General features: G+C 34.4%; 52 protein-coding genes. 24 read left to right on the top strand and 28 right to left on the bottom strand.

All coding sequences use genetic code 11. The annotated features are described in order from the left end of the window. Positions 1 to 21: 21 nt before the first annotated feature. Positions 22 to 1,386 carry a GlmL-related ornithine degradation protein gene (locus AS161_RS04190; protein WP_041257241.1) on the bottom strand — a complete coding sequence of 455 codons (1,365 nt, stop codon included), beginning with the start codon at positions 1,384 to 1,386 and terminating at the stop codon, positions 22 to 24. A gap of 313 nt (positions 1,387 to 1,699) precedes the next feature. On the opposite strand from AS161_RS04190, the gene AS161_RS04185 reads away from it, so the two are divergent. From AS161_RS04185 to AS161_RS04170, 4 genes are all read left to right on the top strand, one after another. Further along, a complete protein-coding gene (locus tag AS161_RS04185) occupies positions 1,700 to 2,779 on the top strand; it encodes a sugar-binding protein (protein WP_164541889.1) in 1,080 nt (359 codons plus the stop codon). A gap of 131 nt (positions 2,780 to 2,910) precedes the next feature. After that, entirely contained in the window at positions 2,911 to 4,434 is a 1,524-nt protein-coding gene (locus AS161_RS04180; RefSeq protein WP_164541888.1) for a sugar ABC transporter ATP-binding protein, read from the top strand. Between the two features lie 35 nt (positions 4,435 to 4,469). After that, the gene (locus AS161_RS04175) at positions 4,470 to 5,642 is read left to right on the top strand and encodes a sugar ABC transporter permease (protein WP_011994794.1); all 1,173 of its coding nucleotides are present in this window, start codon (positions 4,470 to 4,472) and stop codon (positions 5,640 to 5,642) included. 67 nt (positions 5,643 to 5,709) lie between these two features. Then, on the top strand, positions 5,710 to 6,801 hold the full coding sequence (locus AS161_RS04170; protein ID WP_164541887.1) for an ROK family transcriptional regulator: 1,092 nt from the start codon (positions 5,710 to 5,712) through the stop codon (positions 6,799 to 6,801). 87 nt (positions 6,802 to 6,888) lie between these two features. On the opposite strand, the gene AS161_RS04165 is transcribed toward AS161_RS04170, so the two are convergent. The 12 genes from AS161_RS04165 to AS161_RS04110 all read right to left on the bottom strand — a co-directional run bounded on the left by AS161_RS04165 (position 6,889) and on the right by AS161_RS04110 (position 18,077). Beyond that, complete coding sequence (locus tag AS161_RS04165) at positions 6,889 to 7,449, bottom strand: LemA family protein (RefSeq protein WP_011994796.1); 561 nt, start codon at positions 7,447 to 7,449, stop codon at positions 6,889 to 6,891. Between the two features lie 67 nt (positions 7,450 to 7,516). After that, positions 7,517 to 8,443 (bottom strand): phosphoribosylformylglycinamidine cyclo-ligase, encoded by a 927-nt coding sequence (locus AS161_RS04160; RefSeq protein ID WP_011994797.1) that lies wholly within the window; start codon positions 8,441 to 8,443, stop codon positions 7,517 to 7,519. Between the two features lie 5 nt (positions 8,444 to 8,448). Beyond that, positions 8,449 to 9,681 carry a phosphoribosylamine--glycine ligase gene (gene purD, locus AS161_RS04155; RefSeq protein WP_164541886.1) on the bottom strand — a complete coding sequence of 411 codons (1,233 nt, stop codon included), beginning with the start codon at positions 9,679 to 9,681 and terminating at the stop codon, positions 8,449 to 8,451. Positions 9,682 to 9,714: 33 nt separating this feature from the next. Further along, the gene (locus AS161_RS04150) at positions 9,715 to 10,671 is read right to left on the bottom strand and encodes a phosphoribosylaminoimidazolecarboxamide formyltransferase (RefSeq protein ID WP_241241330.1); all 957 of its coding nucleotides are present in this window, start codon (positions 10,669 to 10,671) and stop codon (positions 9,715 to 9,717) included. A gap of 28 nt (positions 10,672 to 10,699) precedes the next feature. Beyond that, positions 10,700 to 11,311 carry a phosphoribosylglycinamide formyltransferase gene (gene purN / locus AS161_RS04145; protein ID WP_011994800.1) on the bottom strand — a complete coding sequence of 204 codons (612 nt, stop codon included), beginning with the start codon at positions 11,309 to 11,311 and terminating at the stop codon, positions 10,700 to 10,702. After that, positions 11,275 to 12,582 (bottom strand): amidophosphoribosyltransferase, encoded by a 1,308-nt coding sequence (gene purF / locus AS161_RS04140; protein WP_011994801.1) that lies wholly within the window; start codon positions 12,580 to 12,582, stop codon positions 11,275 to 11,277. The genes purN and purF overlap by 37 nt, the downstream gene beginning before the upstream one ends. A gap of 109 nt (positions 12,583 to 12,691) precedes the next feature. Then, entirely contained in the window at positions 12,692 to 12,922 is a 231-nt protein-coding gene (locus tag AS161_RS04135) for a DNA-directed RNA polymerase subunit omega (protein WP_011994802.1), read from the bottom strand. A 75-nt stretch (positions 12,923 to 12,997) separates the two neighbouring features. Next, complete coding sequence (gene gmk, locus AS161_RS04130) at positions 12,998 to 13,651, bottom strand: guanylate kinase (protein WP_011994803.1); 654 nt, start codon at positions 13,649 to 13,651, stop codon at positions 12,998 to 13,000. 3 nt (positions 13,652 to 13,654) lie between these two features. After that, positions 13,655 to 13,936 (bottom strand): DUF370 domain-containing protein, encoded by a 282-nt coding sequence (locus AS161_RS04125; RefSeq protein WP_011994804.1) that lies wholly within the window; start codon positions 13,934 to 13,936, stop codon positions 13,655 to 13,657. Between the two features lie 58 nt (positions 13,937 to 13,994). Beyond that, the gene (locus AS161_RS04120; RefSeq protein WP_011994805.1) at positions 13,995 to 14,870 is read right to left on the bottom strand and encodes a YicC/YloC family endoribonuclease; all 876 of its coding nucleotides are present in this window, start codon (positions 14,868 to 14,870) and stop codon (positions 13,995 to 13,997) included. Positions 14,871 to 15,009: 139 nt separating this feature from the next. Beyond that, positions 15,010 to 16,881, bottom strand: coding sequence for a transketolase (locus AS161_RS04115; protein WP_164541885.1), 1,872 nt, complete (start codon positions 16,879 to 16,881; stop codon positions 15,010 to 15,012). Between the two features lie 38 nt (positions 16,882 to 16,919). After that, positions 16,920 to 18,077, bottom strand: coding sequence for an iron-containing alcohol dehydrogenase (locus tag AS161_RS04110; protein ID WP_011994807.1), 1,158 nt, complete (start codon positions 18,075 to 18,077; stop codon positions 16,920 to 16,922). 81 nt (positions 18,078 to 18,158) lie between these two features. On the opposite strand from AS161_RS04110, the gene AS161_RS04105 reads away from it, so the two are divergent. Further along, complete coding sequence (locus AS161_RS04105) at positions 18,159 to 19,436, top strand: PhoPQ-activated pathogenicity-related family protein (protein ID WP_011994808.1); 1,278 nt, start codon at positions 18,159 to 18,161, stop codon at positions 19,434 to 19,436. Between the two features lie 49 nt (positions 19,437 to 19,485). On the opposite strand, the gene AS161_RS04100 is transcribed toward AS161_RS04105, so the two are convergent. Next, entirely contained in the window at positions 19,486 to 21,996 is a 2,511-nt protein-coding gene (locus tag AS161_RS04100) for an alpha-amylase family glycosyl hydrolase (RefSeq protein ID WP_011994809.1), read from the bottom strand. 108 nt (positions 21,997 to 22,104) lie between these two features. Here AS161_RS04100 and AS161_RS04095 point away from each other — a divergent pair, with 108 nt between their 5' ends. The 13 genes from AS161_RS04095 (at position 22,105) to AS161_RS04035 (ending at position 35,000) form a co-directional block, all read left to right on the top strand. Continuing rightward, positions 22,105 to 22,737 carry a response regulator gene (locus AS161_RS04095; RefSeq protein ID WP_164541884.1) on the top strand — a complete coding sequence of 211 codons (633 nt, stop codon included), beginning with the start codon at positions 22,105 to 22,107 and terminating at the stop codon, positions 22,735 to 22,737. Then, complete coding sequence (locus tag AS161_RS04090) at positions 22,724 to 23,185, top strand: TrkA family potassium uptake protein (protein WP_011994811.1); 462 nt, start codon at positions 22,724 to 22,726, stop codon at positions 23,183 to 23,185. The genes AS161_RS04095 and AS161_RS04090 overlap by 14 nt, the downstream gene beginning before the upstream one ends. Then, entirely contained in the window at positions 23,182 to 23,841 is a 660-nt protein-coding gene (locus tag AS161_RS04085; RefSeq protein ID WP_011994812.1) for a TrkA family potassium uptake protein, read from the top strand. The genes AS161_RS04090 and AS161_RS04085 overlap by 4 nt, the downstream gene beginning before the upstream one ends. Before the next feature lie 29 nt (positions 23,842 to 23,870). Next, positions 23,871 to 25,367: a TrkH family potassium uptake protein gene (locus tag AS161_RS04080; RefSeq protein WP_206518763.1), complete on the top strand. Its 1,497-nt coding sequence runs from the start codon at positions 23,871 to 23,873 to the stop codon at positions 25,365 to 25,367. Further along, positions 25,354 to 25,947: a DUF4897 domain-containing protein gene (locus tag AS161_RS04075; protein WP_241241329.1), complete on the top strand. Its 594-nt coding sequence runs from the start codon at positions 25,354 to 25,356 to the stop codon at positions 25,945 to 25,947. The genes AS161_RS04080 and AS161_RS04075 overlap by 14 nt, the downstream gene beginning before the upstream one ends. A gap of 2 nt (positions 25,948 to 25,949) precedes the next feature. After that, the gene (locus AS161_RS04070) at positions 25,950 to 26,528 is read left to right on the top strand and encodes a hypothetical protein (protein WP_164541883.1); all 579 of its coding nucleotides are present in this window, start codon (positions 25,950 to 25,952) and stop codon (positions 26,526 to 26,528) included. A 5-nt stretch (positions 26,529 to 26,533) separates the two neighbouring features. Beyond that, entirely contained in the window at positions 26,534 to 27,052 is a 519-nt protein-coding gene (gene amrA / locus AS161_RS04065; protein WP_164541882.1) for an AmmeMemoRadiSam system protein A, read from the top strand. Positions 27,053 to 27,090: 38 nt separating this feature from the next. After that, entirely contained in the window at positions 27,091 to 28,320 is a 1,230-nt protein-coding gene (locus AS161_RS04060) for an SLC45 family MFS transporter (RefSeq protein WP_164541881.1), read from the top strand. Positions 28,321 to 28,344: 24 nt separating this feature from the next. After that, the gene (locus AS161_RS04055) at positions 28,345 to 29,196 is read left to right on the top strand and encodes a tRNA (adenine-N1)-methyltransferase (RefSeq protein WP_164541880.1); all 852 of its coding nucleotides are present in this window, start codon (positions 28,345 to 28,347) and stop codon (positions 29,194 to 29,196) included. 36 nt (positions 29,197 to 29,232) lie between these two features. Further along, a complete protein-coding gene (locus AS161_RS04050; protein ID WP_164541879.1) occupies positions 29,233 to 30,450 on the top strand; it encodes a S41 family peptidase in 1,218 nt (405 codons plus the stop codon). A gap of 192 nt (positions 30,451 to 30,642) precedes the next feature. Continuing rightward, positions 30,643 to 30,987: a hypothetical protein gene (locus AS161_RS04045; RefSeq protein WP_164541878.1), complete on the top strand. Its 345-nt coding sequence runs from the start codon at positions 30,643 to 30,645 to the stop codon at positions 30,985 to 30,987. A gap of 447 nt (positions 30,988 to 31,434) precedes the next feature. Next, on the top strand, positions 31,435 to 33,783 hold the full coding sequence (locus AS161_RS04040) for an MMPL family transporter (protein ID WP_164541877.1): 2,349 nt from the start codon (positions 31,435 to 31,437) through the stop codon (positions 33,781 to 33,783). Then, positions 33,780 to 35,000, top strand: coding sequence for a glycosyltransferase family 4 protein (locus tag AS161_RS04035; protein ID WP_164541876.1), 1,221 nt, complete (start codon positions 33,780 to 33,782; stop codon positions 34,998 to 35,000). Before AS161_RS04040 ends, AS161_RS04035 begins: the two co-directional genes overlap by 4 nt. Positions 35,001 to 35,019: 19 nt before the next feature. On the opposite strand, the gene rsgA is transcribed toward AS161_RS04035, so the two are convergent. The 5 genes from rsgA to AS161_RS04010 are packed head-to-tail and all read right to left on the bottom strand — an operon-like array spanning position 35,020 to position 39,547. Then, positions 35,020 to 35,928, bottom strand: a complete 909-nt coding sequence (gene rsgA / locus AS161_RS04030) for a ribosome small subunit-dependent GTPase A (RefSeq protein ID WP_241241328.1) — start codon at positions 35,926 to 35,928, stop codon at positions 35,020 to 35,022. After that, positions 35,928 to 36,773 carry a PASTA domain-containing protein gene (locus AS161_RS04025; RefSeq protein WP_164541875.1) on the bottom strand — a complete coding sequence of 282 codons (846 nt, stop codon included), beginning with the start codon at positions 36,771 to 36,773 and terminating at the stop codon, positions 35,928 to 35,930. Before AS161_RS04025 ends, rsgA begins: the two co-directional genes overlap by 1 nt. A gap of 27 nt (positions 36,774 to 36,800) precedes the next feature. Then, complete coding sequence (gene rlmN, locus AS161_RS04020; protein WP_164541874.1) at positions 36,801 to 37,847, bottom strand: 23S rRNA (adenine(2503)-C(2))-methyltransferase RlmN; 1,047 nt, start codon at positions 37,845 to 37,847, stop codon at positions 36,801 to 36,803. Between the two features lie 54 nt (positions 37,848 to 37,901). Then, positions 37,902 to 38,660, bottom strand: coding sequence for a radical SAM protein (locus tag AS161_RS04015; protein WP_011994826.1), 759 nt, complete (start codon positions 38,658 to 38,660; stop codon positions 37,902 to 37,904). Then, positions 38,660 to 39,547, bottom strand: a complete 888-nt coding sequence (locus AS161_RS04010; protein WP_164541873.1) for a radical SAM protein — start codon at positions 39,545 to 39,547, stop codon at positions 38,660 to 38,662. The genes AS161_RS04015 and AS161_RS04010 overlap by 1 nt, the downstream gene beginning before the upstream one ends. Before the next feature lie 290 nt (positions 39,548 to 39,837). On the opposite strand from AS161_RS04010, the gene AS161_RS04005 reads away from it, so the two are divergent. Genes AS161_RS04005 through AS161_RS03995 form a run of 3 tightly spaced genes read left to right on the top strand, consistent with a single transcriptional unit; the run spans position 39,838 to position 42,562 of the window. Further along, positions 39,838 to 40,863: a M42 family metallopeptidase gene (locus AS161_RS04005; RefSeq protein ID WP_206518762.1), complete on the top strand. Its 1,026-nt coding sequence runs from the start codon at positions 39,838 to 39,840 to the stop codon at positions 40,861 to 40,863. A gap of 2 nt (positions 40,864 to 40,865) precedes the next feature. Next, positions 40,866 to 41,846 (top strand): hypothetical protein, encoded by a 981-nt coding sequence (locus AS161_RS04000; protein ID WP_164541872.1) that lies wholly within the window; start codon positions 40,866 to 40,868, stop codon positions 41,844 to 41,846. A 32-nt stretch (positions 41,847 to 41,878) separates the two neighbouring features. Next, a complete protein-coding gene (locus AS161_RS03995) occupies positions 41,879 to 42,562 on the top strand; it encodes a ComEA family DNA-binding protein (RefSeq protein ID WP_164541871.1) in 684 nt (227 codons plus the stop codon). On the opposite strand, the gene AS161_RS03990 is transcribed toward AS161_RS03995, so the two are convergent. The 9 genes from AS161_RS03990 to AS161_RS03950 form a co-directional block, all read right to left on the bottom strand. Beyond that, positions 42,556 to 43,965, bottom strand: a complete 1,410-nt coding sequence (locus AS161_RS03990; protein ID WP_241241327.1) for an HD domain-containing phosphohydrolase — start codon at positions 43,963 to 43,965, stop codon at positions 42,556 to 42,558. The genes AS161_RS03995 and AS161_RS03990 overlap by 7 nt on opposite strands. A gap of 39 nt (positions 43,966 to 44,004) precedes the next feature. Continuing rightward, entirely contained in the window at positions 44,005 to 45,339 is a 1,335-nt protein-coding gene (locus AS161_RS03985; protein WP_164541870.1) for a HAMP domain-containing sensor histidine kinase, read from the bottom strand. A 32-nt stretch (positions 45,340 to 45,371) separates the two neighbouring features. Next, complete coding sequence (locus AS161_RS03980; RefSeq protein ID WP_164541869.1) at positions 45,372 to 46,823, bottom strand: transporter substrate-binding domain-containing protein; 1,452 nt, start codon at positions 46,821 to 46,823, stop codon at positions 45,372 to 45,374. Positions 46,824 to 46,852: 29 nt separating this feature from the next. Then, a complete protein-coding gene (locus AS161_RS03975) occupies positions 46,853 to 47,422 on the bottom strand; it encodes a VanZ family protein (RefSeq protein WP_164541868.1) in 570 nt (189 codons plus the stop codon). A 188-nt stretch (positions 47,423 to 47,610) separates the two neighbouring features. Further along, a complete protein-coding gene (locus tag AS161_RS03970; protein ID WP_164541913.1) occupies positions 47,611 to 48,927 on the bottom strand; it encodes a TldD/PmbA family protein in 1,317 nt (438 codons plus the stop codon). A 5-nt stretch (positions 48,928 to 48,932) separates the two neighbouring features. Beyond that, positions 48,933 to 50,330 (bottom strand): TldD/PmbA family protein, encoded by a 1,398-nt coding sequence (locus AS161_RS03965; protein ID WP_164541867.1) that lies wholly within the window; start codon positions 50,328 to 50,330, stop codon positions 48,933 to 48,935. Between the two features lie 118 nt (positions 50,331 to 50,448). Further along, a complete protein-coding gene (gene mutL / locus AS161_RS03960; RefSeq protein ID WP_164541866.1) occupies positions 50,449 to 52,215 on the bottom strand; it encodes a DNA mismatch repair endonuclease MutL in 1,767 nt (588 codons plus the stop codon). Between the two features lie 106 nt (positions 52,216 to 52,321). Beyond that, on the bottom strand, positions 52,322 to 53,521 hold the full coding sequence (locus tag AS161_RS03955; RefSeq protein ID WP_164541865.1) for a hypothetical protein: 1,200 nt from the start codon (positions 53,519 to 53,521) through the stop codon (positions 52,322 to 52,324). 15 nt (positions 53,522 to 53,536) lie between these two features. Further along, entirely contained in the window at positions 53,537 to 56,092 is a 2,556-nt protein-coding gene (locus tag AS161_RS03950; RefSeq protein ID WP_164541864.1) for a hypothetical protein, read from the bottom strand. Between the two features lie 213 nt (positions 56,093 to 56,305). Here AS161_RS03950 and flgB point away from each other — a divergent pair, with 213 nt between their 5' ends. The 3 genes from flgB to fliE all read left to right on the top strand — a co-directional run bounded on the left by flgB (position 56,306) and on the right by fliE (position 57,480). Continuing rightward, on the top strand, positions 56,306 to 56,701 hold the full coding sequence (flgB, locus tag AS161_RS03945; protein ID WP_241241326.1) for a flagellar basal body rod protein FlgB: 396 nt from the start codon (positions 56,306 to 56,308) through the stop codon (positions 56,699 to 56,701). A gap of 65 nt (positions 56,702 to 56,766) precedes the next feature. Beyond that, positions 56,767 to 57,183: a flagellar basal body rod protein FlgC gene (gene flgC / locus AS161_RS03940; protein WP_164541863.1), complete on the top strand. Its 417-nt coding sequence runs from the start codon at positions 56,767 to 56,769 to the stop codon at positions 57,181 to 57,183. Positions 57,184 to 57,189: 6 nt separating this feature from the next. Further along, positions 57,190 to 57,480 (top strand): flagellar hook-basal body complex protein FliE, encoded by a 291-nt coding sequence (gene fliE / locus AS161_RS03935; protein WP_011994842.1) that lies wholly within the window; start codon positions 57,190 to 57,192, stop codon positions 57,478 to 57,480. The last annotated feature ends 191 nt before the right edge of the window (positions 57,481 to 57,671 follow it).

The raw sequence follows: 57,671 nt of genomic DNA, 5'->3' as shown, positions 1-57,671 counted from the left end.
TCCATGAGATTAGTATTCTTTTTAGTATTCTTTTACATCGTTTATCAACAATTCTTTAGCGATATCTTTGTCTATTTTGCTTGCTATTAAACCAATTGCGGCAAATATATACCTTTCATCCCTAAATAATTTAATATTTTCTGACGGAAGTAGCTCCATTGGATGCAACCTAGAAAGATGTCTGATACTTTCAAGGGCTTCTTTTGCATATTTTGACCTTGAAAGAAATCCACCAGTACCAAAGACATATTTAACTGCCGTTAAATCTTTTCCTTCTGCTATTGTTTTTCTTCCTGTTGGTGTGTAAAGATGTTTTTTACTTCCCGCGTGTCTTCTTATACCTTGTTGCACGCAGAATGTTGCAAGTTTACTTATAAAATATTCATCCCTGTCACCTTGTGGATATGGACTAATTCTACTTAATAGTTCATCATAATCTTCAAATTGCTTTCTCAAATTTTCTTCTCCCATCATTTCTATGACGTTATGTGCGTTTACATACAAGCCCAAATCACCTTCAACAGTTCTTTTTGCAAACGGTTCAGGTGAAATCATCATCTCCTGAATTTCTGGAGAACCTTCTGTGACTGAATCGACATCTGTTGTGGCCCCACCGATATCTATTGTTAAACAATCACCGAAATGTTCGTATGCAAGTTCTGTTGTTTTCATAACAGCTGCAGGGGTTGGGATAATTTCGTAATTGACCATATCTTTTATTTTTTCCATTCCCGGTGCTTTGATTATATGCTCTGCGAAGACCTCTTTTATAACGTTCCTAGTTGGTTCAACGTTTAAGTAATCTATCCTTGGGTAAACATTCTCTGTGATGTAAACTTTCTTACCGGCGCTTGATAATATATACTCTACATGCTCAGCTGCTGCAACATTACCTGCGTAAATTATCGGAACATCTAAATCAAGTTTTGCAAGCATTTTTGCGTTATGAACCACAGTCTCGCTTTCACCATAATCTACGCCACCGGCTAATAAGATGAGCTTTGGTTGGATAGATAGAATTTTCTTCAAATGAAAATCGTCCATCTTTCCGGCAGTAACGTACTTTATTACCGCACCAGCACCAAGCGCAGCTTCACGTGCAGCCCGAACAGTCATATCGTACACAAGACCGTGAACGGTCATCTTTAACCCACCAGCTGCACTACTTGTTGCAGCAAATTTTTCCCACGAAATTTTACTACCTATTTTCTCTTCCATCTTCTTCAACGCAGTTTCTATACCTATTGTTACATCGCCTTCGTTCACAGTTGTCCAATGTTCGGCTTGTGCAATTACTTTAGGTTTAATTCCAAAATGGAAAGCTGTTAAAACAGTTGTTGTTGAACCTATTTCGGCAAATAGCAAATCAACTTTCTCAGTTTTCATACCTATCTCCCTTTCTTTAACGATTTTAAATAATTTATCCAATACAATTATACACCTTATAAACAAATTTTTCGAATGAAATTTTACGTAAAGTAAATCATCGTAGTTGTTTTAAATACCATGAATATATTGAATACTATGAAAAATCATGAAAAAAATAGAGATTTGAAGATTTATTTAATTTTGGATAATTTATTTCTTTCTGAAAGAAATATTTTCAGGTATGCTGTATTTTGTTTCACAGATTTTATATGGTATATTTTTGACAACGAAATTGTGATATACCCACACTAAAAACAGGGAGGTAGAAGTTATGAAAAAGTTTTGGCTATTAGGTATTCTTTCAGTATTGTTACTTTCTGCGGTTTTAAACTTTGCAGTTGATGTTGGTATAGTTCTTCCAACTAACGTCGAACCAAGATGGATTCAAGACGAAACAAGGTTTAGAGAACTTTTGAAAAACACGAAGTACTCTGTTGAAATTTTATTCAGCCAAGGTTCACCGGCTAAGGAAAGAGAAAACGTTGAAGCATTACTTTCAAAAGGTGCGAAAGTTATAATTATTTGTCCACACGACGCGGTTGCGGCAGCAGCATCGGCAGAACTTGCAAAGAAATCAGGAGCCTACGTTATTTCTTATGACAGACTTATCATGAACACATCAGCAGTCGATTACTATGTAACATTTGATAGTGTTGAAGTTGGTAGAGCAATGGGTAGATTCCTTGTTCAAAATGTAAAATCAGGGACAAAGAATAATCCATTGTATCTCTACGCAGGGGCACTTTCGGATAACAACTCATTCTTATTCTTCCAAGGTGCTTGGGAAATTCTCCAACCAGAAATTGCAAAGGGTACTTTTAGAATTATAAACTCCAGTGAAGCAGAAAAGGTTAAAAATAAGAAAGATTTAACGAGAGATGAAATGGCAAGAATTATAGGTCAAGTAACAACAAACTGGGACTTTAACGTTGCGAAGAAGAAAGCTGAGGATGACCTTACAAGAGCAAAAGCAACGGATAAAGGAACAGTCTACATTCTTGCACCAAATGATGGTACAGCAAGGGCTATAGCCGATGCCTTCAGAACAGATAAAGATGTTAAGGCATATTACATCACGGGTCAAGACGCAGAAAAAGCATCAGTACAATACATAATCGATGGAAAACAATCGATGACAGTATTCAAAGATACAAGAGTACTTGCTGGCGACGCAATAAAAGTTGCTCAACTTCTCTTAGAAGGTAAGAAACCAACAACAACAGCAACATATGACAACGGAAAAATTAAAGTACCAGCAATCCAATCAGAAATTCAAGTTGTTACAAAGGACAACGTTAAGAAAATACTTATCGATTCAGGGTACTACAAATCTTCAGATTTCAAATGGTAATAAAAATTTGCTATAATTCATAATTTGAGCAAGGTGGCGTGAAACACCGCCACCTTGTTCTCAGAAATTTAATAAGAAACTTTTTATATCGAAGATATTGAAAAATTTGACATGTGAGGTGAAGTTAGGGGATGAGTGAGTACATACTTGAAATGAAAAAGATAACAAAAACTTTTCCGGGTGTGAAAGCCCTTGATAATGTTGATTTCAAAGTGAAACGTGGAGAGATTCATTGCCTTGTTGGTGAAAATGGTTCGGGAAAATCAACACTTATGAAAATTCTTAGTGGTTTCTATCCTTATGGTGAATACGATGGTGAAATAATCTTTGATGGTAAAGTCCAAAAATTCAAGCATATCCATGATAGCGAAAAAGTCGGTATTGTAACTATTTATCAAGAGCTTGCGTTGATTCCAGAACTTACTGTATATGAGAATATCTTCCTTGGTCATGAGATAAAAGATAAACTCTTTATAGATTGGAACAAAACAATCAAATCAGCAATTGATGTGCTCCAGAAAATAAAGCCAGATTTAGATACTTCAAGAAAAGTTAAAGACCTTGGAGTTGGCCACCAGCAGATAGTGGAAATAGCTAAGGCGCTTACTAAAAATGTTAAATTACTGATTTTAGATGAACCTACTTCTTCGCTTAATGAAGACGACAGCGAAAATCTTTTAAAAATAATAAAAGATCTGAAAAACCATGGGGTAACATCTATATTAATATCCCATAAGCTTAAAGAGGTTATAGAAGTTGCCGACAGTATAACTGTACTCAGAGATGGAAAAATGGTTGCATACCTTGATAAAAAAGAAGAATTTACAGAAGCAAATATAATTAAATACATGGTTGGTAGAGAAATTGAAGATATTTATCCGAAGAGAAAGAAAAGAGAATTTGGTGAGAAAATTTTTGAGATAAAGAATTGGAAGGCTTTTGATCCAAAGCTTGATAGATATGTTGTTAAAGATGCTAACATGTACGTTAGAAAAGGTGAAATTGTCGGTATTGCAGGTCTTATGGGAGCAGGACGTACAGAGCTTGCTTTAAGTTTATTTGGAAATGCAAAAGATTACAAAGTTGAGGGTGAGATGTACTTTGATGGTCAGTGGAGAAGATTCAAATCACCGAGCGAAGCTATAAAATCAGGTTTTACATACCTTTCAGAAGATAGAAAAGTACTTGGGTTGATTCTAGATTTCGATGTTAAGACAAATACTACACTTGCAGGGTTAAATAAGTTAAAGAAAGGCTTATTTATAGACGAAAACGAAGAAATAATCATTGCTGAAAAATATAAGGAATCACTAAGGATTAAAACGCCGACAGTTGAACAAAAGGTTATGAATTTGAGCGGTGGAAATCAACAGAAAGTCGCAATTTCAAAATGGCTGTTTGTTAAGCCAAAATTACTTATCCTTGATGAACCAACAAGGGGTATAGATGTTGGTGCCAAATATGAAATATACGCACTGATGAATAAATTAGTTGAGGAAGAAGGAATGAGTATCGTAATGATTTCATCTGAATTACCAGAAGTTCTCGGTATGAGTGATAGGATATACGTTATGTCTGGAGGAAAAATAGTTGGTGAACTTGACAGAACGGAGGCAACTCAGGAGAAGATAATGGCAATGGCTGTTGAATATTAATTTTATTGATTAAAAATAAAAAAGGAGGATGCAGTATGGGATTTTTTGGTGAACTAAAAGTGCTTTTGAAAAAGAATATACGTGAGTACGGGATGTACATTGCACTTGGTTTTATAATGGCAATATTTACTATTCTTACAAATGGTTTGTTCTTTTCTTCAAGAAATATAAGTAACCTTTTCAATCAAATGGGGTATATAGCTGTTCTTGCTGTAGGTATGACACTTGTTATAGTTATACGCCATATCGATTTATCAGTTGGATTTATGGCAGGTTTTTTAGGTGCAATAGCTGCAAGGTTGCTTAGAGATGGTTTGCCTGTTATACCCACAATTCTTATTGTAATTGGACTTGGAACTATCTTTGGGCTTATGAATGGATTTTTAGTTGCAAATGTAGGATTGCCTGCATTTGTTGCTACTCTTGCAGGTATGATGATTTTCAGAGGTGCTCTCTTGTTATTTACGCAAAGTACAGGTACAATTATTGTAATGAACGATAATTTTAACCAAATAGGTAATGGATACATACCGGAATTGTTTAAAATTGGTGAATTGCATGGTTTAACGATAGTTGTGGGTTTGGCTATAGTTACTTTGTACATTTTGAATGAAATAAAAGTTAGAAATAACAAGTTAAAATATAACTTTGAAGTACTTTCGATGAGAATGTTTATTTTGAAAATACTTTTTGTTAGCGCAATAATATTTTATGTATTTTGGGTATTGGCAAATTATAATGGTCTTTCTTGGACATTTGTTATAACACTCCTAATAACTTTTGTGTACCATATTATGACGACTAAGACTGTACTTGGTAGGCACATATACGCAGTTGGTGGAAATCCAGAAGCGGCAAAACTTAGTGGCATAGATGTTAAAAAAATCACACTTTTTGTGTTCGGTTCAATGGGATTTTTGACTGCAATATCTGGGATTTTGTACACGTCAAGATTGCAATCAGCAACCCCAGACGCTGGTACTTTGTTTGAACTTGATGCAATTGCTGCTGCTTATGTTGGTGGTGTTTCTGCTGCTGGTGGAGTTGGTAAAGTAGCGAACTCACTTATCGGTGCATTAGTTATGGCTTCACTTATCAACGGTATGAATTTGTTAGGTGTTGGTATATCTTTACAATACATAATTAGAGGACTTGTATTGGTATTTGCTGTTGTCTTTGATATCAAGACAAGAAGCAAAGTTAGCTAAAATTAGCTGAAAGATAAATATATTTCTTTGGGAGGAATTATTTCTGAAAAAAATACTACACTCAACAATGAAAGAAAACAATTACTTTCTTATATTAAGAACGATATTTCACAACAAAACGATAGATCGTGTTAGTCTTACGAAAATAACAGGGCTATCTCCGAGTACTGTTACAAGGTGCGTTACTCAACTTCTCGAAAGAGGCGTGATAACTGAAACAAGTCGTTTAGAAGAAAAAACTGGTGTTGGAAGGAAATCAATAGGATTAGCAATAAATCCAGATGCACTAAAAGTTTTATTAGTTGATATTGGCGCTCAAAATACAAATTATGCTCTTGGAATGGCGAATGGAGAATTTGTAAAACTTGAATCGGGGAAGACACCAAATAGTTTTGATGAGATAATTGATAACGTTAATTCATTAACAAAAAGTTATAACGATGTTGAGGTAGTTGCGTTTTCCATACCCGGTATGGTTGATACAGATAACGATACTATTCTATTTGTACCAAGCAAAGGGTGGAAAAACATAAAAATAGAGATTCCAGAAAAGGTAATTTACGCAGATAACGAAGCAAATCTTGCGATGATAGCGGAAGCGTTTCAAAGAGAAGAAGTGAGAAAATCAAAAAGTTCTGTCTTTGTAACAATTAGAGAGGGACTTGGTACAGGTTTGTGGATAAATGGAAATATATTCCGTGGTCCGTCTTTTACAGCTGGTGAATTTGGTCACACGATATTTGATTTAAGTAGTAATATCAAGTGCCGTTGTGGGAACAACGGTTGCATGGAAGGTTACGTTTCTATCACCTCATACTTTGGTAAGTTGCAAAAAGATTGGGGAAAATACCTGAGCGATTTGTACTTAAGAAAGGATAAAAGAATGCAAGAATACATCGAACTATTAGCTAAAGCACTTATGAATATAGTGAATTCTATAAATCCAGAGTACCTTATAGTTGGTGGTGAATTGTCGGGACTGCCTTTGGATTTTTACAAAGATTTGGAATACAAATTGAAATCGAAAGTGCTTGAACATTCAGCAAGTATATTAAAAGTTCTGCCAGCAACCTTTACACATGATACTTACTTATATGGTGCGCTTTATGCAGTTATTGAAGAATATTTCATACCAAATGTTATAACACTTATAAGTTAAACTTGTATAGCTAAAAACAAGCTAAAAACATAAAGCCCAGGTTAACCCTGGGCTTTGATTTTATAATTTGGTAATTTTCGCTATCTATTAGAATTTTACTTCTGGTGCGTTTTCTGCACCTGGTTTTGCTTCAAAGTACTGTTTTTCTGTAAATCTACTACCGGCAATTAAGAAATATGGGAATTTTTTGATCAATGTGTTGTATTCTTTAACCGCTTCGTTGTAATCTTTTCTTGCAACTGCTATTCTATTCTCTGTCCCAGCAAGTTCGTCCATGAGCTGTCTGAAATTTGCATCTGATTTTAACGTTGGATAATTTTCAACGATAACAAGTAATCTCGATAGCACATTCGAAAGTTCGGCATCTGCTGTTGCTTGTTCTTGAGGTGTTTGCGCACCGGCAAGTTTTGCTCTTGCGTTTGCTATGGCTTCAAAGATTTCTCTTTCCTGAGCTGCGTAACCTTTGACCGTTTCGACAAGGTTTGGAATCAAGTCAAGCCGACGTTGGAGTTGATTTTGAATTTGACTGTACTTTTCATTAACATTTTGTTCCAAAGCGACCATTTTGTTATACGCACCGATTATCCAAAACACTATAATTAAGATAACAACAACAATACCTAAAATTACCAAAACACCTTTTTTCAAAAAATCGCCCCCTAAGTGCAGTATAGTTATGTACACTAAAGATTATACCACAACTTATGTTTTTTTACTAAAATAATGTTATTTCCCTTTTTTCATCAACTCTTCCTATTATATCTCCAAAGCACTCGCTAGCAACTTCTTCTGCATTTTTTTCATCTGTAACTAATATCATTCCATAGCCCATGTTGAATGTTTTTAACGCTTCTTCAGTTTCTACGTATTTTAATATCCATTTTATGTATTCTGGTAATTTAATTGAAATACTCCAGCCTTTATCTTTGATTATTCTTCTAAGCGCTCTTAGTATTCCTCCTCCGGTTACGTGCGCTATAGCTTTAACTTTGTCGAATACTTTTGGTACTTCTTTGTATATTTTTGTTCCAGCTAATAAATCAAATGGTAAATTGCTTATATCTATATTTTCATCTGACAGTATCTTTCTTATCAAAGACCACCCATTTGAATGAAATCCACTTGCTTTGAGGCCTATTATGACATCACCGAATTCTACGCTTTCTACAGGAATTCTTCTTTGAAGTACACCAACGCAGAAACCTGCGACATCCCAATCTTTTTCGGTATAAATTGAAGGTATTTCTGCAGTCTCTCCCGCAACTAAAGCCATATCTAGTCTTTCGAGTTCTTCTTTGAGGGACTTTATGAACTCATAGTGAGGTTTGTCTATGTGGTGTACACCTAAGTAATCTACAAAAGCCTTAGGAATAGCACCTGTGCAAATTATATCGTTGTAATTCATTCCAATCAAATCTTTTGCTGCATCGTTCCATCTTTGATGTTCTATATGGAGCAGGAGTTTTGAACCAACTCCATCAGCTGTTAAAACGACTGGTGGATTTGTAAAATTAAGTATCGTTGCGTAACCGGTTGGTTCTTTCATAACCCAGTCTGGAAAGTTAATAATCGATTTTATGTAATCTGTAAACTCGTCGTTTCTTGTAACGTCTACACCTGAAGATGAATAAGTGTATTTCATTGTACTCACTCTCCTTGATAAAGCGCTATATCGTTTCTGTAAAACATTCCTTCGAATTTCACTTTTTCTATATTTCTATATGCTTTCTCACGTGCCTGGGAAAGTGTTTTTCCAATGCCAATTGAATGCAAGACTCTTCCACCATTAACGAGTAATTTTCCATCTTTTTCAGTAACTCCTGCGTAAAATATCATCCAGTCTTCGCATTCATCGTTTTCTATATAGATTTCCTGACCTTTCATAGGATTTTCAGGATATCCTTGCGATGCCAAAACAACATCTACAGAATAATTATTTGGTGTGTATTCTTCGAATCTTTCATTATTAAATGCTTTTAATATATTTTCAACAAATTTTCCTGGATCCATTGCGACAATTACTTCAGTTTCCGGATCGCCTAATCTAACATTGTATTCTAAGACATAAGGTTCATCATTTACAATCATCAAGCCTATGTAGAGAAAACCACGGTAATATATGCCATCTTCTTTTAAACCGTTAAGGGTTTTTGAAAATAGATTTTTGATTTTCTCTTTCAACTTGCTATCAATTTCAACAGGACCAAATGCCCCCATACCACCTGTATTGGGCCCTTCGTTGTTTGTAAACGCGCGTTTATAATCTCTTGTAAATGGTAGCAAAGCAAAATCTGTACCATTTACAATTGCTATTGCCGAAAGTTCCCAACCTTTTAAAAATTCATCCACAACTACTGGACCTTTTACATTCGGTATCAGTTGCCCTTTGATTAGTTTTTGCCCAATATCCATAGCTTCATCGAAAGTGTCGCAGATTACGACACCTTTACCTTGTGCAAGGCCATCGGCTTTTATCACGTAAGGCGGTTTGAATGCTTTTAGAGCGTCATATAGAGATATTTCGTCAGTTGCTATTTGAAAATTTGCGGTTAGAATGCCGTGTTTTTTCATAAACGTCTTTGCAAAGCACTTTGAACCTTCTAATCGCGCACCTTTTGAATCAGGTCCAAAAACATTTGCTTTTCCATCCGCTATGCCTTTAACTAAGAACTCTTCAGAGCCAGGAATGACCATATCAAAATTGCTCAATTCGTCAAAGTTATTTATTTGAATATTTTTTCCTATATTTTTTGTTCCAGCATTACCGGGATAAAAATACACATCAAATCCAAATTTTTTAAATGCCCATCCTATTGCGTATTCCCTACCACCGCTTCCAAGTATGCAAATCCTCTTTACTTTCTCCTTTAAATTCTCCATTGTTATTACCCCTCTTCGATTTTTCATTTAGTTTCAATGCCTAAAAACTCTGATAGGTGATTTATAATACGTTATCCCTTTACTTTTTGCAAATTCCAATACTTCTTCATCACGTATAGAGCCAAGCGGAGCAACAACACATTTAACTCCTGCGTTTATAAGTATCTCAAGCCCGTCTGTAAACGGAAAGAACGCATCAGAAGCCGCTATTGAACCATATGCTTTTTCACCTGCTAAAGTGGTTGCTATCCGGCAAGATCTTTTTCTCGATGGTTGCCCACCGCCTATGCCTACTGTAACACCATCTTTAACAAGGACTATTGCGTTTGATTTAACTGCTTCGGCAACAATGAGAGTGAATTTTACTTCGTTTAAATTGAATGGTTCACCAAATAACAATTCAGGTTCGCCTTCAAACTTTCTTTCAGAAACGACAAGCCCACCAAATGCCACTTTGCCAGCGTAGGGTGTATACTCTTTTGGTTTTATAAGTCGTACCTTTTTATTGCTGAGATATTCAATTGCATCAGTTGTGAAATCAGGTGCAACGATAACTTCAAGGTATGTTTTAATAGATTTTGCCATCTCCAATGTGAATTCAAAACTTGTTGCTAATATCCCACCATAAGCTGATTCGCTATCAGCTTCTATAGCTTTTTTAATGCATTCTATCTTATCTGCTTCATCAAAGCTCTTTAAATACGCGGTACCACACGGTGTTTGGTGTTTGATAACACAAGCACCACCACCCACAAGTTTTAAGTTCTTTGCGAGTACCCAAGCAGCTTCCGCATCCAATATGTTGTTGTAGGATAGCTGTTTACCTTCGTGTAAAACTTCAAATGATAACTCTCCGTAAACGTATGCTCTTTCGTGTGAGTTTTCTCCGTAGCGTAACTCAACACTATTTTTGTGAAGTTCAATCTTATCTTTTCCTAATTCTACATTTCCAAGATTTACCAATGTTTTTTGTTCTCTTAATTCATCCATCTTTACTTCCCCCCACGTTTTAATGTTTTTAATAGTTTTTATTAAAAAGAACCTTCCTATTTTCTATTCTGTAATCCGAGTAAAGTAGTTTTTCAATAACTTGCCAATAATATTCATGTTCAAGCTTATGGATTTCTTCTTCAAATTGCTCAAAGGACCATTCATCTTTAACTTCTATAGCTTTTTGGAAAATTATTGGACCTGTATCAACACCACTATCGACAAAATGAATTGTTATGCCAGTAACCTTAACTCCGTACTCATACGCTTGTTTGATACCTTCTTTACCGGGAAAAGATGGAAGTAACGATGGGTGTATGTTAACAATTTTAGGAAAGTATTTTTTTACTATATCTTCCGGTATTATTCTCATAAAACCTGAAAGAACAATCAAATCCGGTTTAACGTTATCCAACACTTCTTCGAAATGAACATACCAAGGTTTATTTAGCTTTACAAATGGTATATCAAGTCGTTTTGCCCGCTCTATTGCGTAGCATTCTTTATCGGCAATTAATAATTCTATTTTTGCTTTAAGTTTGTTTTCTAGGCTTGCTTTTACTAACGCTTCAAAGTTACTTCCACTTCCAGAAGCACATACAACTATGCGGGGTAGTTCAGATCGAAACAGCCCATGCATATCCCTTTCACCCCGCTTTCTTCAAATACTTTTTTGTAATTCTCAACAGAAAGGTAGAATAATTTATCAGCTCCAACATACGCTTTAAGATTTTCTATATCTCTTTGGGAAGCTATTAGCTCACTTCGTCTTGACGTGTCGATTCCGTAATTACATGGTCCAACAACAGCTGGCGAATGGATGCCGACGTAAACTTTCTTTGCTCCGGCTTCTCTTACCATTTCTACGATTACTTTCATAGTGGTACCTCTTACAATGGAATCGTCTATTAGTATAACTTCTTTGTCTTGAACAACCGATGAAAGCGGAGAAAGTTTTCTTCTAACGATATCTTGTCTGTTTTTTGGCATAATGAAACTTCTACCGATGTAATGATTCCTGATAAGTCCATAATCTATCGGAATTTTTGAAGCCGTGCTGTATCCAAGTGCTCCTGAAAATCCGCTATCCAAAACAGGCACGATAACATCACCAATCACTTTATGTTCTTCAAAAAGTTTCATTCCAAGCTTTTTTCTAATCTCATGTACATTTACACCGTAAAAATTACTATCTGGACGTGCGAAATAAACAAATTCAAAAGAGCAAAATCTATCGTTTCTTTGACCAAAATAAATTATTTCCGGAGAATTTCCATCTGTGAAGAAAACTATACTCCCCGGCTCTATTTCTATGATGTCTGTGCATCCTATTGAACTTAACGCAGAATCTTCCGAGGCAACAACGTAACCGTTGTTGAATTTACCATAGAAGAGAGGTCTTATACCAAATGTATCCCTTGCTGCGGCAAGAAAAGTATCGTGGAGCATTACAATAGAGTATGCAGCTTTGATTCTGGATAGGGTCCATTGGAGAGAATCTTTTGGACTACGGTATGGGGCTATTGAAAAGTAATGGATAAATATTTCCGAATCTAATGTAGTAGAGAATATACCGCCATTTTCCATTACAAATTTCCGTCTTTCGTCAGCATCGACGATATTTCCGTTGTGTGCTAAGGCAACTCTTCCTTTGAAGGTATGAGCGATAAGTGGTTGGATTTCGTCTATAGAACCGTATGTAGAATATCTGACATGACCTATAGCGCAACTTCCAGGGATAAATTTTTCATCTGTTATTACATTTTCGACAAGTCCTTCGCCTTTGATGCTTTTGAATCCATTCACTACTATACCAGCCGATTGCTGGCCTCTGTGCTGTAATGCTAATAATAAATCATGAACAACGTTGTAAGAATCTTCAACGTTCCATGTCCCTGCTATACCACACATAATTTTTACCCCCACGGAATTTTTGATTTTTATTCTTTATTTGTAATTTTTTATTGTTTTAGGTTTTTTTAAAACTGCAGAGGGACCCCATTGGTCCCTCTGCTAAATTTCATTTCACATTTGGTATGAGTATTTTTAGTATATCTTCATTTTTAATCCTTAAATACCCTTCTTGAAGCTCTTTAAAGGCTATGCTTACAGAGTATCCATCCGGAGTTTCAACAAAAGGCTTAGCGAAGTCATTTATTGCCTCGGCTCTCTTAGCAACAACGATAGGAATTGCGTATTTATATGGAATTTTCTCAAGTAATTTATCGTATTGTATAACGAGTTTACTCAAGTTTACTCACCTCCGCAGGTCCATATTAACATATTTCATAAACGATTATATTATATTAAACGATGTTTATCAATACTAATCAATGCTAATTAATTTTTTTACTTTTGTTAAGTTTTTTTGTCGTTCATACCTTAACCTTTCAGCATATATTATCGAAGAGAGATTATGTATGGATTCTTCAAGATCTTCGTTTACAATGAGGTATTCAAATTCTGGTATGAATTTTAATTCATTCTTTGCCGTTTCCAATCTTCTTTTTATTTTGTCTTCCGTTTCTGTACCTCTTTTTTTAAGTCTTTCACTTAGTATCCCATAACTTGGAGGAGCGATAAATATAAATTTTGCACCTTGCCAATTTTTTTTAACTGTTAATGCACCTTGAACATCTATATCAAGTATAACATCAAAGCCTTTCTTTATATTCTCGGTAACAAATTGAGCGGGGGTTCCATAATAATTATCATGTACTCTTGCCCATTCAATGAATTTGTTCTCCTCGATCATTTTCTGAAACTCTTCATGTGATACAAAGAAATAATCAACACCATGGACCTCTCCAGGACGTTGCTTCCGTGTTGTACAAGATATAGAAAAAACAACACGGTCAACTCTTTCCAAAACTGACCTTATGATACTCGTTTTTCCAACGCCACTAGGTCCGCTTATCACAAATAATATGCCTTCTGAAATTTCAGCTTGTTCAATTTGTTCAATCGAACTGCTGAACATACTTTAGCCCTTTCTTATTTTTTCGAGCTGTTTTTCAATTTCAACCATTGATTCAATGAATCTTTGTGCAATTGTTTCTGGTTGAATTGCGCTTAGGATTATATGGTTCGAGTCTGTTATGAGTATTGACCTTGTCTTTCTACCATATGTTGCATCTATAAGTTTACCTTCTTCTTTTGCATCTTCCTTTAATCTCTTTAATGGAGCGCTTTCTGGATTAACGATTGCGATGACCCTGTCACCTGCAATTACGTTACCAAAACCGATGTTGATTAAACCAAACATAGGTAACACCTCCTAAGTATTGTGGGTTTTTACTATTTCTAAAGTTTATTAGAAGAAATTATTCTATATTCATTATTTGTTCTTTGAATTGAGATATTACATATTTGCCTTGGAGCGCGAAATTACTTATTTCTAATGACCTGCTTTTTGAAAGGATAGTATTAAACTCCCTTTGTATCTCTTGAGATAAAAAGTTAAGCATATCTCCAACTGGCTCATCTTTTTTCAGAAGTTCTCCGACACGTTGCAGGTGACTTTTTAGTCTTGTCAGTTCCTCACGAATATCAGCCCTATCTGCTATTATTGCTACAGCGTTCTCGAATAATTCTCTGTTTATTTCAACATCATCCGGAAGTATTTCTTTCATGTTGTTGCGAATTTTTTCGGCAACGTATTTTGGTACATCATCTGCTTTTTCAGAGATTTTTTCAACCAGTTCTTCCATCTCTTTGACCATTTTAACCAAGTCGGCTGTAATTTTTTGCCCTTCTATTTTCCGTTCTTCTATGAGTTTAATCAACGCATCGTCAAGTACTTTAATGACAGCATTCCATGCAGATTCAATTTCCTCGTTTGAAAGCTCAAATTGAAAAATATCTCTAAAGCTTAATAAATGACTCAATTCAACTGGAACGGGTATACTAAGGTTTTCCCTAATTTCAGATAATAAGTCATAGTAAGTTCTGACTAATGTATGGTCAACTGAGATTTGAATAGGTTTAATGAACCTTAACCATATTCGAACGGAAACTTTACCCCTATTTATGTACTCTTTGACCTTTGAGAAAATGTCAAGTTCTTTGGAATTTAAAAAATACGGCAACGAGACGTCTATATTTAGTCCCTTAGAATTGAGAGACTTAATTTCACACGTAATCTTATAATCATCAACAATTGTTTGGATTTTTGAATATCCAGTCATACTTTTAGGCATGTATTTTCCTCCAAAATTCGTAAATTCCAGAGATTTAATCTTTGTATTTAATATTATACACGATAATTCCAAAAAATCCAAGTATTTCACAAAAAATTAAAAATATGTGCAGAAGTTACCCTTCTGCACATTTATTCTATTATTTACAACTTAGTTTGTCGAGAATTGTTTCAGCAATTTTTTCTCCACTCAAACCATAAATTTCAAATAACAATTTAGAGTCGCCTGAAACAGGGAATTCCGAAAGTCCAAGTTTTATGAATTTACCTGGCAGTATACCAAGCTCAAAATATTTTTGAGCAATTAAACTGCCCAATCCATTGAGTACGTTATGGTCTTCGACAGTAACTACGAAATTTGAATATTTTTTCAAAATATTTTCGTCTAAATCATATGGGCAACTAACATTTATTACTGCAAAATTTATGCCTTTTGATTTAAGAATATCATGAGCTTTTAGCACGTTTGGGACGACGGACCCAAGACAGTAAATTACTCCATCATTGCCTTCACGTAAAACGTCCATCTTACCGTACTCAAATTTATAATTTTCATCGAAGAAAATTTTACCGTCTTCTTTTCTAATCGGTTCAAGTTTACTTCTTCCCATCGCTATTACATAATTGCCGTATTGACTTGCGACATATCTAACAGCTCTATCTGTTTGGTTTGGATCTGCTGGAACGATGACTTTAAAGCCATACCATGCCAATGGGGCACCTATATAATTAAGTGCGTGGTGTGTTTTTCCATCTTCTCCGACATCTATTCCACAGTGTGTTACAACAACCTTTAAGTTTGTATTGTTAATTGCATTTAATCTGTGTTGATTGAATGTTTCATCTACGCCAAATACGCCAAAATCTGCAAAGAAAGTAACTATGCCATCAGCTGATAAGGCTCCCGCAAGTGCTGCTGCGTTATGCTCTTGAACGCCAAGTTCAACGATTCTATCTGGTCTTTCCTTATCAAGAAAATCTAATTTTACAGAACCTTTGAGGTCGCAATCGACTGCAACAACGTTATCGTTTATCGTTGCAAGGTCAGCGATAGCCCTTCCAAGTGCACTCCTATTATCTGTTGATTTGTCATATATCCTTGGAACTCCGTTATTTATATTTATCTCATAAGAAAGTTTAACTTTTTCATGAGCTTTAACAGGCAATTTCTTTCTCAATTCTATATATTTTTCTACGTCGTTTTCTATACCTAATTGTTGTAATGCTTTCTCAAGTTCATCTTTACTTAATGGTTTTCCATGGTAGTCAGGTTTGTCTTCCATAAAATCAACGCCTTTTCCGATGGTTGTATGAGCAATTATAGCAGTTGGTTGTCCATCGTTTTTCGCTATTTTAAGAGCGGAAAGAATTTGTTCGTGGTCGTGCCCATCTATTTCTATTACTCTCCATCCAGCTGCTTCAAATTCCGACTTTATATCAACGTACATTACTTCATGAGCATGGCCACTAATTTGGATATCGTTGTAATCTACCATGACTGTTAGATTGTCAAGATTGTACTTTCTTGCTGTTCTTCTTGCCTCTTGCACTTGTCCCTTTGCACTTTCACCATCACTCATGACCACAAAGACGTGATAGTCTTTATTTTTGTATTTTGCAGCTAACGCAAACCCTACACCGGCGCTAAGCCCTTGTCCTAAATTTCCAGTTGTCCACTCGACACCTGGTATACCACGCGTTATGTGTCCTTCAAATATTGAGGCTGGATGTCTGAAACCTGCGATTACTTCTTCCCTGTTTACAAAACCATACGCTGCGAGTGTCGAATAAACACCTGGTGAGATATGGCCATGGCTAATGACTATTCGGTCTCTATTCTCATTCCAAGGATCTTTTGGAAAGACATTTGCAAAAGAATAGAGCGTTACTAAAATATCGATGGAAGACATCGAACCTCCGGGATGACCGGAATTCGCAACGTAAGTCATCTTGAGTATGTCGCCACGACACTGTTTTGATATCTCCTTGAGTTTTTCTAAATGGTCTGTCACTATAATCCCTCCATGTCTTAAATATTTCAGTTTAATTTTTATTCAAGCGCTATTTCGTAAATCTTTCTAATATCTTCTTTATTTAACGAAATAACAGTACCAAATGGCGCATGTTTAGTAGCGTGTTCAACAAGAAAATCGATATCATCTTTTTTTATACCAACTTCTTTTAAACTTATAGGAGCACCAATTGAAGAGTACCAATTTTTCAATTCTTTGATGGTTCTTTCCGGTGTAATTTCATCTTTAAGATTTAATATGTGTTTTCCAAATGATATAAGTTTGTCAGAAATTTTATCTTTAACATAAGTTAACCATGCGGGGAATATAATTGCGAGTCCGGCACCGTGCGCAACTTCTGGCTTCAATGCGCTGATAGAATGCTCGAGTTCGTGAGATGACCAATCTCCACCGTTTGTTCCCATGCCTGTTAAACCATTCAACGCAAGTGTTGTTGCCAAACAATAATTCGTCCTTGCTTCATAATTTTCTGGTTCTTTCAATATGATTTCTGTAGTTTCAATGAGCGTTTTTATTATTCCCTCGTCAATTCTATCGATTAAAGAGCTGCCAACAGTATCGAAATAGTATTCCATTACGTGGCTTATCGCATCAATAGCACCATAAACAACTTGCTCTTTTGGAAGGGAAAATTGAGTCGTTGGGTCGACTATCGAAAGTACAGGGTATGTGTACTTTGAACCAAAGTAAAATTTTTCACCTGTTTTTTCATTTGTAACAACCGCATTTCCGTTCATTTCTGTACCTGTTGCTGACATTGTTAATATAGCATACAAAGGAAGAGCCTTTTTGATGTTATATTTACCGATAAAAGCGTCCCATATATCGCCTTCATAATAAAAACCTGCTGCAACTGCTTTTGCACTGTCAACTACACTCCCGCCACCCACAGCTAAAATAGCCTGTACCTGTTCTTTTCGTGCCACTTCAATTGCCTCGTGTACCTTTGATAAAACCGGATTTGGTCTTACACCAGAAACTTCTACTTTTTCAATGCCATGTTCTGTGAGAGATCTAACAACTTTTTCGTATACACCATTTTTCTTTATTGAGCCACCACCGTACAGCAAAAGTACTTTCTTTATACCATCTTTTTTTAAATACTCGCCTATTTTCTCGACCGTACCTTTTCCAAAAACAAGCTTTGTCGGGTTATGAAACACGAAATTGTTCATCTTAGGCACCTCCTCTAATGTGATTCTTTATCACAATTATACCATAATTTAGTGATATAATTTTTGCGGAGGTGATAATACATGAGAAAATTGATAGTTATTTTGATAAGTGCCTCGGTTTTTTCGGTAATATTTGGAATAACTCTCTCTGAATATATACTAAGTTCAGGGCAGCCATCTTATGAGTTAACCACCTCTACCAATAGTATTGTGGGTGGTAAATTATTTATTTTGGATATGAAAAGCCAGATTTGGCGAGGTATCGAATGGAATCACAAAGTAGTTATATATGTACCAAAAAAACTTTTGTATAAATCTGAAGCGATACTTTTTGTTTCCGGGTCTGCGCCAAAAAATATAATTGGTGAAGCTAACAAATACTTAGGTATAGCAGAATTGGTTGGTGCGCCGTTGATAATTTTATTTGATATACCCAATCAACCACTCTTCGGTTTGCGTGAAGACGCTCTTATTGCGTACACTTTTGCGAAATACTTTGAAACTCAAGAAGAGGACTGGCCATTACTTTTACCAATGGTCAAAAGTGTGATATCCACTATGGATTGTACACAAGATTTTTTGAAATCTCAAGGGATTAAAATAGAAAAATTTCTTGTAACTGGTGCTTCTAAGAGAGGGTGGACAACATATTTAACTGGTGCAGTTGACAACAGAGTTTTGGGAATAGTTCCTATAGTGTATGATAATTTAAACATGAGGGAGCAAATGAAAAAACAACTTGAATACTATGGAACTTTTAGTGAACAGATAAGGGATTATACAAAATATGGATTTACCGAAATGGTTGCAAAATCTGAAGAAGTTCCTGAATTGGTGAAATTGGTTGACCCATATTACTATGAAATAAATGTTCCGAAATTAATAATCGCTGGTACAAACGATCCGTACTGGGTTATAGATTCTTCTGAGTTATACTTTTACGATTTGTCTGAGCCTAAATATGTCAGATTCATACCAAACGATGTTCATAACTTAAAGAATACTATGGAAGTTTTTAGCGCGATAAGAACATTCTTTATACTTTGCGTTGAAAGAAAATTACCAGATTTCAGTTGGGAGATGCTCGATGATGGTGTAAAGATAGTTACACACGATGAAGTTGAGTACGTTAAAGGTTGGTATGCTACTTCAGAAAGTTTGGATTTTAGAAAATCTAAATGGGAAAGTGTTGATTTAGAATTCCATAATCAAGATGGTATAATAACTTCATTCTTTTCAAAATCTTTTATAAATTCAATAAATACGAATATAGCGATGCTTGTGGAAGTTGGAATTGTTAAAGGAGATTATGTTCTTACTTTAACGACAATTCCAAAAGTTTACAAGAAGGCGAAATAAAAACAAAGGCTGCTTTTAAGCAGCCTTTGCTTTTGTTTTGATTATTTTATTATTTAATTTCTAACCAGCAATCGTCCATAATCAGTGGATCGTTTGGATTTCCACCACCCATAATGTACGCCTTTGGTTCTTGTTGTAATGGTCTGAATTTACTTTCAATTCCATCGTAGTCCCAACTTGTTATGTATATTGTCCAATTGGTGAAATCAGATGGATTACCGATCCAATCGCCTTTTACAATTATCTTTACCCAGCCATCTTCAACGAACACTTCTGGTGAACCGATTTGTGTTCCAAATTTATCTTTCGAAGAGCCTTTTGCAGTATAAATGGCACTAAGCCAACCTGTTGCGAAGATTTCGTAATCCCAATCCCAATCAGAAAATTCGTAATTCTGCAACGGGAGATAACTTACGCCTTTCTTATTTGGGTCGTCTATGAATATCTGATAAGTTACATGGTCAAAACCGTAAGGAGGTCCCCAGCTCTTTGTGAGATCTCTTGGTTTTATTGAGATAACCAAAGTACTGCCTATACTCTCAGCTTTTGTCTCAAGTATGTCCATTTGCCTTTTAAATGTTGCATCTGTTGGGTAAACGTAAGAATAATTTAGACCTGAATCATCGTCCATAGGGTCTTTTACTTCCGCAAGGACTTTCTTTTCTAAGGTTATATTTATTTTTATTTCTTCCGTGTACACAGTATCTTTTAATGTTTTTCCAACCGCTCTGACAAGTAATATGTGCTCGCCAGGGTCGAATTTCATAGGGTCAATTGTGAATGAGAACTTTCCGTCTTTTGGCTCAATTTTCTGCTCGCTCTCAACTTTTCTATCAATGTATAAGTAGACAGTTCTTGCGTTTGTTTCACCTTTTATTTCTCTAAGTTGCGAGATTGATTCGCCAGATTTCATTTCAAGTTCGACTTTAACGTTAGGTGTGTACACATCGCTTTTTTCAGGTGATATTGAGAATAAAGTCAAACTTCTTCCGGGTATTCTTAGAGTTATGTATCCACCTTCTTTAACAACTATAGGAGTGCTTGTTCCACCCACTATGTTGTAAATTGGTTCAAGTGTGGTGCCTGATTCATATGGTGATTTAAAATTAGTTATCCTTGGCTCGTTAGATGTGTTAAGTACAACGAATAATTCTTCTTCAGAACATTTTAATGTGTAAACTAACAATCCAGATGAGCGTTTTTCAGATAGAAGAACCTTTACCTCGCCATAACGTGTTGCCGGATGATTTTTTCTGAATTTGATTGCTTCTTGTATAAATTTATACATATCGCTATTTTGATTGAAATGATCTTCTCCGAAAGAACCCCAGCCATTTTTGAACATCGACGCGCGTGTTTCCTCAAAGTACTGTTCTGTTCCGTAATATATCACGGGTAATCCTGGTAATGTTAATATTAACCCCAAAGCTTGTTGAGTGATATTCGGGGTAACACCCTTTCCAAACCTTTCCATATCATGGTTATCTATAAATGTAACAAGCAATCCTTTTTTCAATATCTCGTTTCTTAGTTCGAGTCTGTATGCAAGGAAATCCGTGGGTTGTCCTCCTTTTATAACCCTTCTTAATTCTTCCATAAGTGTAAAATCAAGCATAGAGTTAAATCCGTGGTCAAAGAATGAAGCGATTTCTTTATCAGATTCCGACTCATATGGTTTAGAAGAGAGCCAGGTTTCCCCAAAAGCTATAAAATTCTTTTTTAAGCTGAATATTCCATCTGGAGCGTTGAAAAATTCGTCAAAGAAGGATTTTGGTACGTACATGGCTGTATCAACTCTGAATCCATCGACACCAACTTCTTGAACCCAGTATTTGTAAGAATCTTTAAGAGCTTGTATAACTTCCGGATTTTCCGTATTTAAGTCATCAAGGCCACTCATTTGATAGTTCAATTTTTGAACAGGGTCACTGTAGTTATTTATATCAGGTGTCCAATGATAAATTGCACGTTTCTGTTGTTCTGGGTCGTTGTAATTGTTTAGATTAAAAGGATATTGTGTTGGAGCTGAAGTTGGTATACTCCCAGTATTTAATTCGAAATTTCCGTTTTTAAATCTAAAATAATTTCCGACGTGATTTACTACGATATCTTGAATGAGGTACATATTGCTCTTATGGAGTACTTCAGCTAGTTTTTTATAATCATCTAGTGTGCCAAAGTGTTCATCAACTTTCTTAAAGTCCCTTGCCCAGTAACCATGGTAACCACCGTAATTTACCCATGGATCCCACCATTGGTTAGCGATAGGAGGTGTAATCCAAATACCATCGACACCTAAACCTTTAATGTAATCGATTTTATCGATTATACCTTTCAAATCACCACCACTGTACTTTGCGCCATCTTTTGGGTTATATTCAACGTTTGCTTGGTTATTGTTCGATGGGTCACCGTCGTTAAATCGGTCTATCATAATCATATAGAGAACCTTGTCTGCCCACCCACCTTTCATGTATGTTGCTACATCCGCAAATGAAAGAATTACTAAAGTTAAAAGAATAATCACTAAAAATCGCAAATGTGAACTTTTAAGCCGCATAAATCTTTCTCCTCCTTTTCACAGATAGGTTAGCTTTTCAATTATACAATGAATCTGAACAAGAAAATTAAAATTGTGGTATAATTTCCAAAGGGAGGCGATAAAAAAATGATAGAAGTATTGGTAGTTGATGATGAAAAGCATGTTAGAAATTTAATTTCTAAAATGATTTCAATATCTTTCGAATGTACTCCTGATGAAGCCGAAAATGTGGAAGAGGCTCTCCAAGTGTGTGAGAAAAAGAAGTTCGATTTGATTACAACTGACATAAAATTTGGGGATAATGAGGAATTGGACGGTATAGAGTTCATTAAAAGACTTAGACTTCGTGGAATTTTTACCCCCGTTCTTATCGTTTCAGCTTACGTTACTGCTGAAAAGATAGTAGAAGTTTGCAGATATTTCCCTATAGATTATCTTTCCAAGCCTTTTACACAGGATGAACTAAAGAAAAAAATAAGAGGTTTGTTGGAAGTAAGAAAGGATAGTTTCGAAAGATATTTGAGAGAAGCGGAAGGGTTTATCCATTCTAATTTCCCTGGAGATTTAGAAAAAGCTGAGCAGATTGTGAGACATATGTTTTCTATAATGCCATCTTCACCTATGCCACACTATCTTATGGCTGAAATCTTGGAAAAGAGAGGAAATACCGAACTTGCTCAAAGGCACAGAGAAGCAGGACTAGCTCTTGACGTTAATAAAAAAGGTTACAGAAGAGGTGAAAACGTTGAGAACGATTAATTATAAATTCTACGTGATAGTTGTTGGTTGTGGTCGAGTTGGTCTGGAAGTTGCTTATAGATTATCCAATATAGGATTTAATGTGACTATTGTAGACAAGAACCCTGAAATGACGGAAAATCTACCCGAAGATTATGGTGGGTTTGTAATTGTTGGTGATGCTACAGAACGTGAAACAATGGAACGAGCTAAAGCTGATAAGGCTGATATATTGATAGCAACTACTGACGATGACACAACGAATTATTTTGTTTGCCTTGTCGGAGCAAAAATATTTGGCATACCAAACGTTCTTTCACTTGTCAATAACAGGGAAAATGTTAATCTTTTTGAAAAAAGTGGGATAAATGTTATCTCACCAGTTAGCCTTGCAATTGAAAGCTTTGAAAGGAGTATCCTTGAAGGTATTGAGCACCTTTCAGATTTTATGGTAGGTGAAAAAAGGTGAAAGTTATAATTATAGGTGGCGAACGAGTTCCTTATTTTCTCGCAAAAAAACTAATAGCTCAAGGATATGATGTATTTTTCGTAAACAAAAACATCGAACTTTGTAAAGAATATTCAAGAACGTTGAATGCGGAAATCATAAATGGTGATGGAACAAGCAAAGCGGTCCTTGACCAGCTACAAATTGAGGAAGATGACATAGTAGTACTTTTAATGGAAAGAGATAGAAAGAATTTCTTTATAGCAAGAATGGTTCAAGAGTATTATGGTGTGAAAAATGTTGTCACGTTGTTGAATAACACCGAGAACGAAGATTTATTCGAGAAATATGGTATAAGAATATTAAAAGTAACAGATTTAATAATGAGCAATATCGAACCTCTGCTTTTTGAAAACGAAGTTGTGGAATCTTTGGAAAGCGAGGTTTCTTCAAAAGGAGCAATAGTTTTAAAAATTGATATAGATTGGGAAGCCAAAATATTGAGGAAAAACATCCGTGACATAAATGTACCAGAAGGTATAATCGTTGTTGGAATTGTTAGAGGTAGTGAATTTATTATCCCACGTGGCGAAACTACAATTGAACCTGGGGATAAACTAATAATTGTTTGCAACAAAGAAAAAAAAGAACAAGCTTTGGAATTGTTCAGTTTTTGATTTTTCTTTAATTAACGGAGGGAATAAAATTGCTAAAAAGATACACAAAAATTTATAAAGTTTTTTCTATAATTATGATACAATACGCATTTATGGCTTTAGTACCACTTATCTTTTGTTTTTTCTATCCGGAGGAATTGAATCATATTAACGGCTTTATTGTTACTGCAATTACAGCTCTTTGTTTATATTTGTCTGGCTACTTAATCAAAGGAGAAGATATTGGCAGTATAAATTATAAAGAGGGCGCCGTATTAACTATTTTTACTTGGATTATGGTTGCATTACTCTCTGCTATTCCCCATATGTTGGAGGGGCATTTGAATTTTTCTCAAGCGGTATTTGAATCCGTAAGTGGTTTAACAACAACGGGGCTAACTATGTATACTGATGTTACAAAAATCTCAAAACTAATTCTATTTTGGCGTTCTTTCACGCAGTATGTTGGTGGTGCAGGTTTTGCTCTTTTGATGCTTTCGATGGTTATAGGTCCTAAAGGAGTTGGCTTTTACAAAGCTGAAGGTAGGGCGGATAATCTTGTGCCGAACATAAGACGCTCAACACAGATAATTTTACAGATTTATGTGGCTTATACAATCGCTGGTACAATTGCATTGAAATTAGCGGGATTAAACTGGTTTGAAGCTTTGAACCATACTATGACAGCCCTTGCGACAGGTGGATTTTCCACGAGAAATGGTAGCATTGGAGAGTTTAACAACCTTGCTGCTGAAATAATAATCATTGTACTTATGTTCCTTGGTGCAACAGGCTTTGCTATACACTACGCGTTTTGGAAAAGGAATTGGAAAGCTGTTGTAAAAAACGGCGAACCGTGGTTGATGATAATTTCGATAACTGTGTTTAGTATAATTACAGCTGTGAATGGTATTGGAAAATACTTTAAAGATTTTCTTCAAGCAATTAGGTATACGACATTCCAAATAACGTCTGCCATCACTGGTACCGGTTTTGGAACATTACCACTCAACGAGGAGAAGTGGCTTTCATTTTCACCTTTGATATTGTCACTTATAGTTTTAATGATAGCTGGTGGCGATATGGATTCTACATCAGGTGGTGTTAAACAATTCCGTGTATGGGTTATCCTAAACACAATTTTGGAGTCTATAAAAGGCTTTTTGTTACCTAAAAATAGGGTTAAAACACGTATAATTTACAAAGGAGAGCAGCAGATCGTTTTGTCTAATGAAAATGTTAGGGAAGCACTTATTATATTATTTTTGTACATTATAGCTTTTATAATAGGCTCTTTTGCATTAACATTACATGGCTATGACTTGGAACTTTCTTTATTTGAATTTGCTTCCGCAATGGATGGTGTTGGATTATCTGTTGGGATAACATCGCCAAATATGCCTTTAACGGCAATGTGGACGCTTACAATTGGTATGTTTACTGGAAGATTTGAGTTTTTAATTATTATATACGCTATATCTAAGTTGGCTAGTGATTTTAGGATGACATTCAAAAAACCAAAAAAAAGGAGAGATGTTGTTGCCTAATCGTACAGTTTTATACGTATTGATTTTTGTAGTTTTATTTTTCTTGACTGTTGATATTATCACTTTATTAATGAGAGGACCTAATTTTGACGTAGTTTACTATGATTCCGACATTTTCTCGGATTATTCAAAAATTGCGACGATAACTACGGTCAGTGGACTTAAGTTCAAATCTGAGAAAAAAGAAAGTGAATATATAAATACTTATAAAGAAACATCTAAGGAAACTTTCGAAAAGTATTTTTCTCAAGTTTCCAAAGAGATAGGTAAAGATATTAAGGTCTTAGATGTAGATTTTTCTTGGAGAAAAAGGGAAGGAATACTTGAAATCACAGAAAAAGTTACATTATCTGGTTTGGTTCAAAATGAAATAATAGGTGGTAAAGAAATATATATCCTTGATATGGGAAAGGTAAAGATGAATGCGATTGGCAATGCAAATTTAAAAGTTCATTTACCTGATGATGCGGTTCTAATTACTGTAGAACCAACTCCAACGACGCAAAGTATGAATTTTGTTGTATGGTCTGGAAATGATATATTATATTTCCCTGAGATAAAATATAAAAGGGGCGAATAAAGATGGGGATACTAAATTGGCTTGTTGTTTTTTCTGCTATTGGTTCATTGTTGCTTTTGTGGTCATTATTTATAGTTCAAACGTATAATAAAAAACATGAAAAATCAGCCATCGACGAGGAAGAAGAGAGACTTATAGAACTTATGGGTAGAGTTAGGGTTTTTGTTGATTCCAAAATTGAGCAGCTTGATAGAAAAATGGACGAAGTAAGAGAGCTTATAAAAGCTTTGAATGACCAATATATAACTTTTTCTGCGATGTCCTTAGAGAAAATTGATAAGACTGAAGGACGAAAAATAGAATTTGAAGATAATTCGGTAACTTTCAACAATGAGAAAACAAGGAGTTCTGTGGACTCTAAAAAGAATATCGAAATTTTAGAAAATCTTTATGAAAATGTTTCTGAGGAAAAATACACATCGAATAACTCAGAAAATAATGATGAAAATAACGTTGAAAAGAGAATATATGAAATGTACCTTAATGGCATGGAGCCTATTGAGATTGCGAAAAATTTGAAAATGGGAGTTGGTGAGGTCCAGTTAATAATTGACCTCATGAGTAGACAGCAACGGGGGTGAATTTTATGATAGGTGAACACCCTTATGTAAAATGGGCTATCGAAGTTATAGAAAATTACATTAAACACAGCAAAGTAATCGAACCACACGAAAGTTTACCAAAAGAACTCTTTGAAAGACGTGCAGGAGCGTTTGTTACGCTCCACAAGCTTGATGGTTCTCTGAGGGGATGCATTGGTACGATTATGCCTGTAAGGGAAAATTTGGCACTTGAAATTCGTGATAACGCGATTGCAGCCGCTACAAGAGACCCAAGATTTGAACCAGTTAGTCCTGAAGAATTAAATAATATTGTTGTCAACGTTGATATTTTAAGCCCGTTTGAGCCAGTTAATAGTATTACTGAACTTGATCCGAAAAAATATGGAGTAATTGTACAGAAAGGCTGGAAGCGAGGACTTCTTCTTCCTGATATTGAAGGAGTTGATACAGTAGAAGAGCAAATAAGAATTGCAAAGATTAAAGCGGGAATATTTGATGATAATTTTGAAATATTTAAATTCACCGTCGAAAGATACCGATGAGTTAAGTAAAGTTAATAATAAAAAGTTGGGTGAGCGGTGTGAGAGTTAATGGGAAAGAAAATAACAAGAATTTTTTTGAAAATGTTAAGAATATTGTTATTCTTTCTTTTGGGTCATTTGGCCTAAATTTCATGCTTTTAGTTTACATATTAACAACTTCAAGATTGCTTATCGAAAGGTCTGCCTCTGTAACGCTTTCTTCTGTGTTTTTGTTTTCTGAACTCATAATTTTTGCTTTTACTTATCCGTTTTTTACTTATCTTTACGATATAACCAGGAGCGCAATAGGAAGACGCACACCGTATCTTATAATCTTTGGTATTTTGTCATCTTTTAACCTCACGCTTATACAAAAGTTGTCTTATATTTCTCTTTTTCCATTACTAATGGTCATTGCACTTTTCAACTTTTGGCTTTTCTTGTACACATTAGCTTTTTTCGGAATGGTAAAGGATAAAATTGTATATCACTTTAGAAACATAATGATTTTACATATAAAATTATGGGGAATTGTAGGAAGTATAACCGCTTATTTATATATGCTTAACTCTGATAAAGTTCAGTTAGGAATTGAAACTCCGGTTGGAGGTTTTCTTTTTCTTATCTCGGCTTTAACAGTAGCTTTCTTTATTGTCGAAGACAAAAAATACAAAGTACCATTATCAAGATCGGAAAAACCTTCTTATAATTACAATATTAGTGATACTTTTAGATTTTATAATTTGGAAGTAAAAGATATAAAGAAAGCGATAATAATGTCTCTTATATATATTTATGAATTTTTCATCCTAAATTTCTTGAAAGATTTTTCCTTCAGGGTTAGTTCAATTAATCTTTTAGTGTTTTTCTTAGGAGTTATATTTGCTTACTTTATTTCTTTGTTTTCCGATAATTTCAGGAAAATTGTAGGAGAGAAAAAAGTTCAAAATTTAGCGATTATAATTCTCTCTATAGCTTATTTGGTTTTCAATTATGCTAATATAAAAATAATTTTGGGATTACAGTTTTTCGTTGGCTTTCTTTGGGGAGTAATTCTATTAAGTCAATTAGGATATATTGTTCCTGGGAAGTCAGAAAGATTTATAATTTACTCAGTGGTTATTGAAGACGATTCTTTAAAGCCAGATACAAAAAAATTGAAATTTTTCTTTCTTTCGTTTATACTTATTATTGTTCTTAGCTTTATATTAGACATTGTAGGTGTTCAAAATGCAAGTTTGGTTTATTCTATTATTCTATTTTCAACTCTTATTCTTGAGAAGCGATAAATTGATACTTGTGAGGTGAACGTTTTGGTAAAATCAGGTGATAGAGTAGTACTTTACGGCGAAGACGGCAAAAAATTTATAGTAAAGGTTGAAAGCGGTGGGAAAAAGGGTACACATTTAGGTGTAATAGAATTTGATGAGATAATTGGTAAGGAGTTTGGTGACATAGTAACGATTGGTAAAACGCAAAAGTCTTATTACATACTTCCGCCAACTTATATAGACGATGTTTTTTCGATGAAGAGAAAAACACAAATTATTTATCCAAAAGACTCAAGCTATATTTTGATGAAATTGGATATTAAACCCGGAGTACGTGTTATAGAAACTGGTGTTGGAAGTGGTGCGATGTGCGCTGCTATGGCAAGGCTCATCGGTGAAAATGGGAGAATATACGCTTACGAAAGACGTGAAGAATTCTATAATTTGGCATTAACCAATTTAACTGAATGGGGTTTAGCTGACAGAGTGGAGCTTAGATTAAAGGATATATCTATGGGATTTGACCATTCCAATGTTGATGCTTTACTACTTGATGTTCCTGATCCGGAAAATTATATCCATTTGTGTTGGGAAGCTCTCGGTGGTGGTGGAAGATTGGGAGTGATATGTCCGACAGTTAATCAAGTGTCCGCTGTACTTGAGAGGCTTTACGAATATCCTTTCATAGATGTTGAGGTGTGGGAATCATTGATGAGACAATACAAACCTTATCCAAATAGATTGAGACCTGTAGATAGGATGGTAGCACATACAACATTTATGATTTTCGCTAGAAAAGTCAACAAATTTATTCCAAGTCACATCTTGGTTCAACAAGATGAATCACAAACTGGCGAGCAGAGTGAACCAAATGAAGATCTAAAGAGTGAGTGATGTAAATAAATATTTTTGTAGCGAGAGGTGAGAAGTATGAAAAATTTTTGGAAAGGATTATTATCGTACTTGTTTGTAGCTTTGGTCGTAGTAGCTTCTAGCGTGATACTTTCTGGAGCAACAGATACAAAGTTGCTTAATTACATATCTCCGCTTTATGAAACACTTTACAGGATAAATGAAAACTATTACGAGATAAACAAGGTTAATTTTGATGACCTTATTGATTCAGCTATCGATGGCATGGTAAAAGGTCTTGGAGATGATTTCAGTTATTATTACCCAGCCAAACAAATGGCTGAGCAGCAGATTGAAATGGAAGGTCAATATGGTGGTCTTGGCATAGAGGTTACGTATGATAGCGAAAACCGTGCTGTAAAAATAATAAGCCCAATGTATGGGACACCTGCATGGAGAGTAGGTTTACAGGCTGGAGATTTAATAATAGGTATCGATGATCAGCCTGTTAGCGAAATGGAATATATGGAAGCTATAAACAAGATGAGAGGAAAACCCGGTACAGAAGTTAAACTAACAATAAAAAGAGACAAAGAAATATTTGAAGTAAAGGTAGTTAGAGAGATTATACAAATAATTCCAGTAAAATCTGGAACAACTATGTACAATGGAAAGAAAATTGGTTACATATTATTAACAAAATTCAATGAACCTGTTCCGGCAGAACTTCAAAAGGCACTAAGAAAGTTGTACGATCAAAAAATAGATGCTTTGCTTCTCGACCTAAGAAACAATCCTGGCGGTTTGCTTGATGTTGCAATACAAGTTTCTAATTACTTTTTAGACGCTGGAAAGATAATAGTGTCGGTAAAAGATAGGAATGGAAAAATTACAGATAGGTACATTAGTCAAGGCAACAACTATCCAAAAGTTCCAATGGCGGTACTTGTAAACAATGGTTCGGCATCTGCATCAGAAATTGTTGCCGCAGCTTTGAAAGAAAATGGAAGAGCTATACTTGTTGGCCAGAAAACATTTGGTAAGGGTTCTGTACAAAGGGGCTTTCCACTTAGCAATGGTGGAACTGTGTTTCTTACTATTGCTCATTATCTTACACCTGCTGGTAAAGATATACACAAAGTTGGAATTCAACCTAATATAACAGTAGAAGAAGCCACGTCTACATCAAGGAAAGTTGATGCAAAGGTTTACACGCTCACTGAAATAGAAGTTGATGTAAATGATCCGGTTATAAAGACCGCTATTGAGAGCATCTTTAAAAATACCGGAAAATAGTTATAATTCAAAATGAAGCTCGAGCTTTTTGCGTTAGTTTTGTTTCTAGTTTCCGTTGTATTAGTTTTTTTCCATGCTATAGAAAAAAAAACATCGATAGAGGAGGAGGTTTTTCCTTCTCCCTATCTTTTTCAGAAAAATCCTTATGCTAATGTTATTAAAGACCGCATTAATGAAATCAATAGGCAACTCTTGTTTTTAGAATATGATGTAAGAATACCTCAAAAAAATTTGAATTCAAAAGAACTTGAGAATATAATTTTTAGCATAAATGATCCGAGAGCGAAAAAAATTGCAGTCAAGCGCATTTGGAAGTATTGGTGGGGGTATGGTGTAGAAGAAATCACCTTTAAAATAAAACACATAGAGATAAGGTGGTATCCAAAAATTCATTTCTCCAAAGCAGCTCAAATAACTTTTGGGGAAGCACTTTATAAAGCACTTAATGGTGAAGAGTCTTATTTTTATCCAGGTAAAGCCGATAAAGATATAATTAAAAATATTTCAGAAAAATACAAAGTGCTAATTTATTATTAAAAGCTACTTAGATAATACATTAGATGATTGCGAGGTGTATTGAACCTGAAAAGTAAATCATTTGTAGAAATGTTGAAATCTATAACTTCGATATTATTTTTGATTTTTCTTTATTCATGGTCTGCAAAAAAACTTCATCTTGAGATATTTTTGCTCGACAATTATGTTTTCAACTTTTTTTTGTTGTATATTCCTTCTCTTGTATTTTTTTCGAGCATGTTTCTCAATCTTGAGGATGTTTTTAAAGAAGTCCAGAGAACGATATTGTATTCTCTTGTGCCGATTATAGCGTTTTTGGTAGGGTGGTATGGTCGCTCATTTTATTCCTCGTTTGTTATATGCTATGCAATTTCTAATCTTATACTTCCAAATTTCAAAAAAAGATACCCTGTAATAATATTTAATGGATCAGCTATAATACTATTTTTAATATGGAGGGTATGAAAATTGGAAAAGTTCTCAAAAAAATACGTGGAATTTATATTAAAAAATTCTAATAGAGTTTTATTAATATTGGTTATACTATCCATTTTATTAGGACTTTACTCTCTTTTTGGGTTAAAAATTAATGCTGATATAACAGGACTGGCTCCAAAAGATGATCCGAGATTTAAAGATCTTGTGAAGTACACCAATGAAAAAGTGACTTCCAATACTCTGCTTGTTGCAATTTTAAATGTTGAAAATAAAAATTTTGATGCTATAGCTTCAGATTTAAAAAGATTATTTGAAAGCACACCCTATATACATCAAGCTGAAGCTTTCGATAATCCAGAAACGTTAGTTAAATACGGTATGCTATCGATAAGTGAAGGTTCTATCTCAGAGAGTTTGAATTATTACCAAAGTTTAGCAAAAGTTGAACCACGCACACTAGTTGATTTTAGGTTTTGGAGGAACGTCGGTAATGCACTTTACGATTTGAACAATTATCTTGAAGAACTTGTGAGAAAAAGTGGTATCAAAAAGTATTATTTGAGATCGCCCAACAACGATCTTTTAGTTATGAATTTTTCTATTTCAAAGCCAATGTCCGATGTAAAGTTCGTTACTGAATGTGTGGAAAATTTAAAGAATGAAGTTAAAAAAATAGAGAAAAAATACGGTGTAGAGATAAAATTTTCTGGTGGAGTAATGGGGACGTATGAGGCGAATAAACAAGCATCCAAAGACTTTACTATCACAAGTATTATTTCAATCATTGGAATTGTAATTGTGCTTATTTTAGGTTTTGGAAATCTTTTGGAATTGATCTTGCTTTTCGTCGGTCTTCTGATGTCCATGGCTATAAGTTTAGGTGTGATAGCACTGCTCTTGCGGGAATTAAATATAGTAACTACCTTTGTTAACGCTATGTTGCTTGGATTAGGAATTGACTATGCAATGTACATAGTTACAAGAATTCAGGAGAGATTTAGTGTAGAGGGAGTTAGTGAGAAAAGCATAGTAGATGCGTTTATAGAGAATTTTAGACCATCATTCATTTCCATGTTAACAACTGCAATAGCTTTTGCTATTATGGTTTTAAGCCCTTCAAATGCTATAAAACAAATGGGTATATCAGTATCTGTAGGTATAGCTATATATTTCTTTACTTTCAATACATTTGTTCCTATAGCTCATTACAAGCTTTTAAACAAATTCAAAAGAAGAGAACGAGAAACTTATATACGCGTTGTTGATTTTATAAGAAGAAGCAGAATAATATACATTTTTACAATCTTTGCTACTATTTTGTTTGCTTTGGTTGGTATATATTCAGTAATGAATTTCTCATATACTGCTTCGAGTTTAATTTCTAAAAATTCAGAATCTCAAATAACTTCCGAATTAATATCTGAGAAATTCGGAGCGGTTGGTGCAAGTGACGTTGTTATAGCTGAACCAGATGTTCAAAAATTAACCATGACTCTTTCTAAATTGAAAGAAAAAAATATTATTAATGCAGATTTTTCTATTCTTTCATTCATACAAAATCCAGAGAAAATAGCTGAGGAAAAATCGAATATTTATGTCCAAGTTCTTCAATTGACCAATATACCTATTCTTGAGATAATTTTCAAAAAATATGGTCTTTATGAGAGTTTTGTATCAACAGTCGATGTTATAAAAAATATTTCCACCACTCAGGATTTATTTAATCTAATGGAGAAAGACATTCCTAGTTTATTCTATAAGGATATAAACGGTAATAGATACCTGCTTGCCTATGTAACCCCATCAATTAATATTTGGGAAGGAAATAATATTAAGAAATTCTTTAATTCTGTCGGAAATTACAAAGTTTACGGCTACACAGCGCTTTTTTACAACATAATTGAAGAATTAATTAATTCCACAATTTGGGTTTTTGTTCTAGTGTTTATTGTAGAACTTATAATTTTGTACATAGATTTTAAAAATTTCAAAAGGTCAATTGCTATTATTGTTTTAACAGTCTTAAATACTCTTTCTGCTTTTGGAATTTCATACCTTGTTGGAATAAAAACAACGTTTATTACTTTCATCGTCTTGCCAATCTTTCTTGGGATAGGTGTTGATAGCCTTGTGGAGATCGATCACAGCATTAAATTTGGTCGAGAAAGTATTATAAAAACTGAGAAGGCAATTATAATGTCTATACTCACGACGGTAGTATCTTTCGCAAGTTTTTTAATTGCTGGTGGACAGTTGCTAAGAGAATTTGGTTTTGTAACATCGGCAGGTTTGCTTGGAGCACTGTTTATTTCAATCTTTTGGTATTTGAATATTGTTGATCCACATTTTGGATTTAAGAGAAAGGTTGATAAAAAATGAATATACTGATGGTGTCAGATACGTATTTACCACAGATAAACGGTGTTGCGACATCGATATATTTGTCTAAAAAATACCTTGAAATGAAAGGGCACGAGGTTTTTGTTGTTGCCCCAGTTTCACCAGATAACGATAAAAAAGTATTAGTTATTCCTGGGGTACCTTTTCTTTTGGAAAAGCAACATAGGATAGTTTTTGCAAATCATTTGAAAATATTGGAATTTGCTAAGAATAATAATATTGAAATTATTCATAGTCATGATCCGTTCGCTTTAGGGATGAGAGCTTTGAAGGTCCAAAAAGATTTAAAAATTCCACACATCCATACATACCATACTTTACTAACCGAATATCGTCATTATGTTCCACCCCCTTTTACACCTGATCGAAAGACTGTTGAAGAATTTTCACGATGGTTCTGCAATAAAGTTAATTTTGTTATTGCACCAACGAAAGAAATAAAAGAAGAATTATTGAAGTACAAAGTTGAAAGGCCTATAGAAGTTATACCAACAGGTATAGATACTATCGAGTTTTCTAAACCTGCTGAAGAGGATGTAAGAAAATTATTTAACATTCCAAAAGATGCTATTTTATTAATGTACGCAGGAAGGCTTGCGAAGGAAAAGAATTTAGAGTTCCTATTTAAAGTCGTTGGGAAATATATGAATAACCATCAAGACGTATGGTTTATGGTTGTAGGTGATGGCCCTGAGAGAAAAGAATTGGAACAATACTCTGAAGATATAGGAATCAAAAACAGGGTTGTTTTTACAGGCTACGTGCCACATCAAAAGATAAAAGATTATTATAAAGCTTCTGATTTGTTTGTCTTTGCTTCTTTAACAGAGACGCAAGGCTTAGTTGTACTTGAGTCTCTTGCAAGTGGAACACCTGTTGTTGCAATTGCTTATAAAGGTGTTGCAAATGTGCTTGTAAACGGTGAAGGTGCTATCACAACAGGCGTTAGCGAGGACGAATTTTACGAGGCTATAGAAAAAGCATTATCGATGAAAGAAATGCTAAAACACAAAGGGATAGAATACGTTGAAAAGTATTGGTCGATGAACACGATGGTTGAAAAATTAGAGAAAATATATGAAAATGCCTTAAAAGAAGGATACATTGATTTTAATATGCCATCTATAATTAACACATCCTTACAATTAAAGATAAATGCTTTATTCAAAAAACTTACCGAAAGGTTTAGTGATTAATTTTCGATTTTAATGAAAACTACTCCAAAGCTTCTTTTCTGAGCTCTTGAAGTTCTTCTAGCATCCTTTGATAGCTTTCGTATCGTGAATATGGAATTTTTCCTTTTTTGACCATTTCTTTTACGTGGCATCCCGGTTCATCTATATGATAGCAATCTGGGAAATAGCATTTATCATTTTCAAATTCTATAAAAAGTTCTCTTAAAATATTTTCAGAAATATGGTCTATATCTAAGCTTGCGAAACCAGGTGTATCTACAACCCAACCACCAAATGATAACCTTAGTAACTCTGCGGCGGTGGTTGTATGCTTTCCTCTGCCAAGCTTTTCGGAAATCTCACCAGTTCTTAATTTCAAATTATTTTCAATCGAATTGAGCAAACTACTTTTTCCAACACCAGACATACCGGCAAAAACAGATATTTTTCCCGAAAGTTGCTGTTTTAATTCTTCTATACCATAACCTGTCATCGCACTTGTCTTTACTACTGGGTAAAGTTTTTTGTAAATACTCTCGAATTCTTTTATTTGTTCTTCTTTTAGCAAATCTACCTTGTTCAACACTATAACAATTGGAAGCTCCTCGTATTCCACTAAAACGATGAATCTATCCAATATATCAAGTGGGACTGCAGGCTTATCTATAGTCGTTACTATAATTACCTGATCAATATTAGCTACGCTTGGTTTTTTTAGCTCAGATTTCCTATTTAATATATTCTCAACAACGCCTTCATTTCCGACAATTTTTGTGTATTCCACTATATCGCCTGTTATTGGTCTTATCCCCTGCTTTTTAAATTTCCCACGTAATTTGCATAGAAATTGTTCTCCTGTTTCAATGTCCTCGACCACTAAAAGATTTGAATAAAACTTAACGACTATCCCTCTCCTTCTCAAAGCTTTATTAATAACTGTATCGCTCACTAAAATTGCCCTCCTTCTGTTCCAATTCCATTTTCTGTACTTTCTGTTGAAGATTGGTTATTTTGATCAGGTTGTATTTGTATTGGTTGAGAAGTATTACCTGAATTTGGTTCAGTTGATTGCTGGACCTCTTCATAATTTTTTACATCAACGCTTGGAGGAATAATTTCTATAGGAGTACTTGAGGTACTACTCTCTTCTTGATTAATACCTTCTTGATTAATACCTTCTTGATTAATACCTTCTTGATTAATACCTTCGTTTTGGTTTGATTGATTGGAAATGGAAGAACTTCCGGAACTTACAAATAAAGTTATACTATCCCAACTCTTAACTTGACTTTTCGGAGTTGGAGACGTAGAGATTACCGTTCCATAAAACTCTGATGCTGGTACATATCTAACAGATGGTATTATGTTCACTTCTCTCAATATAGTTTGTACAGTTTTATACCAAGCGTATTTAAAGTCAGGTAATTCCATCGTAACTGTCTTAACACTTTCCGTGAAGAGTTTAACTTCACTTCTAATCTTAACTCTTGTATTTGGTGGTGGATCCATTTTAATCACTTTTCCTTCTCCACCAATAACTATTACCTTAAAGCCCTTATTTTTCAATATCTCGCTAACTACTCTGGAATCTTGATTGATATAGTTTTCTAAAATGACAGTTCCACGCCTTGCTTTTATGTACATATTAAAGTAAAACAGTAATGAGCCAAAGATTATACCGATTATTAAACCGATTATGATTAATGAAAAAGTTGTTGTAAATTGTACGAAAAATCCACCTTTTTTTCCAAATTTTCTATTAAATGAATCTTTTCTAACTCTTTTATCTATCAAATTTTATTCCTCCTTTTCGCTTTTTGGTTATTTTTTATTAGTTATATATCTTCTTCTAAGTTGACCACATGCAGCGTCTATATCTGTCCCTTTTTCTCTCCTAATCTCATTTTCTATATTGTGTTTATCTAAAACTTCCTTGAATCTCTCTATTGCCCAATGGTGTGGTCTTTCAAATTTCAGTTCACCTGAAGATGGGACCGGATTTACCGGAATTAAATTCACATAGGCCCCCATTCCTTTGAGTAACTCAGCGAGTTTTTCAGCATCGTCGACGAAATCGTTAAATTCTCTTATAAGTATGTACTCAAACGTGACTCTATTCTTTGTTATCTTCTGATATTCTTTCGCTGATTGTATTATCTCTTCAACTGAGTATTTTTTGTTCATAGGCACAATAATATCTCTTTTATAATTATTTGGTGCATGTAAAGAAATTGCGAGTTTTACTTCTGGTAAATCTTGTGCGAGTTCAACAATTTTTTCGGGAATCCCAACTGTTGATATGGAAATCCTCCTCATGCTTATATTCTTACCTTTTTTATGATTCAACATTTTCACGCTTTTTACAACTTCTTTGTAGTTAAGTAATGGTTCACCCATTCCCATGTAAACGATATTCCCTATATTCACTTTTCTGTGTTTCTCCATAGCTATAATTTGTGATACTATTTCTCCTGCGGATAAGTTCCTAACAAATCCACTTTGCCCGGTTGCGCAAAACGCACATTTAGCTGGGCATCCGACTTGTGTTGATATACACGCTGTAATCCTATCTGGGTGGAAAAGTAAGACGGATTCTATCGTGTTATCATCTTCAAGTTTCCATAAGAATTTTGTTGTTTTATCTATTTGGGAAATCTGTATATCTAAAAGTTCAGGGACGTAAATATAAAACCTTTCAGAAAGAGTGTTTCTATGTTCTTTTGAAAGATTTGTCATTTTATCAAAATCGAATTCATGCTTTTTGTAAATCCAGTCCCAAACTTGGTCAACCCTAAATTTCTCCAACCCAATTTTTGAAAATTCGTCAACTAACTCTTCGTAACTAAAATCAAGAATATTCTTGCGCATAAACGCACCTCCAAGCTTATCTTTATCTATTCGATATTTTCAAATTACTAATTTTTATTGATAAAACGCACAACAACCGTCAAAAGCATAATTCTTATCAAAAGGTTTTACTATAAAATTTGCGTAATTTGACACAATTTCTTGTAATTTTTTTCTATAATCTCCTTTTGGTTGCATACAACCTAATGTTATTTTCTCAAACTTTTTTGAAGCCAAATCAAAAATTTTCTCCACCTCTTCAAGTAATGGTGGTTGGCAGTCACTGTATTTCGTACCGGTAGTTGGTATGAAAATGTTAAGAACAATTGAATTGAAATATTCAGAGAGAATATCTATAGCCTTTGGTTCATGTGTAATTTTACCACATATTACACCTATTGTTACATGCGGTACTTTTTTCACATTCAAAGGCAATATAGAATCCAATATTTCTTCAGGTGTTCTATCTATGCCGTAAAGTTCTTTAAGTACATCTTTATCGCCAAAGAAATCAAAACTAATAACATCGGCGATTCCCTCAAGTTCATATGGTGGATTTTTTGGAAATCCTATGTGAAAATTATATTTTAAATCATGAGTTTCTTTCAACTGGCGAAGTTTTTCAAGATAAGGCTTGAAAGGTATCTCACCACTTGGGAACATACCACCGCTTACAAGAAAAGAATTGTACCTGTCTAAATACTTTTCAATATCATCTATATGCACCATATGTTTTATATAATGCCCACCACAATGTCCACAATTCATAGGGCATGATTTTGTAACAGATATTGGAAGTGTGCTTGATGGGTCTATACCAATTGCTGATTTCATCACTTTTCACATCTCCAATCTATTGGAAAGGTTGTGACTCTTTCTTTTTCATCAAGTTGCATCCAACCATCCAGATCGAGTTCAATAAGTTTGTCAAGGGCATCTTCATACTCTTTTTTTGTTATTTTCCTTCCTATCAACGTATCATTCTTTGCCCCGAAATGTGGTATGTACTGAGACATCAAAGCTACTGGGATTCTCTTATCCAGATTCGCTATGAATTCTAAGGCTTTTTCGTGTCCACTTACTTTGTTTGGCGTAACAAGAATTCTTATTATGAGTCCTTTCATCTTTTCTTCATCAAATGGGCCGACTTGATTGTACATCTCTTCAATTGCTTTTTGAGCTATATCCCAATAATTTTCAACTTTTGAATATCTTAAACCATATGCGTTATCTGTGTAACGTATGTCAGCTAAATAGATATCTACATAACCAGATAGTTCTTTTAAAATTTCAACTCTTTCATAGCTTGACGTATTGTATACAACAGGGAGATTAAATCCGTTTTCTTTAGCTATGTCAAGAGCCATTAAAATCCAAGGGATATGAGGTGTTGGTGTAACTAAGTCGAGAGTTTTCGCTCCAGCCTGTTGAACTTTAAGAAAAGCATTCGCGAGTTCTTCTAAAGTTATCTCAAATCCTACACCTTTTTGAGAAAATCCCATATTTTGGCAGTAAATACATTTCATAGGACAACCAGAAAAGAAAACAGCACCTGCACCATTTTCGCCAGATAAAGGCGGTTCCTCGCCCTTATGTAAAACTATATTTGAAACTTTAGGTAGATAACCTACCGTACAAACACCTATTTTTTCTCTTCTATCTACTTTACACATCCTTGGGCACAATGTGCATTCATTTAATATATCAAGGGAGATACCCACTGTATTTTTTCCTCCTTTTTCAATTCTAAGAGTTTTCCAAATTATAATTATATCATTTGATAAACGAAAATAAATGTACTCTATGTATACATTGTTTTACATTCAATTACCTGTGAAGATAAAAGATAAAGTTGATATGTCTGAAACAAATTAAAAAATAGAAGAAATACCAAAGACTTTAACACTTAATGAATATTGAAGATTATAAAAAAAGTGTGGTATAATTTTAAAGTAAGTGTCTTCATCAAATTAGTAAAATAATGATGCAAAAATTTGGGGGTGTTTGGAAAATGGCAAAATCTATGAATCTAGCAGATTTGGTAAAAAGATTAACGATGGCGAAAAGTCCAAGTGGACGAGAGTCGGAAATTACGAACATTATTCTTGAAGAGCTTGAGGGGTACATCGATGGTTACAAAATAGACAAACTTGGAAACCTCATAGTATGGAAAAACGGAAAGAGCGATAAGAAAATATTACTCGATGCGCATATGGATGAAATAGGAGTTGTTGTGACAAACATTGACGACAGAGGCTTTTTAAAAATAGACAGGGTGGGTGGAGTTTCGCCTTATACAATTTACCAATCGAGATTAAGATTTGGAGATATTATAGGCATCGTAGGTGTTGAAGGCGAAACATCTGAAGAATTGCAATCTAATATTCAAAAGTTATCGTTTGAAAAGTTATTTGTTGACATAGGTGCAAAATCGAAAGAAGAAGCGGAAAAGATATGTCCAATAGGAACGTTTGGAACATTTGACAGCTATTTCTACAAGCAAGGCGAATACATGGTTAGTAAATCCATGGACGATAGGATAGGTTGCGCTGTTTTAATAGAGACATTTAGAAGGTTAAGCTCGCCGAAGAATACCATATATGGTGTATTCGCGGTACAAGAGGAAGTAGGGCTTATAGGTGCTTACGTTGCCGGTTACGATATAAATCCAGACGTAGCGATAGCTCTTGACGTTACCGCTGTTGGAGACACTCCAAAAGGTATGAAGAGAATACCAATGGAATTGGGTAAAGGCGCATGTATAAAGGTGAAAGACATGGCTTCTATAAGTAACAGACATATCGTTAACAAGCTCAAAGAAATTGCTGAAAAGTATAACATACCGCATCAAATGGAAGTACTGATATTTGGTGGAACTGACGCTGCTGGTTATCAAGCAACAAAAGCTGGTATTCCAAGCGCTACAATATCAATCCCAACAAGGTATATACATACACCAAGCGAAATGGTGTTTGAACCAGATGTGGAAGCCTCTATACAATTGACTATGAAATATTGTGAAGAGGGGCTTGAATAAAGGTGAAAAAGAATATTCCAGTTGGTCCAAAATTTAGCTCAAAAATCGGCTCGAGAAGATGGCGCGAAGTCACAGATTTTGACTTGAAAATTCTTTCTTGGATAATAATATTCTTCAGTTTGGCGACTATAACGTTAGCTTTGTACGCATTTTATCTTAAAATCCAAAAATCACAGGTGGAAGTTGTTGTTAAAGAGATAACACCAGAAAACAGACCACCTGTAGAAAAGGTAATTAACACTGCAACGGAAACAACCATAATACTTGAAAGTGCTTCAGATGTTACTAATAAATTTACAAATAGCGAAGCAACTATCACAGTATTTGAATCACCAACTGAGTCACCTGAGGAACCAAAAGAAAACCAACAAACATCAGAAATTAAAATACTGGTGACAAAGCCCAACAATGAAATTAGTGAAAATTCGAAATCAACAACATCAACAACGCCTGCAACAGAAGTATCGATGCAGACGGATAATCAGCAAAATCAAATTGCCCAGCCGGAAGAGAATAAGTATCTAAAAGATTTAACAAAATTTGACTATAATTTATTAGTTTCAAGGATGGCGGAGAATCTTCCTTCAACTGCGATGAGCAATGTGTATGTCTACAGTGTAGATGGAGAAAATGCTCTAAAAATAGCTAAATCAACTCAGAATTACGTTATAGATCAAGATAACAAATCATACGTTGTGTTGACATTGTCGAATGTTATGCCAGAGGTAAAACCTATGCAGAGTGCTTACACGGTAATAACTGAACCTATCAAAGATTCGAAGGAAGCGTTCAAATCTGTTGTTAATTTTAGAGCCCTTGGTATAAGCTCGTTTAGTATAAGTACAGCTAATGGATATGTTATTTGTTTAGGTGTTTTTACACGTGAAGACAAGGCGAAAAGCTTTTATTATTCTCAAGATTGGGTTGAACTTTCAAAATACGGATACGTAAAAGGTGCAAAAGTAACGAAAATAGGTAAATGATAAATCACAGAATCTATGGGGAGGATTTTTTAGTGGACTTTCTCAGGGGGATTTGGGAGAAAGTAAGAAGTATAAAAGATGAAAAAAGTTTCTTTATTTTGTTTGCATTGTTGATAGTTATCTTGAGTATATTTTATAGACCTTTTTATTATTCCAAAGTTTTGGCTCAGAAAGAACAACAAGTCAACACTTCTGTTAAAGAAGCGAATTTTCAAAAAAGAGAATACGCTTCACCAATTATTGATTTGAACACAGCCAGTGTTGAACAATTGCAGACACTTCCTGGAATAGGTCCTTCTAAAGCAAGAGCTATAGTTGAATATAGGGAAAAGCAACCGTTTTCTAAGCCAGAAGATATAATGAACGTATCAGGAATTGGTCCGAAGACATTCGAAAAAATAAAAGATAGGATAACTGTTAGCACGGTTAATACGGTTAATATGGCAAACAACACGCCAAGTACAACTCAAAGTACAACTCAAAATAATCAAAGCCAAAATGGCAACAAAAATATTTCACCAGAAAAGATTAATATAAACACAGCTAATTTAGAAGAATTACAAAAATTGCCTGGGATAGGTCCTTCCAAAGCCCAGGCAATTATTGATTATAGGGAAAAAGTTGGAGAGTTCAAATCGATTGAGGAGATTAAAAATGTAAAAGGCATTGGTGAAAAAACGTATGAAAAATTGAAGGAGTTAATAACTATTTATTGAAAATAAATTTTTCTTATTTCCTCGTACGAATCAAAGAACACCTTCACAACTTTTGGGTCAAATTTCTTTCCCACATTTTCCTTTATATACTTAACCACTTCTTCCTCTTTCCAAGCAGGCCTGTAAACCCTATCTGACAACAACGCGTCAAAGACATCTATCAAACTCACTATCCTTGCTTCCAAAGGAATTTCTTCGCCTTTTAAGCCATTTGGATATCCACTACCATCCCAATTTTCATGGTGGTAGAGCGCAACCGTACTTGCGAGTTGAAAAATTGGGTGTTCAATTACGGAAAGAATTCTATAGCCAATTAACGTGTGTGTTTTCATAATTTCGAATTCTTCTTTTGACAATTGCCCAGGCTTGTTAAGTATACTATCTGGAATACCTATCTTTCCAACATCATGGAGCATAGCCGCTATTTCAAACATACTCGCGACTTCGTTGCTGTACCCGAAAAATGGGATCAACATCTTTGCTATTTTGCCGATGCGTTGCACATGTTCTCCTGTTTCAGACGATCTTGTCTCTGTGACTTCTGAGATGATGTATACGATTTTGTAAAGTGTATTAATAAGGTCTTGGGTTAACAAATGGTTTTCCATTACAAGGACAAACTTTTCGAAGCACATCTCAATAAGATTTTTATATATTTCGTCGAACGGTTTTGAAAAATCGATAGATATTTTTATACGTTCGTTCATTTTAATTCTAAATTTCAAATTCAAAATCTTTTCAGAAACCCAAACAAGATGAGAATTTTTATTTAATTCTTTTTCGCTGTTTGACAAAAATTCATATGATAAACTAAAGTTATTATTTAATATCAACGAAACATTATCAACAGCTTCGTTTAGTATGTCTATAAACTCTTGTTCAGCTATCTGGTTAGAAAATCGAGAGGTGTAAAAATTTAACCTTTCAAGTAATTTCTTATGCGTCTCAAGAATTTTTATATATTTATATTCTCTAAGCTTAGAGACAATCAACGTGAAAAGAGCATTGCTTGAAAGTTCAGATTTCTCACGATAGTCATCTATATTGTACCTTAATATTATTTCCCTTGGAGGAGCGTAACCTGGTTGACCGGTTCTTATTACTAGCCGCATTTTCTTATTATCCAGTTCTTCCCTTATAAACTGAACTAACTTTAACCCAGAATCATCGCTTTCCATGACAACGTCTATCAGTGCGACGGCTATATCTTCAATATTTTTCAAAATTTCCATTGCTTCGGAAGCAGAGTAAGCACTGTATATTTTAACAGGGCGTGACTCGAAAATTATATCTTTGGCTATCAGAGACGTGACCGCGTGGATATCTGGTTCATCGTCTACAACAAGTATTTTCCAAGGCTCATTGTATATCTTTTGCTCAGCCTTTTTCTTTAAAAATTCCAACGCTAAGATTTATTCACCCCCTGTTAAAAATTCAGATTTTCAAATTTCACAGGGTACCAAAATCTTAAATGTTGTTCCCTTGCCTTCCTCACTTTCCAATGTTATTTCTCCTCTTAGTAACTCTGTCACAAGCTGATAAACGATACTTAAACCTAATCCACTACCTGAGAATGTGTCAGTTGTATAGAAAGGCTCAAACGCGCGTCTTTTTGTTTCTTCGTTCATACCTTTTCCATTGTCAGAGAAAATCATTAAAACCTTGCTATTAATTTTTTCGAACTTTACAACTATCTCTCCAGGATTATCGTATTCAAAACCGTGTATGATGGAATTATCGATTAAGTTCATCAATATCTGTGCCCATGCACCAGGAACGGTTTTCATCTCTAAATCATCTGATACGTCAACTTTTAACGATACCTTTGTTTTCCTTAATTTCGGATGCATAGCGTTTAGTACATCGTTAACAACATCTTTAATTTTTACGGTAGAAACAGTTTGGGTAAGCTCATTCACAGCTACTCTCTTCAGACTTTGAACAAGGTCTCTTATTCTTTGTGCATTTCTTATCATAATATCAACCAAGTCACCACAAACACTTAGGCATTCTTTTAACTCTTCTTCTGTCAATTCTTCACTGGTCAACTTTTCGGTAACCCTGTTGATTCTATCTTTGATATCTGTTAAAGAAGAATATATTATTCCTATTGGTGTATTGACATCATGTGCAATGTTTATCATCAATTTGCCAAGTACTGCCATTTTTTCAGAGTTTATAACCCTTTGCTGTGTTTCCTCAAGTTCGGATAAAGCTATCTCAAGTTCCGAATTTGCTTCGTTTAGTTCAGAGATAGCATTCTTAAGTCTTTCACTTTTTTCGGTGTTTTTCAAAAGCAAGAAGATTACGAAATAAAGTGCTATGAATATTATAGATATTATGAAGATTAATTTTGCAGGTTCAATATCCGAATATTCAAAAACAACTTTCCCAGCAAGGAAACCCTTATAATCCATCCAATATTCTTTGAATTTTGCGTGAAGATTGAATATTGAATGAAGTATTGTTATATTTTCTGGTTTTGATATTTCCCCAAGAACTTCTCCTTTATCATCGTAGACAGTAATTGAGATTATTTCTTTCTTCTTTATCATAGTATTTAAGGCCATTTCAACAAGATTTTTATTCAAAGTCCAAGAAGGATATGTAAGTGCTTTGGTGAATGATTCAAAAACACTGTAAAGTTCCTTTTTCCAAGATTTAATGTAAGAAAAGGTTATGAACAAAAATGATACTATTAACACAACGGCGGATAAAGAATTTAAAATATAAAATTTCTTTTTATTAGAATTGGTATTTATTTTTGTTTCTTTCACAATTCCAACCTCCTGAAATTAGAAAATGAAAATTAAAATTGTAAATCCTTCAACGTCAAACCATATTTCTTAAGTATGTTTTCATAGTCCGAGGATTTTTTAAATTTTTGGAGTTCAGGTGTGAATATTTCGCTTAAGTATGTACCATGGAAATTCTTTGAAAAAGCTACGTAATAAATCATCTTCTCACTGAAAATTTTTGAATATTCAACATCGTTTTCTATGCCAAGGTCTTTTGCTATTGACTTGCCGACCAAAAGATTGCATACGAACAGATCTATTCTACCATTTTTTAAAAGCTCAAACCCCGTAACATCATCTACTACTGGTTCTTTTCTGAATTTAGCATTCCAAAACCAATCACCGTAGGCGTATCCAGAGGAATATCCACAAGTGACATTGCTAGGTATGTTTTCCAATGTAGAGATATCTATATTTTTGCTTTTCATTTTAAAGAGCAAATCGTAACCAGTACTGAGTGGTTCGTCAGGAAATACAAGGTAAGTTTTTCTCTCATCGTTAATTCTCAGCGACATTATACCATCGTATGCTGAATTGCTCATTGCGTCCAAGCATCTTTCCCAAGGGAGTGTCCGGAAAACTACTTTGTAACCTAATTTTTCAAAAACCTTTGTAACGGTATCAACATCGAATCCTTTCCAGATTTTTTCTTTTTCATCGTACCATTCGTACGGTTTCCAATCAACTGTTAGTATTTCGACAACATTTCCCGGTAAGACATAATCTTGCAATTTGTACTTATTTATCAAAGATGCTATTGTACCTTTTTTGTGAAAGCTTTTAATAGCTTCTTCTATTTTTTGAGATACGTAATTGTTAACTTTTTTGCTGAGTACAATGTAATGATAGTACTTTTCGTCCACCAAATTTAGCTTCTCATATTTATTTGGATTTTGGCTTAAGATATATCCAAGTACGATAGAAGAATAGAATAAGGCGTCTATTTTGTTTTCATCCAAGGCTTTTAATGCTTCCTCTATATTTTTAAACGCTATTATTTCAGATTTACTGAATATATTCGGCATACTTTGGGAAGTTACCGTACTTCCTATAACACCTATTCTTGCTAATGAACTAAATTGAACAATATCCGATTTTCCCTTTCTGACAATAAACATTTCTCTTAATCCATACAGTGGCGTTTTTACATACTGCACTTTATCTTTTCTATCTTCGGAATATGCAGCTCCGATGAAGATATCTATCTCATTTTTTTCAAGTGCGTTAAATATCTCGCTTATAGTTGAAAGATTTTTAGATTTATATTCGATTTTTATACTTTCCTTTGAAAGTTCCATATTTAAAGCTTCGATTATATCTTTACACAAGCCAGTTAACGTATTTCCCAATTTGAAATACTTAGGGATGGCGTTTTGTGGATATGTGTATAAAGTTATGCCGAATATCGAATATGTACCAAAGATTAGAAGAAATAAAAACAGTATACTCATTTTTACTTTCATTTTTCCACGCCCTTTTTAATATGACGTTTTTATTTAAACTGTTTATGAGGTTTTTTAAGAAGAAAAATATTAAAGACTTTATAGGTTCCTATTGAAACAATTACAAGAATCATTCCAAAGATTGAGCCTGATATGTCTATAAAAACGTCGTTCAGTGAAGAACCTCGGTTATAGAACAACTGGTTGTATTCATCGAGTACCGCGAAAAGTGCTGGTAGAGAAACTCCAATAATCGATGAGACTATAATGTCTGATTTCCAAATATAAAAGAATATCGTCGTGATACTACCAAATATAAAATACAAGCCAAAATGCGCAGTCTTCCTTATGAGCATTTCAGCAGGTACGTATTCCGTTTTAAACCAAATCATCTTTAATTTCCTTTCCATTCTTTGAAATATCGCTGTATTTGAAAAATCAATTACACTATCAACTTTTTTTAAGAGTTTGTACACAAAATGCGACTGCATCGAAGATTCTGTTGGCGGTTTTGAAGAAAAGTAGAAAATCAAAAATATCCAAAGCGAAAATATTATTCCAAAGATGATTATTAAAGATAACTTTTTTTGTCTTTTATCAAATTTACGATTTTTTCTCATATCTCTCTCCTTTTTATTCTTTATTAATATTAAAAAATTATCTCTAAAATATTAGACAACTTTTTATTTAATTTCGATTAGTTTTCTTTAATAAAATTATACCACTATCTTTCAAAAAACAAAAAGCGGGCATATTCCCAACGCCCGCTTTCTGGTATCTTTTTCTTTATTTAAATTTATATTTTAATCTATGCATTTCCAGCTATATCAAGTTCACTTATTAGAACAGATGGTACAATCATTCCATTCATACCGATAAAGCCCCTCAAATCGTTTCCAACTTCTTCAATTTTGTGCATTATTTCAAGGAAGTTACCAGAAATTGTTATCTGTTCAACTCCATGAACAATTTTACCATTTTCCACTTTCAGTCCTTTTGCTCCTAAGGAGAAATTACCCGATATCGGATTTGCACCAGAGTGCATACCTTCAACTTCGATGATTATTATTCCATTATCAAGGGTTTTGAGGAGCTCTTCAAAATTCTTTTCCCCAGGTTCGACGTAAAGATTTATAGGTGCTATACTTGTCCCATATGCGTTTCCCGTTGGCTCAACGTTATCTTTTTTGGCTGTTTTTAGATTATGGAGGAATGTCTTAAACACTCCATTTTCAATAATAACTTTTTCTTTTGTGGGTACACCTTGTGAGTCAAATGGTGCTGCGACAATGCTCAGGTTGTGGATTGGTAAATCTTTTACAGTAAACTTTTCGGAAGCGATTTTTTCGCCAATTTTACCTTTGAGTGGTGACAAGTTTTTATGCGCATTATCAGCATTTATCATAGACACAAGCATGCCTAAAATGTCGGAAAATACGTCGTTTCTTAGTATAACTCTGTACTTTCCACTCTTTACCGATTTCGAACCGATTAAAGTGATTGCTTCATCTTTTGCTCTCTCGCCAACGTGCGTGGGATTTATTTCTTCTGGTTTTTTACCAATAGCAAATTCAAAAGCGGATCTTGGTGATACATCTTTTGCCACAGCCATTGCGTACATAAACCCTCCACCACTGACGAATGAAACATTAAGTCCAAGGGTATTTACTATCTTTGATTCACTCATTTGGTCTCCGTATACAGCCATGTCATTTATAATTCTTTCGTCTTCTCTAATTTTCTTGTGAGTTATCTCGACGTAATTCAATCTTTCTTTGACAGAGAGATTTTCAAAAACTCCGTTGTAAGGCTCAATTTTTGGATACACACCTTTTCCGTTGTAAAAGTATTCGATATCTTCTGTATCTACAATCGAAATATTTTCGTACGCGTCCATAAAGACTTTTTCTGGATCATCGAGAGTTTCCGTGTAAGACATTCCGATTTTCCCATCTTTAAGGACTTGAACGTTTATCCTGAACTTTTCCGCATCTGTATATTGGTCCATCTCACCGTTTTGGTATCTCACTTGGAAATTCCTTGATTTTGAATAACTGATCTGCACCTCTACAACTTTTCCCTTTGCAAGAGCAAATATTTTTTCTTTGAATTCTTCAAAATTTATTGATCTCATTTATTTCGCCCCCCAACAATTATTTCACGTACCTTTATCGTTGGCTGACCAACGTCTGCTGGTATTGAGCCACTGTAAGAACCGCACATACCTTGTCCTCTTGCAACATCGTTACCAACCATTTCTATTCTTTGAATAATTTCGTACCCTTTTCCTATGAGTGTTGCACCTTTAACTGGCTTAGTTATTTTTCCTTTTTCAATTAAGTATCCCTCGTTCACTGCAAAATTAAATTCACCAGTTGCCGGATTGACGGAACCGCCTCCCATGGTCTTTGCATACAAACCGTAATCGACGGATGCTATGATTTCTTCGGGATGATAATCTCCAGGAAGAATAAATGTATTACTCATTCTTGACGTTGGCGCGAATGTGTAATCTTGTCTTCTTCCACTACCTGTTGAAGGCATTCCCATTCTTCTTGAGCCTAATTTATCTATCATATATCCTTTCAATATGCCTTTCTCAATTAAAGTGATTCTCTGTGTAGGTGTTCCTTCGTCATCTACATTTGCGCTTCCCCAAGCATTTGGTATTGTTGCATCGTCAACAGCGCTTACACACTCTGCTGCGACTTGCTGCCCTAGTTTACCAGCAAAAACAGACATGCCACGCGCAACTGAACTTGCTTCAAGAGCATGCCCAACAGCTTCGTGGAAAATAACCCCACCGAATTCGTTGGATATCACAACGGTCATCTTACCAGCTGGCGCTGGTTCCGCATCGACCATTCTTGTTGCTATTCTTGCTGCTCTAATTCCAGCTTGCTCAACATCAATCTTATCTAAAAATTCAAATCCCATTGCTGCGCCTGGCCCATAGAAACCAGATTCCATCTGCCCATCTTTCATCGCGACAGCATTAATCATGAGCCTTGTTCTAACACGGTTATCGGTTACGTAAACACCTTCAGAATTTCCGATTAAGACATTTTGATTGTAATCCCAGTAATTCACAACAACTTGTGCGATTAGAGAAGAATAATTCTTTGCAGCTTCGTAAGCACGCTTCATATAACCAACCTTTATATCTTTTCTCACTTCTTCTGGTTTGAGTAGTATAAAGTGCCTGTTGTTTAATTCTTTCTTTCTTAAATCAAAACTTGTTCCAGATAGTTTTACCTCTCCTAAAGCTTCACCGACTCTCTTTGCGACAGATAAAACACTTTCTTTTGACAAATCATTGGTGTAAGCGTATATAGCCTTATCACCCAAAAATCCCCTAATACCTATTCCAAACATTCTTCCAGTTTGCGCGTTTTCAACTTTACCATTCTTAAGTGAAATATTTGTTGAATACCTATCCTCAACAAACACTTCGGCGAAATCTCCGCCATACTTTAGTACAGTTCCTAAAATTTCCTCAACAAATACTTTATCAAACCTATCAATCACCTTTATCCCTCCCTTGTGAACAGAAAAGCGTGTAATATAATTCGTTATACGAACAATTTTACACCTTTGAATTATACAAAGTCAATAGTGATATTTTATAAAAATAACCAAAAAATAACTAAATTCTTTCAAAAAAACTATCAAGCTGTGAGAATGATAATTTCATCATTATTGGTCTTCCATGGGGACAAGTTAGTAGATTTTTACTTTTTATTTCTTTTATTATTTGCTGTACTTCATCGTGAGAGAGTTTATCTCCGGTTTTTACGGCGGATTTGCAAGCTTTGGAAGCAAGAACATACGTTAAGCCTTTTGGCTTTTCGAAAGGAATTCTGTATTCCTCTAAGATTTCAAGAAAAACATTTGAGGCGTCTGTGACTTTTAAAATTGATGGGATCTGCTTTATTACAACCTCGCCATTTCCGTCTTCTAACGTTTTTATTTCAAAGTCAAAACCGTATTTCTTGAATTCATCTGTCAATTGTCGCGATAACTGTAGAAAGCTTTTTCCAAGTTTTATTTGTAATGGTATAAGCAATTGTACAGTTTCGAATTTATTTTCTTTGAGTTGTTCGTATATTATTCGCTCATGAGCTGCATGAAAATCAATGATAACCAATCCATCTAAATCTTCAAAGACAATGTATCTATCTTTAAGTATGATAAATTCTCTTGGGAGAGATTTTTCGTTTAATTGTGGGAGTAATAAATTTTGTGATATAGAAGATGATGGTTCGTATGGTCTGTATGTTTGAGGAGTTTCTTTTTGGTACAAATTTTTAAATTGATTTGGATACCATTCAGAATCTGTGTGTTGGTAATTTTCAGCCTTTAAATTTTGATTTGAAATTTCACTTGAATATTTTTCTTCTTCCTCTGAATTTTTTGATATAGACATCTGAAAAAAGCTGAATTTCCTCAAAGTTGTTCTAACAGTTCTTGCTATCTCGTTATACACATTTTGTGGGTCGGAGAATTTTACTTGGAGTTTTTGAGGGTGTATATTAACATCTATTTTATCTGGTAGAAAGTCCAAGAAAATCACACCATACGGATGTTCACCTTGTGCTAAAGCTTCACCATATCCGCGCTCAAATGAAAGATTAAGCAAATTGTCCATTACAAAGCGTTTGTTGACAAAAAAAATCTGTCCAGAACGGTTTCTTCTTGTATACTGTGGAGAGGAAATTATACCCGAAATCTGCATTATCTCACTTTGAAAAGGTTCAATTAAGCTGAATTCTTTTACCTCCGGAAATATAAGAGAAAATCTATCTTCCAAGCTTCCTTTTGACGCATTGTAAACTATTTCATCTTCTATCTTAAAAACAAAACTTACACTTGGTTGTACCAACATAAATTTCTCAATAATTTCGGTTACCATCCGAGTTTCCACTTTTTCTGAAGAGAGAAATTTTCTCCTCGCTGGGATATTGAAAAACAAGTCGTAAACCTCAACAGTTGTACCTCTTTCTCTGTGAGTTTCCGTAATTTTTATAATTTTTCCGCCGATTACCTCCAACCTGTGTGCGATATCTCCATCCGAAGATATGATAATCAAGCGTGATACTTCGGCAATTGAGGAGAGTGCTTCGCCACGAAAACCGTAAGAATATATATTATATATATCTTCTAAAGCGGCTATCTTACTTGTTGTAAATCTATCGATTGCGATGAGCATATCATCTTTTGACATACCTATACCGTTGTCTGAAACCTTTATATATGACTTTCCACCATTTCTAATTTGTACTTCTATGCTTGTTGCGTTCGCATCTAAACTATTTTCAACAAGTTCCTTTACAACGGAAGCTGGATTAATAACAACCTCTCCAGCGGCGATTTTTGAAACAACTTCCTGAGGGAGTTTTTTAATAACCGACAAAATACCACCTCCTGTTTTTTCTATTATATCACTAAAAAAAGGCATCCTGCTTTTAAGCAGGATGCCTTCTATGGAATTATTTAAAACAAGAAGTTAGAAACAAAGATTACAGTCCACCTGAAAAAGTGAATGCGATACCAATTCCCGGCGTAGTTTGACCAATAGGGATAAATTGGTCAGTTGTTGCTGTTAGTTTCAAATCGGCATTTGCAAAGAACAAATTAAAACCAAAACCAATCGTGTGGGCATATCCTGCTGGATTCATTCCAAGCATGTAGTATAGCTTTAAAAGTCCAAGGTTGAAACCAGCATAACCTTTTGCCATCCAATTCCCATCAAGCCAATAACTACCTGCAACACCCCACATTAATGGGTTTTGCCCTTTGAAATAGCCGGTTATTTGTATTGGTGGTATAACATTGACAGGTTCGGTCAAATAAGATAATGGAGAATTATAAATGTTGTAAGTTGCATCGAGTGTCAAATTTGTACCTTCTGCTGTGTAATTTACTTTTCCATCGGATCTAATAGCTATAACATATGTTGCTTTTGCGGGTGATATTGTTATATTTCTGACTGCAATTCCAAAATTATCAGTTCCAAAGCCGAGTTCCAAAGATATACCCGAATTCTGGAAATTGAATATCTCATTTTCAATATTATTAAGATTATAACTGCTCAAAATACGTGCTTGAGCTTGGATATTTAGTTCGGCGTAAGACGGTGATGCTGAAGAGGTGTAATATGCATAAGCGTATGTAGAATTTTGGTCAGAAAAAGCTATTGGTGAATAAAGATTTACACCGACGTAGAATTTTTCGAAAACTATTGAACTTCCAAGGTTCATAGTAATATTTGTCTTAAGGAAATTTGTTACAGTTGACTCATTTGTTTCACCTATGTTCGTTTCACCGAATAGAATATTTGAAACAGTTTTTGGAATTGATAAACTTAAATTACCATCTATTCTTAAGTATGGAACAAACCTAAAACCAAACAAATTTAAATGAGCGTAAGTACCAGCGTTTGCGTTAAAAAACGCTTTTAAACCATTATTTATAGCTGATTTCATTGTTTCAGTGTTGATTATTAATTCCTCTTCGTTCAATAAAGCATTTAAATTATCCATTGTCAAAAAATTTTGAGATAGTTCAATATCAGCAAATGCTCCAACTTTAAGTAAAGCAGTCATATCTTCTTTTACAAGTACGACATTTCCGTAAGAGCTGAATGGTTGAATAATCATTGAAAAAGACAAAACAGATATTAAAGAGAGAACCGTGATTGTCAAAATTTTATTTTTCATATCTTATCACCTCACTTAATTTGACTTCAAACTAACGCTGGTTGCAACTTCAAGTTCAACTGCCAGGTATGGCGCTATGCTCAAAACTCCATTGTAATTCAAAGATACAGTTTTACCTTCTGGAACTATTATCTCCCAAGGTGTGGAAGATGTAGCTAGTGCTTGCAACTTTTCTTTTGGAATATCTATAACTGTATCTCTGTTATCACCCGGTTTAAGTTCTACGGATACTATTGGTTCATTGTTTTGATCTTTACCTAAATATAGTTTCCCTACAATTCCAGTAGTATTATTGAAGCTACCAAACTTTAATTTAACAGATTTTATTATATCTTTTAATCTGCCAAGTTCTGACAAATTAACATTTTCGCTCTTAATTTTGACATCTTTTGTTGCGGTTATCTTTAAAGGAATATCCATATCTAATGAAAACACTATTTCGCTGTCATTACTCAATTCACCGCCTCCTGTGTTCATTTTAACACTCAAACTTAAAATTTGCTCATTTTTTATAATGTTCTTTAAAATATAGCTTATATTTTTTTGCTCACCTTTTGTTAAATGCACAGGATTTTCTGATATTGTTATTGTTACTTGAGGATTTATTGTGGAATTAATAACATTAAATGATACAGTAGCGTTTGGTGTAATATCAAAATCCTTTAAGAACGCAAAATCACCTGTGAATAGGTTGGAAAAATCATATAAATTATTAAAAGTCTGTGTAAATGTAGTGCTTTTTAGATTTATTTTAGATATCTCAAATTGTTTTATTTCAGGTGTAATTGAAAGACTTATACCGTCTTTTAATGGAACGTTTGTAACGGTTATAGGTGTTGATAATGTAGGTGTTATTTTCAAGTAGAATTGATTGAATGTAGTAAAATCGATATTTTTATTTAAAGCCTTAAGGGATATGGTTCCACTACCACTGAGTGTGTGTTCGCCTTCACCTTCCGTAAGGAAATTCGATTCAATATTCATTTTGACTTGTGATGTTATATTTGAAACGTTGTAATTTAAGTTAACGATTAGATTAATTAAAGCGCTATTTGCAAGGTCTTTTACGAAATCTGGAATGTCTTGAGTAATTTCAATTGGATTCAGCGCGTTTGGTGGGTTAATTGACGCTGAGCGAATAAAAGTATCATTGGAAATAGTTGAGCTGTAACTTACAGTACTTCCAGTTACGGTGCCAGTTATTAAAATGTTGACATCTGCTGGTATGTCTACATCTTGAAGATTTACTAATATTTTAGAATCATCAGATAATGAAACTTGTTTACCCCCAAATGTTCCTGAAACATTTGTTGGTGTCAAACCATTAAATGATAAACTAACTGTTCCAGCGCTAAATTCGATAGAATTTACATTTGGTATTGTTATAGTTAGCTTCAATGGGAAGTCCTTCACAGCCGTAACGTTGACCGATGGTGTGACTTTTATTTTTGGATTTTGTGTTCTAAAATCAAAGTTTACTATTCCCGTAAGTGTTATAGTTCCTTCAATGTTTATTCCATCGCTCAATTTGAAATAGTTTGTGCCAGGAAGGTTTATCGATGCTGTTTTTCCGGTTCCATTGCCACTTCCGATTTCTGTTCCTCCGGATTTCAATTTGATATTTTGAGATATCGTTCCACTTATATTGGCGACTATCTCCTCATTAATGGTTCCGGAGAGTTTAATTTGGTAATCTTGTTGGTAATCTTGTGGGAATGTGAAGACTGTTTCGTTTATGTTTATCTCTATTTTTTTTGAATTAAGCTTGCTTGTATCGAAATCTTTCGCATAGTTTACCAATGGATCTACAAATTTGAAAGTTACTTGCGCCATACCGCTTGCGCTTGAGTTGAACCTGAGTTGTAGACTTGAAGATTTTTTGACTAACAAGTTAGATACCGTTACTTCTTGATTGTTGCTGAGATTAACGGTTCTACCATCTAATACCATTGAGATATTAGATACTGTTACGTTGGAAATTTTTACGTAAATTCTTACATTTTTTAAATTCGCTTCGGTGAAATTAAAAAGGCTTTCGAGTGTGCTTACAGGAATTTCAAACGAGTTTGTACCACTTGATACAGGAATATTTTCATCGTCTAAAAATGTTATACTATTGATATAAATTTCCGTAGCTGATTGGGGTATTTCTAATTCACTTTGGGATAACGTCGGCAATGGGATTGTTCCAGAGAGCATATTTGCGAAACTTGAAGTGTCGATTGTTATGTTGAAATTCTCAGATAATTTTGCAAGTTCATCTTTAAGCTTATTTTCTAAATCTTTCAATAACGTTTTTGGTGAATACTCTACTTGTGTTGCCAAGCTTAACTCAAGCGGATCCGTTTTTTCAAGTGTCAAAGAACCAGAGATGTTGTTTTCAAGTGGAGATATAAAATCTTTGATTCTTAAGTTGGAGGTTGTTATAGGGAATTCCAAATACTTTGTGTATTTAACATTCACCTTTTCAGGCGCTTTTTGCGGAATTCTTAACCCACAAGAAAAAATGAGTGAAAGTGTTAGAATGAGTATTAGAACCCATAATATCTTAATTTTTTTAATACCTTTCATACTACTACCACCTCCCAATTTTTTCTATTATATACTTTTAGACAATCTAAACGTTGATAAGTTCAAAAAATAAAAAATAAAAATGGCTTGTAGGAATTATACATTTTATGGTAGAATATCTAAATAGAAAAAGGTTAAAATTAATTATACTACTATACCATTATACCATATTCTGGCTTTAAACACTTTTCTATTATTTAGGAGGAAAAAGTTATGGGTAATTCAATCTTCAATTCCAATTTTGATACACTCAAGACGGCTCTTGACGTTCAAATGAAAAGACAAGAAATACATGCCCAGAATATTGCTAATGCGGAAACGCCTGGGTACAAAAGAAAATACATAGCATTTGAAGAATATCTTCAAGAATCGAAGATGAAATTACAAATTGCAAGAACAAGTGAAAAACACCTTCCATCATCAATAAAAACTATAACAGCAAAACAAGTTACGGTAAAAAATACAACTTTGACAAACGACAAAAACAACGTTGATATCGATATGGAAATGACAGAGATGGTTAAAGATGCGCTTAGATACCAAGTTCTTTCAAGGCTTATGAGTGCAAATATAGATAGGTACAACACTGTCTTAAGGAATACAAGATAATAATGGAGAAAAATATTAGCGTAGATTGAGAAATTATAAATATAGAGAAATGAGGTGCATTTGCTATGCAAAGTGAATTCAACATAATGAACATATCTGCCACAGGTTTGTCAGCCCAGAGGTTTAGAATAGAGGTAATTTCTACAAATATAGCGAATTCTGAGACAACAAGAACGGAAAACGGTGGACCATATAGGAGAAAAGTGCCTATTTTTCAAGAGGTTTTAAGAAATATAAAGGGTAATCAAGAAAATGGTGGAGTTATGGTGAAAAGTATATACGAAGACCCTTCTGAGTTCAGGATAGTGTATGACCCAACTCATCCAGATGCAGATGAAAATGGTTATGTAAAATTACCGAACGTCAACATTGTCCGTGAAATGGTTGATATGATTAACGCACAAAGAGCATACGAAGCGAATGCGACAGCAATTAACACAACAAAAGCTATGATAAACGCAGCCCTTCAAATCGGGAGGTGATGCTAAATGATAGAAAGAATAAATGGGGTTAACAACCAAATTCAAAATATTTCCAACACTCAATCTAAGTCAGGCAATAGTGAATTTAGTAAAATTCTCTCCGATGCGTTACAATCTGTCAATGAACAACAGAAAAATGTTGAGCAGATGAGTGATGATTTTGCCAAGGGGAAGATAAGCAATATTCACGAACTAGTTGTAGAAGCAGAAAAAGCTTCGATATCTTTGAGACTTACCGTTGAAGTTAGAAATAGGATAGTTGATGCTTATAGAGAGATAATGAGAATGCAATTCTAATTTTTTCCAAAGTAAATAAAAAGCGGGAGCGAATGCTCCCGCTTTTTTGTATAGTTTGTATAAACACTAAACTATTTTTCAAATTTTCAAATTATTTTGCAATCGAAAACACAACTGCAACTACTCCCAAAATAATGCCAAACCATGCTATTGTATTTACATTGTTCAATTTTTCATCGAATTTCTTTTCG

This window comes from Fervidobacterium sp. 2310opik-2 (genome assembly GCF_011057735.1).
Taxonomy (GTDB): domain Bacteria; phylum Thermotogota; class Thermotogae; order Thermotogales; family Fervidobacteriaceae; genus Fervidobacterium; species Fervidobacterium nodosum.
The sequence above is the reverse complement of the archived record's forward strand: the minus strand, read 5'-3'. Positions and strand labels throughout refer to the sequence as shown.

Excerpts from the sequence above, each read along its gene's own strand:
- AS161_RS04190 (WP_041257241.1), bottom strand. The coding sequence starts at position 1,386 with ATGAAAACTGAGAAAGTTGATTTGCTATTTGCCGAAATAGGTTCAACA.
- AS161_RS04185 (WP_164541889.1), top strand. The coding sequence starts at position 1,700 with ATGAAAAAGTTTTGGCTATTAGGTATTCTTTCAGTATTGTTACTTTCT.
- AS161_RS04180 (WP_164541888.1), top strand. The coding sequence starts at position 2,911 with ATGAGTGAGTACATACTTGAAATGAAAAAGATAACAAAAACTTTTCCG.
- AS161_RS04175 (WP_011994794.1), top strand. The coding sequence starts at position 4,470 with ATGGGATTTTTTGGTGAACTAAAAGTGCTTTTGAAAAAGAATATACGT.
- AS161_RS04170 (WP_164541887.1), top strand. The coding sequence starts at position 5,710 with ATGAAAGAAAACAATTACTTTCTTATATTAAGAACGATATTTCACAAC.
- AS161_RS04160 (WP_011994797.1), bottom strand. The coding sequence starts at position 8,443 with ATGAAATACACTTATTCATCTTCAGGTGTAGACGTTACAAGAAACGAC.
- purD (WP_164541886.1), bottom strand. The coding sequence starts at position 9,681 with ATGGAGAATTTAAAGGAGAAAGTAAAGAGGATTTGCATACTTGGAAGC.
- AS161_RS04150 (WP_241241330.1), bottom strand. The coding sequence starts at position 10,671 with ATGGATGAATTAAGAGAACAAAAAACATTGGTAAATCTTGGAAATGTA.
- purN (WP_011994800.1), bottom strand. The coding sequence starts at position 11,311 with ATGCATGGGCTGTTTCGATCTGAACTACCCCGCATAGTTGTATGTGCT.
- purF (WP_011994801.1), bottom strand. The coding sequence starts at position 12,582 with ATGTGTGGTATAGCAGGGACATGGAACGTTGAAGATTCTTACAACGTT.
- gmk (WP_011994803.1), bottom strand. The coding sequence starts at position 13,651 with ATGTTCAGCAGTTCGATTGAACAAATTGAACAAGCTGAAATTTCAGAA.
- AS161_RS04125 (WP_011994804.1), bottom strand. The coding sequence starts at position 13,936 with ATGTTTGGTTTAATCAACATCGGTTTTGGTAACGTAATTGCAGGTGAC.
- AS161_RS04120 (WP_011994805.1), bottom strand. The coding sequence starts at position 14,870 with ATGCCTAAAAGTATGACTGGATATTCAAAAATCCAAACAATTGTTGAT.
- AS161_RS04110 (WP_011994807.1), bottom strand. The coding sequence starts at position 18,077 with ATGAACAATTTCGTGTTTCATAACCCGACAAAGCTTGTTTTTGGAAAA.
- AS161_RS04105 (WP_011994808.1), top strand. The coding sequence starts at position 18,159 with ATGAGAAAATTGATAGTTATTTTGATAAGTGCCTCGGTTTTTTCGGTA.
- AS161_RS04100 (WP_011994809.1), bottom strand. The coding sequence starts at position 21,996 with ATGCGGCTTAAAAGTTCACATTTGCGATTTTTAGTGATTATTCTTTTA.
- AS161_RS04095 (WP_164541884.1), top strand. The coding sequence starts at position 22,105 with ATGATAGAAGTATTGGTAGTTGATGATGAAAAGCATGTTAGAAATTTA.
- AS161_RS04075 (WP_241241329.1), top strand. The coding sequence starts at position 25,354 with ATGTTGTTGCCTAATCGTACAGTTTTATACGTATTGATTTTTGTAGTT.
- AS161_RS04070 (WP_164541883.1), top strand. The coding sequence starts at position 25,950 with ATGGGGATACTAAATTGGCTTGTTGTTTTTTCTGCTATTGGTTCATTG.
- amrA (WP_164541882.1), top strand. The coding sequence starts at position 26,534 with ATGATAGGTGAACACCCTTATGTAAAATGGGCTATCGAAGTTATAGAA.
- AS161_RS04050 (WP_164541879.1), top strand. The coding sequence starts at position 29,233 with ATGAAAAATTTTTGGAAAGGATTATTATCGTACTTGTTTGTAGCTTTG.
- AS161_RS04035 (WP_164541876.1), top strand. The coding sequence starts at position 33,780 with ATGAATATACTGATGGTGTCAGATACGTATTTACCACAGATAAACGGT.
- rlmN (WP_164541874.1), bottom strand. The coding sequence starts at position 37,847 with ATGCGCAAGAATATTCTTGATTTTAGTTACGAAGAGTTAGTTGACGAA.
- AS161_RS04015 (WP_011994826.1), bottom strand. The coding sequence starts at position 38,660 with ATGAAATCAGCAATTGGTATAGACCCATCAAGCACACTTCCAATATCT.
- AS161_RS04005 (WP_206518762.1), top strand. The coding sequence starts at position 39,838 with ATGGCAAAATCTATGAATCTAGCAGATTTGGTAAAAAGATTAACGATG.
- AS161_RS03980 (WP_164541869.1), bottom strand. The coding sequence starts at position 46,823 with ATGAAAGTAAAAATGAGTATACTGTTTTTATTTCTTCTAATCTTTGGT.
- AS161_RS03975 (WP_164541868.1), bottom strand. The coding sequence starts at position 47,422 with ATGAGAAAAAATCGTAAATTTGATAAAAGACAAAAAAAGTTATCTTTA.
- AS161_RS03955 (WP_164541865.1), bottom strand. The coding sequence starts at position 53,521 with ATGAAAAATAAAATTTTGACAATCACGGTTCTCTCTTTAATATCTGTT.
- AS161_RS03950 (WP_164541864.1), bottom strand. The coding sequence starts at position 56,092 with ATGAAAGGTATTAAAAAAATTAAGATATTATGGGTTCTAATACTCATT.
- flgB (WP_241241326.1), top strand. The coding sequence starts at position 56,306 with ATGGGTAATTCAATCTTCAATTCCAATTTTGATACACTCAAGACGGCT.
- flgC (WP_164541863.1), top strand. The coding sequence starts at position 56,767 with ATGCAAAGTGAATTCAACATAATGAACATATCTGCCACAGGTTTGTCA.
- fliE (WP_011994842.1), top strand. The coding sequence starts at position 57,190 with ATGATAGAAAGAATAAATGGGGTTAACAACCAAATTCAAAATATTTCC.